At 63.9% G+C, this 56961-nt stretch carries 55 protein-coding genes, 1 tRNA gene and 1 other RNA gene (2 of these 57 running past the window's edge); 26 read left to right on the plus strand and 31 right to left on the minus strand.

Going from position 1 to position 56961, the window contains the following annotated elements; all coding sequences use genetic code 11:
* The 3 genes in view from deoC to LV82_RS00305 are tightly spaced (at most 7 nt apart) and all read left to right on the plus strand, a layout consistent with a single transcriptional unit that may run on beyond the window.
* Window positions 1-189: the end of a deoxyribose-phosphate aldolase gene (gene deoC, locus LV82_RS00295; protein WP_104069246.1), read on the plus strand. Its footprint begins 777 nt before the window's first position; only the last 189 of its 966 coding nucleotides appear in the window; its start codon lies off the left edge, out of view; the stop codon is at window positions 187-189.
* 7 nt (window positions 190-196) lie between these two features.
* Window positions 197-2563: an aldehyde dehydrogenase family protein gene (locus LV82_RS00300; RefSeq protein WP_104068731.1), complete on the plus strand. Its 2367-nt coding sequence runs from the start codon at window positions 197-199 to the stop codon at window positions 2561-2563.
* The gene (locus tag LV82_RS00305; RefSeq protein ID WP_104068732.1) at window positions 2560-3261 is read left to right on the plus strand and encodes a fumarylacetoacetate hydrolase family protein; all 702 of its coding nucleotides are present in this window, start codon (window positions 2560-2562) and stop codon (window positions 3259-3261) included. Before LV82_RS00300 ends, LV82_RS00305 begins: the two co-directional genes overlap by 4 nt.
* A 6-nt stretch (window positions 3262-3267) precedes the next feature.
* Here LV82_RS00305 and LV82_RS00310 read toward each other — a convergent pair whose 3' ends face one another.
* The 11 genes from LV82_RS00310 to LV82_RS00360 form a co-directional block, all read right to left on the minus strand.
* Window positions 3268-3510 carry a hypothetical protein gene (locus tag LV82_RS00310; protein WP_245873018.1) on the minus strand — a complete coding sequence of 81 codons (243 nt, stop codon included), beginning with the start codon at window positions 3508-3510 and terminating at the stop codon, window positions 3268-3270.
* A gap of 89 nt (window positions 3511-3599) precedes the next feature.
* Window positions 3600-4379, minus strand: a complete 780-nt coding sequence (locus tag LV82_RS00315; RefSeq protein ID WP_104068733.1) for a succinate dehydrogenase iron-sulfur subunit — start codon at window positions 4377-4379, stop codon at window positions 3600-3602.
* Between the two features lie 3 nt (window positions 4380-4382).
* A complete protein-coding gene (locus LV82_RS00320; protein ID WP_104068734.1) occupies window positions 4383-4676 on the minus strand; it encodes a hypothetical protein in 294 nt (97 codons plus the stop codon).
* Window positions 4677-4678: 2 nt separating this feature from the next.
* A complete protein-coding gene (locus LV82_RS00325) occupies window positions 4679-5038 on the minus strand; it encodes a hypothetical protein (protein WP_104068735.1) in 360 nt (119 codons plus the stop codon).
* On the minus strand, window positions 5038-6840 hold the full coding sequence (gene sdhA / locus LV82_RS00330; protein WP_104068736.1) for a succinate dehydrogenase flavoprotein subunit: 1803 nt from the start codon (window positions 6838-6840) through the stop codon (window positions 5038-5040). Before sdhA ends, LV82_RS00325 begins: the two co-directional genes overlap by 1 nt.
* 10 nt (window positions 6841-6850) lie before the next feature.
* Window positions 6851-7222, minus strand: a complete 372-nt coding sequence (gene sdhD, locus LV82_RS00335) for a succinate dehydrogenase, hydrophobic membrane anchor protein (protein ID WP_104068737.1) — start codon at window positions 7220-7222, stop codon at window positions 6851-6853.
* Between the two features lie 13 nt (window positions 7223-7235).
* Window positions 7236-7619 (minus strand): succinate dehydrogenase, cytochrome b556 subunit, encoded by a 384-nt coding sequence (gene sdhC / locus LV82_RS00340; protein WP_104068738.1) that lies wholly within the window; start codon window positions 7617-7619, stop codon window positions 7236-7238.
* 230 nt (window positions 7620-7849) lie between these two features.
* Window positions 7850-8881, minus strand: a complete 1032-nt coding sequence (locus tag LV82_RS00345; RefSeq protein ID WP_104068739.1) for a MaoC family dehydratase — start codon at window positions 8879-8881, stop codon at window positions 7850-7852.
* Between the two features lie 51 nt (window positions 8882-8932).
* Window positions 8933-9490, minus strand: a complete 558-nt coding sequence (locus LV82_RS00350) for an NnrU family protein (RefSeq protein ID WP_104069248.1) — start codon at window positions 9488-9490, stop codon at window positions 8933-8935.
* Between the two features lie 41 nt (window positions 9491-9531).
* Window positions 9532-10395: an HpcH/HpaI aldolase/citrate lyase family protein gene (locus LV82_RS00355; RefSeq protein WP_104069249.1), complete on the minus strand. Its 864-nt coding sequence runs from the start codon at window positions 10393-10395 to the stop codon at window positions 9532-9534.
* A 96-nt stretch (window positions 10396-10491) separates the two neighbouring features.
* Complete coding sequence (locus tag LV82_RS00360) at window positions 10492-11241, minus strand: sulfite exporter TauE/SafE family protein (protein ID WP_104068740.1); 750 nt, start codon at window positions 11239-11241, stop codon at window positions 10492-10494.
* Window positions 11242-11420: 179 nt separating this feature from the next.
* Here LV82_RS00360 and mdh point away from each other — a divergent pair, with 179 nt between their 5' ends.
* From mdh to lpdA, 8 genes are all read left to right on the plus strand, one after another.
* The gene (gene mdh / locus LV82_RS00365) at window positions 11421-12383 is read left to right on the plus strand and encodes a malate dehydrogenase (RefSeq protein ID WP_104068741.1); all 963 of its coding nucleotides are present in this window, start codon (window positions 11421-11423) and stop codon (window positions 12381-12383) included.
* 228 nt (window positions 12384-12611) lie between these two features.
* Window positions 12612-13805: an ADP-forming succinate--CoA ligase subunit beta gene (gene sucC / locus LV82_RS00370; protein WP_104068742.1), complete on the plus strand. Its 1194-nt coding sequence runs from the start codon at window positions 12612-12614 to the stop codon at window positions 13803-13805.
* Between the two features lie 4 nt (window positions 13806-13809).
* Window positions 13810-14691 (plus strand): succinate--CoA ligase subunit alpha, encoded by an 882-nt coding sequence (gene sucD / locus LV82_RS00375; RefSeq protein WP_104068743.1) that lies wholly within the window; start codon window positions 13810-13812, stop codon window positions 14689-14691.
* Window positions 14692-14744: 53 nt separating this feature from the next.
* On the plus strand, window positions 14745-15467 hold the full coding sequence (locus tag LV82_RS00380; RefSeq protein WP_104068744.1) for a sulfotransferase family 2 domain-containing protein: 723 nt from the start codon (window positions 14745-14747) through the stop codon (window positions 15465-15467).
* Window positions 15468-15563: 96 nt separating this feature from the next.
* Window positions 15564-18530, plus strand: a complete 2967-nt coding sequence (locus LV82_RS00385) for a 2-oxoglutarate dehydrogenase E1 component (RefSeq protein WP_104068745.1) — start codon at window positions 15564-15566, stop codon at window positions 18528-18530.
* Window positions 18530-20053: a 2-oxoglutarate dehydrogenase complex dihydrolipoyllysine-residue succinyltransferase gene (gene odhB / locus LV82_RS00390; RefSeq protein ID WP_104068746.1), complete on the plus strand. Its 1524-nt coding sequence runs from the start codon at window positions 18530-18532 to the stop codon at window positions 20051-20053. The genes LV82_RS00385 and odhB overlap by 1 nt, the downstream gene beginning before the upstream one ends.
* Window positions 20054-20143: 90 nt before the next feature.
* Window positions 20144-20536: an MAPEG family protein gene (locus tag LV82_RS00395; protein WP_104068747.1), complete on the plus strand. Its 393-nt coding sequence runs from the start codon at window positions 20144-20146 to the stop codon at window positions 20534-20536.
* Between the two features lie 36 nt (window positions 20537-20572).
* Window positions 20573-21967 carry a dihydrolipoyl dehydrogenase gene (lpdA, locus tag LV82_RS00400; protein WP_104068748.1) on the plus strand — a complete coding sequence of 465 codons (1395 nt, stop codon included), beginning with the start codon at window positions 20573-20575 and terminating at the stop codon, window positions 21965-21967.
* 525 nt (window positions 21968-22492) lie between these two features.
* Here the strand turns inward: lpdA and LV82_RS00410 are convergent.
* Complete coding sequence (locus LV82_RS00410; RefSeq protein WP_104068750.1) at window positions 22493-23143, minus strand: GntR family transcriptional regulator; 651 nt, start codon at window positions 23141-23143, stop codon at window positions 22493-22495.
* Window positions 23144-23200: 57 nt separating this feature from the next.
* Window positions 23201-23890, minus strand: coding sequence for a M48 family metallopeptidase (locus LV82_RS00415; protein ID WP_104068751.1), 690 nt, complete (start codon window positions 23888-23890; stop codon window positions 23201-23203).
* Between the two features lie 144 nt (window positions 23891-24034).
* Here LV82_RS00415 and LV82_RS00420 point away from each other — a divergent pair, with 144 nt between their 5' ends.
* Entirely contained in the window at window positions 24035-24358 is a 324-nt protein-coding gene (locus tag LV82_RS00420; RefSeq protein WP_104068752.1) for a TIGR02300 family protein, read from the plus strand.
* Between the two features lie 199 nt (window positions 24359-24557).
* Window positions 24558-24633, plus strand: a tRNA-Ala gene (locus tag LV82_RS00425).
* A gap of 782 nt (window positions 24634-25415) precedes the next feature.
* Here the strand turns inward: LV82_RS00425 and LV82_RS00430 are convergent.
* Genes LV82_RS00430 through hemF form a run of 3 tightly spaced genes read right to left on the minus strand, consistent with a single transcriptional unit; the run spans window position 25416 to window position 27321 of the window.
* Window positions 25416-25730 carry a chorismate mutase gene (locus LV82_RS00430; protein WP_245873019.1) on the minus strand — a complete coding sequence of 105 codons (315 nt, stop codon included), beginning with the start codon at window positions 25728-25730 and terminating at the stop codon, window positions 25416-25418.
* Between the two features lie 60 nt (window positions 25731-25790).
* Window positions 25791-26426, minus strand: coding sequence for a LysE family translocator (locus tag LV82_RS00435; protein ID WP_104068754.1), 636 nt, complete (start codon window positions 26424-26426; stop codon window positions 25791-25793).
* Between the two features lie 4 nt (window positions 26427-26430).
* Entirely contained in the window at window positions 26431-27321 is an 891-nt protein-coding gene (gene hemF / locus LV82_RS00440) for an oxygen-dependent coproporphyrinogen oxidase (protein ID WP_104068755.1), read from the minus strand.
* Window positions 27322-27446: 125 nt separating this feature from the next.
* On the opposite strand from hemF, the gene LV82_RS00445 reads away from it, so the two are divergent.
* Entirely contained in the window at window positions 27447-27845 is a 399-nt protein-coding gene (locus tag LV82_RS00445) for a hypothetical protein (RefSeq protein WP_104068756.1), read from the plus strand.
* Here LV82_RS00445 and LV82_RS00450 read toward each other — a convergent pair.
* The 3 genes from LV82_RS00450 to clpS are packed head-to-tail and all read right to left on the minus strand — an operon-like array spanning window position 27839 to window position 30046.
* A complete protein-coding gene (locus LV82_RS00450; RefSeq protein WP_104068757.1) occupies window positions 27839-28651 on the minus strand; it encodes an SDR family NAD(P)-dependent oxidoreductase in 813 nt (270 codons plus the stop codon). The two genes, LV82_RS00445 and LV82_RS00450, sit on opposite strands and share 7 nt — an antisense overlap.
* 32 nt (window positions 28652-28683) lie before the next feature.
* On the minus strand, window positions 28684-29712 hold the full coding sequence (locus tag LV82_RS00455) for a class I SAM-dependent methyltransferase (protein ID WP_104068758.1): 1029 nt from the start codon (window positions 29710-29712) through the stop codon (window positions 28684-28686).
* A gap of 16 nt (window positions 29713-29728) precedes the next feature.
* Window positions 29729-30046 carry an ATP-dependent Clp protease adapter ClpS gene (clpS, locus tag LV82_RS00460; RefSeq protein WP_104068759.1) on the minus strand — a complete coding sequence of 106 codons (318 nt, stop codon included), beginning with the start codon at window positions 30044-30046 and terminating at the stop codon, window positions 29729-29731.
* Between the two features lie 213 nt (window positions 30047-30259).
* Between clpS and LV82_RS00465 the strand changes: the two genes are divergently transcribed.
* Complete coding sequence (locus LV82_RS00465) at window positions 30260-30970, plus strand: HAD family hydrolase (RefSeq protein WP_104068760.1); 711 nt, start codon at window positions 30260-30262, stop codon at window positions 30968-30970.
* Window positions 30971-31130: 160 nt separating this feature from the next.
* Window positions 31131-33089: a D-alanyl-D-alanine carboxypeptidase family protein gene (locus LV82_RS00470; RefSeq protein ID WP_104068761.1), complete on the plus strand. Its 1959-nt coding sequence runs from the start codon at window positions 31131-31133 to the stop codon at window positions 33087-33089.
* A 22-nt stretch (window positions 33090-33111) separates the two neighbouring features.
* Here LV82_RS00470 and ccoS read toward each other — a convergent pair whose 3' ends face one another.
* From ccoS to ccoG, 4 genes are read right to left on the minus strand one after another with little or no spacing between them, the layout of a single operon-like run.
* A complete protein-coding gene (gene ccoS / locus LV82_RS00475; protein ID WP_104068762.1) occupies window positions 33112-33270 on the minus strand; it encodes a cbb3-type cytochrome oxidase assembly protein CcoS in 159 nt (52 codons plus the stop codon).
* 10 nt (window positions 33271-33280) lie between these two features.
* Window positions 33281-35470: a heavy metal translocating P-type ATPase gene (locus tag LV82_RS00480; RefSeq protein ID WP_104069250.1), complete on the minus strand. Its 2190-nt coding sequence runs from the start codon at window positions 35468-35470 to the stop codon at window positions 33281-33283.
* Window positions 35470-35925 (minus strand): FixH family protein, encoded by a 456-nt coding sequence (locus tag LV82_RS00485; RefSeq protein WP_104068763.1) that lies wholly within the window; start codon window positions 35923-35925, stop codon window positions 35470-35472. The genes LV82_RS00480 and LV82_RS00485 overlap by 1 nt, the downstream gene beginning before the upstream one ends.
* Before the next feature lies 1 nt (window position 35926).
* On the minus strand, window positions 35927-37345 hold the full coding sequence (gene ccoG / locus LV82_RS00490; protein WP_104069251.1) for a cytochrome c oxidase accessory protein CcoG: 1419 nt from the start codon (window positions 37343-37345) through the stop codon (window positions 35927-35929).
* Between the two features lie 190 nt (window positions 37346-37535).
* Here ccoG and LV82_RS00495 point away from each other — a divergent pair, with 190 nt between their 5' ends.
* A complete protein-coding gene (locus tag LV82_RS00495; RefSeq protein WP_104068764.1) occupies window positions 37536-38840 on the plus strand; it encodes an arylsulfotransferase family protein in 1305 nt (434 codons plus the stop codon).
* Window positions 38841-39014: 174 nt separating this feature from the next.
* On the opposite strand, the gene ccoP is transcribed toward LV82_RS00495, so the two are convergent.
* The 4 genes from ccoP to ccoN are packed head-to-tail and all read right to left on the minus strand — an operon-like array spanning window position 39015 to window position 42421.
* Window positions 39015-39890: a cytochrome-c oxidase, cbb3-type subunit III gene (gene ccoP, locus LV82_RS00500; protein WP_104068765.1), complete on the minus strand. Its 876-nt coding sequence runs from the start codon at window positions 39888-39890 to the stop codon at window positions 39015-39017.
* Window positions 39887-40072, minus strand: coding sequence for a cbb3-type cytochrome c oxidase subunit 3 (locus LV82_RS00505; RefSeq protein ID WP_104068766.1), 186 nt, complete (start codon window positions 40070-40072; stop codon window positions 39887-39889). Before LV82_RS00505 ends, ccoP begins: the two co-directional genes overlap by 4 nt.
* A 10-nt stretch (window positions 40073-40082) precedes the next feature.
* A complete protein-coding gene (gene ccoO / locus LV82_RS00510) occupies window positions 40083-40808 on the minus strand; it encodes a cytochrome-c oxidase, cbb3-type subunit II (RefSeq protein ID WP_104068767.1) in 726 nt (241 codons plus the stop codon).
* A 14-nt stretch (window positions 40809-40822) separates the two neighbouring features.
* Window positions 40823-42421, minus strand: coding sequence for a cytochrome-c oxidase, cbb3-type subunit I (ccoN, locus tag LV82_RS00515; protein WP_104068768.1), 1599 nt, complete (start codon window positions 42419-42421; stop codon window positions 40823-40825).
* A gap of 205 nt (window positions 42422-42626) precedes the next feature.
* On the opposite strand from ccoN, the gene LV82_RS00520 reads away from it, so the two are divergent.
* Window positions 42627-43466 carry a universal stress protein gene (locus LV82_RS00520; protein ID WP_104068769.1) on the plus strand — a complete coding sequence of 280 codons (840 nt, stop codon included), beginning with the start codon at window positions 42627-42629 and terminating at the stop codon, window positions 43464-43466.
* A gap of 12 nt (window positions 43467-43478) precedes the next feature.
* Here LV82_RS00520 and rsgA read toward each other — a convergent pair whose 3' ends face one another.
* The 3 genes from rsgA to LV82_RS00535 all read right to left on the minus strand — a co-directional run bounded on the left by rsgA (window position 43479) and on the right by LV82_RS00535 (window position 46802).
* The gene (gene rsgA / locus LV82_RS00525; RefSeq protein ID WP_104068770.1) at window positions 43479-44525 is read right to left on the minus strand and encodes a ribosome small subunit-dependent GTPase A; all 1047 of its coding nucleotides are present in this window, start codon (window positions 44523-44525) and stop codon (window positions 43479-43481) included.
* Window positions 44526-44661: 136 nt separating this feature from the next.
* An RNA gene (gene ffs / locus LV82_RS00530) (signal recognition particle sRNA small type) lies at window positions 44662-44758 on the minus strand.
* 67 nt (window positions 44759-44825) lie between these two features.
* Window positions 44826-46802 (minus strand): bifunctional 2',3'-cyclic-nucleotide 2'-phosphodiesterase/3'-nucleotidase, encoded by a 1977-nt coding sequence (locus tag LV82_RS00535; RefSeq protein WP_104068771.1) that lies wholly within the window; start codon window positions 46800-46802, stop codon window positions 44826-44828.
* 242 nt (window positions 46803-47044) lie between these two features.
* Between LV82_RS00535 and nudC the strand changes: the two genes are divergently transcribed.
* Window positions 47045-48004, plus strand: a complete 960-nt coding sequence (gene nudC / locus LV82_RS00540) for an NAD(+) diphosphatase (protein ID WP_104068772.1) — start codon at window positions 47045-47047, stop codon at window positions 48002-48004.
* 40 nt (window positions 48005-48044) lie between these two features.
* Entirely contained in the window at window positions 48045-48518 is a 474-nt protein-coding gene (locus tag LV82_RS00545) for an SRPBCC family protein (RefSeq protein ID WP_146065109.1), read from the plus strand.
* 4 nt (window positions 48519-48522) lie between these two features.
* Here the strand turns inward: LV82_RS00545 and LV82_RS00550 are convergent, their stop codons facing one another.
* Complete coding sequence (locus LV82_RS00550; RefSeq protein ID WP_104068774.1) at window positions 48523-49380, minus strand: prephenate dehydratase; 858 nt, start codon at window positions 49378-49380, stop codon at window positions 48523-48525.
* Window positions 49381-49501: 121 nt separating this feature from the next.
* On the opposite strand from LV82_RS00550, the gene LV82_RS00555 reads away from it, so the two are divergent.
* From LV82_RS00555 to LV82_RS00580, 6 genes are all read left to right on the plus strand, one after another.
* Window positions 49502-50026: a c-type cytochrome gene (locus LV82_RS00555; RefSeq protein ID WP_104068775.1), complete on the plus strand. Its 525-nt coding sequence runs from the start codon at window positions 49502-49504 to the stop codon at window positions 50024-50026.
* Window positions 50027-50197: 171 nt separating this feature from the next.
* A complete protein-coding gene (locus LV82_RS00560) occupies window positions 50198-52078 on the plus strand; it encodes an extracellular solute-binding protein (protein ID WP_104068776.1) in 1881 nt (626 codons plus the stop codon).
* 31 nt (window positions 52079-52109) lie between these two features.
* Complete coding sequence (locus LV82_RS00565) at window positions 52110-53195, plus strand: microcin C ABC transporter permease YejB (protein ID WP_104068777.1); 1086 nt, start codon at window positions 52110-52112, stop codon at window positions 53193-53195.
* Window positions 53195-54298: an ABC transporter permease gene (locus tag LV82_RS00570; protein ID WP_104069252.1), complete on the plus strand. Its 1104-nt coding sequence runs from the start codon at window positions 53195-53197 to the stop codon at window positions 54296-54298. The genes LV82_RS00565 and LV82_RS00570 overlap by 1 nt, the downstream gene beginning before the upstream one ends.
* Entirely contained in the window at window positions 54295-55893 is a 1599-nt protein-coding gene (locus LV82_RS00575; protein WP_104068778.1) for an ABC transporter ATP-binding protein, read from the plus strand. Before LV82_RS00570 ends, LV82_RS00575 begins: the two co-directional genes overlap by 4 nt.
* Window positions 55894-55900: 7 nt before the next feature.
* Window positions 55901-56961, plus strand: the 5' portion of a protein-coding gene (locus tag LV82_RS00580) for a glycosyltransferase family 4 protein (protein WP_104068779.1). The gene runs 151 nt beyond the window's last position; the window shows 1061 of its 1212 coding nt (coding positions 1-1061); it begins with the start codon at window positions 55901-55903; its stop codon lies off the right edge, out of view.

The raw sequence follows: 56961 nt of genomic DNA on the forward strand, positions 1-56961 counted from the left end.
GGCGGGATGAAGACCGCCAAGGACGCGCTGTCCTGGCAGATCCTGATGCGCGAGGAAATGGGGCCGGACTGGCTGCGCCCCGATCTATTCCGACTTGGCGCATCCTCGATGCTGGCCGATATCGAACGGCAGCTCGAACACCATGTCACCGGACGGTATTCGTCCGGCTCTCGCCACGCCATCGCCTGAGGTCAACATGCCCAGCGTCAAGGAAATCCTGGAAACAATGGAATATGGCCCCGCACCGGAAGCCGCCGATCAGGTCATGAACTGGCTGAAGGCCCGCGCGCGCTTTGGTCACTACATTGACGGTGCCTTCACCGAACCCGGCGAGACATTCGATACGGCCAATCCCGCGACGGGCGAGGTTCTGGCGCAGGTATCCCAGGGCAGCGCCGCCGACATCGAACGCGCAGTTGCCGCGGCAAGGGCGGCATTGCCCGCTTGGTCACGTCTGCCCGGGCACGAGCGGGCCAAATGGCTGTATGCGCTGGCCCGGCACATCCAGAAGCGCGAACGCTTCCTTGCGGTGCTGGAAACGCTGGACAACGGCAAGCCGATCCGGGAATCGCGCGATATCGACGTGCCCTTGGCCGCGCGCCACTTCTATCACCATGCCGGCTGGGCCGAGATCCTCGAGGACGAGTTTCCGGGCGCCCAGCCCGTTGGCGTCTGCGGTCAGATCATCCCCTGGAACTTTCCGCTGCTGATGCTGGCCTGGAAGATCGCGCCGGCGCTTGCTGCGGGGAACACGGTCGTGCTGAAGCCGGCCGAGTTCACGCCGCTGACCGCGCTGGCCTTTGCCGAGATCTGTGCCGAGATCGGCCTGCCCCGCGGCGTGGTCAATATCGTTACGGGCGACGGCGCAACGGGCGCGGCGCTGGTCGATGCGCCGGTCGACAAGATCGCGTTCACCGGCTCGACCGAGGTTGGCCGCGCGATCCGCAAGGCGACCGCCGGTCGTGACGTCAAGCTGACGCTGGAACTGGGCGGCAAGTCACCCTTCATCGTCTTTGCCGATGCCGATCTGGACGCCGCCGTCGAAGGCGTGGTCGATTCCATCTGGTTCAATCAGGGACAGGTCTGTTGCGCAGGCAGCCGGATATTGGTGGCCGAGTCGATCGCCCCGGTCTTTCAGAAGCGTCTGGCGACCCGCATGGCGAAGTTGCGCGTGGGCGACCCGCTGGACAAGTGCACCGATATCGGCGCCATCGTGGCGCCGGTCCAGGTACAGCGCATCCGCCGGCTGATTGCCGAGGGAGAAGCACAGGGCGCAAGGCTGCACACCGCGCCCGTCCAGCTGCCCGATCGCGGCTGCTTCCTTGCGCCCGGTTATCTGACCGATGTCGCCCCGGCCAATATCCTGTCTGACACGGAAATCTTCGGCCCCTATGCAACGGTGACGACCTTCCGCACGCCCGACGAGGCCGTGACACTGGCCAACAACAGCCGCTATGGGCTGGCCGCGTCGATCTGGAGCGAAAACGTGAACCTTGCGCTCGATGTCGCATCCAGGGTCAAGGCGGGTGTGGTCTGGGTGAACTCGACCAATGTCTTCGACGCCGGCGCGGGCTTTGGCGGCTACCGCGAAAGCGGCTTTGGGCGCGAGGGCGGTCGCGAAGGCATGCGGGAATACCTGAGCTGGCCCGGCCCGAAGACACGGCCCGAGGCCCAGCCAACCCCGATCGACGCCGCGCCGCATCCTGCGGACAAGCCCGCGCCGATCCGGGCCGAGGCACCGATCGATCGGACGGCAAAACTGTATATCGGCGGCGCTCAGAAGCGTCCCGATTCGGGCTATTCCTACGCCGTCCTTGCCAAGGGCAAGGAGATCGGGCTTGCGGGCCTTGGGAATCGCAAGGATATCCGGAACGCCGTCGAGGCCGCACACAAGGCCACGGGCTGGAGCAAGGCAACCGGCCACAATCGTGCCCAGGTCCTGTACTATCTGGCCGAAAACTTGGCGGCGCGCGCAGAAGGATTTGCCGAACGGCTGAAAGAGATGGGCGTATCCAAGCCCCGCGAGGAGGTCGAAACCGCGATCCGGCGCACCTTCTGGTATGCGGCCCAGGCCGACAAGTTCGACGGGGCCGTCCATTCGACCAAGTCTGCACATGTGACACTGGCAATGCCGGAACCCTTTGGCGTGATGGGGGTCGTCTGCCCGAACGACGCGCCGCTTCTGGGCCTGATCAGCATGGTTCTGCCGGCGATCGCGATGGGCAACCGGGTCGTGGCCGTGCCGGCCCAGTCGATGCCGCTGGCCGCGACGGACTTCTACCAGGTGCTGGAAACCTCGGATGTGCCGGGCGGAGTGGTGAATATCGTGACCGGCGCCAAGGACGAACTGGCGCGCGTGTTGGCCCAGCATGACGACGTGGACGCCCTGTGGTATTGCGGCGACGAAGCAGGCCGGGAAATGGTCGAAAGCGAAAGCGCGGGCAACCTGAAGGTCACATGGACCTTCCCCAACCGCGACTGGCGCGGAAAGGATGGACAGGGGCGCGAATTCCTGCACCGCGCCACGCAGATCAAGAACATCTGGGTTCCCTACGGCGAATGACACGGCTTCTTTTCCCCGCTCCCCTACCCGTCACCCTGCCCATCCAGGGCAGGGGCGAGGAGTTCCCCGTCAGCCGCATCTTTTGCGTCGGACGCAATTACGTGGATCATGCCCGCGAAATGGGCTCCGAGGTAGACCGACAGGCGCCCTTCTACTTCACCAAGTCCCCCCTGCATCTGGTGCATTCGGGTGCAAGTGTACCCTATCCCCCGGGGACCCAGGACCTGCACCACGAAATGGAATTCGTCGTCGCGCTGGGGAAGGGTGGCTTCCGGGTGGATGTCGATCAGGCAACAGATCTTGTGCTGGGTTATGCCGCGGGGCTGGACATGACCCGGCGCGATCTTCAGGCCCATGCCAAGGAGCGGCGCCGCCCTTGGGACACGGGCAAGGATTTCGAGAACGCCGCCGTCGTCGGGCCGATCACGCCACGTACCGAATTCGGCCGGATCGGACCGCAGGGAATTCGCCTGTGGGTCAACGACCGGCTGGCACAATCGGCGCGGCTGGATGACATGGTCTGGTCGGTCCCCGAGCTGATCGCCCACCTGTCCACATTGTACCACCTTCGCCCCGGAGACCTGATCATGACCGGAACGCCTGCCGGTGTCGGCCCCGTCGGCGAGGGGGATCGCCTGCATGGCGAAATCGATGGCCTGGCGCCCGTGGATCTGACGATCGGCGCGGCTGCAACCTAGACGTCCCTATCGCTGTCGCGTCTTTCGCAGCCGGCACAGCGCGCGCAGGTCCAGCCAGGCCACGCCGATACCAAGCGGGATCATCCAGAACCCCAGCACTGGCAGGAAGCCGAATATGCCGCCAACGATCAACAACAGCCCCACGACCACGCGCAGTCCGGGCGGGACAGACCGGTTGATGCGCACCAGCCAGCGGCGGATACGCATGCGCATGGTCTTCTGGCCCTGGCGATCGGCAGGCTGGGTCACGGGCGGTCTCCGATGACGGCGGACCCGCCCGATAAAGTCACTGGCATCCGAAATTGCAAGGGGCAGCACGCCCACCCCTTGCCGATGAATCAGATCTGGCGTTCAACCATCAGCTTCTTGATCTCGGCGATCGCCTTGGCCGGATTCAGACCCTTCGGACAGGTCTTGGTGCAGTTCATGATGGTATGGCACCGATACAGCTTGAAGGGATCCTCCAGCTGATCCAGCCGTTCGCCCGTGGCCTCGTCACGCGAGTCGATGATCCAGCGATAGGCATGAAGCAGCGCGGCGGGCCCAAGATACTTGTCGCCGTTCCACCAGTAACTGGGGCACGCGGTCGAGCAGGATGCACACATCACGCATTCATAAAGACCATCAAGCTTCTTGCGGTCCTCGATCGATTGACGCCATTCCTTTTCCGGCCGGTTCGTCTTGGTCTCCAGCCAGGGCATGATGCTGGCATGCTGGGCATAGAAATGCGTCAGGTCCGGCACCAGGTCCTTGATGACCGGCATGTGGGGCAGCGGATAGATCTTCACGTCGCCCTTGATCTCGTCCAGACCATAGATGCAGGCCAGCGTATTGATCCCGTCGATATTCATCGCGCAGGAGCCGCAGATGCCCTCGCGGCAGGAACGGCGGAAGGTCAGCGTGGGGTCGATCTCGTTCTTGATCTTGATCAACGCATCCAGAACCATCGGGCCGCAACGGTCCATGTCCAGGAAATAGGTGTCGATCCGCGGGTTTTCGCCGCTGTCCGGGTCCCAGCGATAGATCTGGAACTTGCGCACGTTCTTGGCGCCTTCCGGCTTTGGCCAGGTCTTGCCGACCCGGATCTTCGAATTCTTGGGAAGCGTGAACTGGACCATGTCTTATCCCTTCCAATCGGGCAGATCATAGAGCGGCCGGCGCGGCGGCTGGCCGGATTTCTGATAGACGCAGGCGGCATAGGCCTCGGCCGGGTCGCGCCCCTGCAGCCATTCGGTCGACATCTCGATCTCGACGCGCGACGCCGGACCATCCGAACCGACGCCGACGGCAATCGTCCCGCGCGGGCCGGCGGCCAGGCGGGCGCGCTCGAGACATTGCTGCTCGGCACGCTCGACCGGGATCGGGCCACAGGCCGTAAGCGTTGCAATCGCAAGCAGGGCGGCCACGCGCAGCATCTTCAATCCACCTCCAGCGAGGCGCGGATCGTCGATCCGTCGCGAAGGAACTGCAGGGCACGTTCCTGCTGTTCCCGAGTCAGGGTCGCCCAAAGCTCGGCATCCCCGGGCAGCAGGGGATATTGCGTCGGCAGCGGCAGTTTCCCGGGCTCGGCCGGCTGTTCCGTAGACGGCTGAGCGTTTTCCGGCGCGACTTCCTTAAGATAGGCGCCATGATAGCCCGCGCCTCCCGACAGAACCGCGGTTCCCTTTTGCGGAGGTGTATATGCGAGGCGCGCACCCGCTGGTGGCGTATCGTCCTGCACGCAGGCCGATACCGCCACGATCAGCGCAAGGCCGGTCATGGGCGCGATCAGGCGCATCAGTACACCCGCGCCTTGGGAGCGACCTTCTTCGGATCGATCCCGCCCTTTTCCGGCGGCGTCAGCGGCTCGGTATGGACCGGACGATAATCGAGTCGCACCTTGTTGCCCTCGACCCAGGCCAGCGTGTGCTTGCGCCAGTTGACGTCGTCGCGCTCGGGATAGTCCTCGTGCGCATGGGCGCCACGGCTTTCGTGCCGCGCCTCGGCCGAGACGATGGTCGCCAGGGCGTTCGGCATCAGGTTCGTCAGCTCCAGCGTCTCCATCAGGTCACTGTTCCAGATCAGAGACCGGTCGGTGACCTTCAGATCGTCCAGCTTGGCGGCCACGGCGGTCATCTTCTCGACCCCCTCGGCCAGCGTCTTGGACGAACGGAAAACGGCGGCGTCATTCTGCATCGTGCGCTGCATCTCGAGCCGCAGCTCGGCCGTGGGCACGGTGCCATTGGCGTGACGCAGACGGTCGAAGCGGTCGAGGATGCGATCCACTTCCGACTTGTTGACCTCGCGCGGCGGTTCCTTCGGATTCACGACTTCCCCGGCGCGGATCGCGGCGGCGCGTCCGAACACCACGAGGTCGATCAGCGAGTTCGAGCCCAGCCGGTTCGCGCCATGCACGCTGGCGCAGCCCGCCTCGCCCACGGCCATCAGGCCGGGAAACACGCGGTCGGGATCGTCCGGCGTGGGGTTCAGCACCTCGCCCATGTAGTTCGTCGGAATGCCGCCCATGTTGTAATGCACCGTCGGGATGACCGGGATCGGCTCCTTGGTGACATCGACGCCGGCAAAGATGCGGGCACTTTCCGAGATGCCCGGCAGGCGTTCGGCCAGCGTTTCGGGTGGCAGGTGGTTGAGGTGCAGATAGATGTGGTCCTTGTGCTCTCCCACGCCACGGCCCTCGCGGATCTCGATCGTCATGCAGCGGCTGACGACGTCGCGGCTCGCCAGATCCTTGTAGGTCGGCGCATAGCGCTCCATGAAGCGTTCGCCCTCGGAATTGGTGAGGTAGCCGCCCTCGCCGCGCGCGCCTTCCGTGATCAGGCAGCCTGCGCCATAGATGCCGGTCGGATGGAACTGGACGAATTCCATGTCCTGCAGCGGCAAGCCCGCACGCGCCACCATCCCGCCGCCATCGCCGGTGCAGGTATGGGCCGAGGTTGCGCTGAAATAGGCCCGGCCGTAGCCGCCGGTGGCCAGCACGGTCATCTTGGCGTTGAAGACGTGGATCGTGCCGTCATCCAGCTTCCATGCAACGACCCCGGTACAGGCGCCGTCGGTGATGATCAGGTCGATCGCGAAATATTCGATATAGAACTCGGCCTTCTGCTTCAGCGACTGGCCATAGAGCGTGTGCAGGATCGCATGGCCGGTCCGGTCTGCCGCGGCGCAGGTCCGCTGAACCGGGGGGCCTTCGCCGAACTCGGTCGTATGGCCGCCGAAGGGACGCTGGTAGATCTTGCCCTCCTCGGTGCGCGAGAACGGCACGCCGTAATGTTCGAGCTCATAGACGGCCTTTGGAGCCTCGCGGGCGAGATATTCCATCGCGTCCATGTCGCCCAGCCAGTCCGACCCCTTGACGGTGTCGTACATGTGCCACTGCCAGTTGTCGGGGCCCATGTTGCCGAGGCTGGCCGCGATGCCGCCCTGGGCGGCGACGGTATGGCTGCGGGTCGGGAACACCTTGGTGATGCAGGCCGTGCGCAGGCCCTGTTCGGCCATGCCCAGCGTGGCACGCAGGCCCGCGCCGCCGGCGCCGACCACGACCACGTCGAAATTGTGTACTTCGTAGGGATAAGCGGTCATGTCCAGTTCCTCAGAGCGCCAGACGGATCAGCGCGTAAAGTCCAGTCGCCATCAGCGCATAGGACAGGCAGATGGTCGCAACGATCAGCGCCTTGCGCGTCAGGCCGCGGGTATAATCCTCGATCATGATCTGTGCGCCCTGGCGAAAGTGATAGAGGCCGACAAGGATCGTCAGCCCGGCCACGATCGACGGGAAGGGGCGTTCGTAATAGGCCACGACTTCCTCGTGAGGGGCGCCCAGGATGCTGCCGAAGGTGAAGACGAACAACGGGATCAGCACGGCCAGCCCGACGGCGGAAACCTGCATGATCCAGTGGTGCATCGTGCCGGACCGGGCCGAACCCAGACCTTCGGCGCGCTTGCGGTCGGTCAGAAAGTGCATCTTCCGTCTCCTGTCACAGAATGACGAACGTGATCACGGTCAGCAGGACCGATCCGATGATGCAGGTCCAGCCCAGTTTCTCGGCCGTCTCGATATCCAGCCCGCGACCGCTGTCATAGATCAGGTGCCGGATGCCGGCGAGGAAATGATACCAGACGGCCCAGACCGATCCGAAGAATACCAGCTTGCCAAACCAGCTGCGCAACACGCCGTCTGCGACGGCAAAGTAGTCGGGCCCGGTCGCGGCGGCCAGGAACCACCAGACGATCAGAATGGACGCCACGATCAGCGCATTGCCCGTGATCCGTGTCAGGATCGATGTGATCGAGGTCAGCTGCGGGCGGTAGATCTGCAGATGTGGCGACAACGGGCGATTGCCCCGGTTGACATCGGCCATGGTCTTTTCCCCTCGTGCCTTGCCCAGGCGCCATTCGAAACCCGGGACCTGCCAATGTCATAGCGCAAAAGTTCCGCTTGTCACGCCGCGAATGGCAAAAGGGCCGTCAAACGGAAATTGTTAGCGCAAACACGGTGCTATGTGATCACGCAAAAATTTTTTGTGATCACGCGACGGGTGAATTCTCGCGTCCATTCCATGCCTGAACGGCCATCCGAGTCGCCACGCGATCATCGCGGTGCCAGCACCCAGTAGTCCAGATCCAGCAGGACGTCCGGCAGGTATTTGCCATCCTCGCCGCGCAAGGCGAAATCCGGCGCCTCGGCACGGACAGCGACCAGACGCAGGCGCAAGGCCCCCACACCGGGCGCGTCCGTCTCGGCCTTGTCCAGCACCTCGGACCAGGCGCGAATCGTATCGCCGGCAAAGCACGGATTTGCATGGGCGCCCGCGTTGAGCGCCACGATCATCTGCGCATTCGCAAGCCCATTGAAGCTGAGCGCGCGTGCAAGGCTGATGACATGGCCCCCATAGATCAGCCGCCTGCCATCGTCCCGCGCCGTTGCGTCGAAATGCACCTTGGCCGTGTTCTGCCAAAGGCGGGTGGCCAGCATGTGTTCGGCCTCTTCGATCGTGACCGCATCGACGTGATCGATGCGTTCCCCGATCTGATAATCGCCCCAGCGATAGCTCTCTCCGGCAAGACCGAAATCATAGGCCGAGAAATCAAGCCCCTTTGGCACGACAAGATGCGTGGGCGCCACATGGTCGGCAAGTTCGGGAATCGTGACCTTCGGCGCGGGTGCCTCGGCATTCCGCTTGCGCACCATGACCCAGCGAACATAGCTCAGAACGATCTCTTCGTGCTGGTTCAGGCCCTCGGTGCGAACCCAGACGACGCCCGACTTGCCGTTCGAATTTTGCTTCAACCCGATCACGGTCGAGCGCGCGCGCAAGGTATCGCCCGGCCAGACCGGCCGGAGCCACCGACCCTCGGCATAGCCAAGATTGGCCACCGCATTCAGCGAGATATCGGGCACGGTCTTGCCAAAGACGGTATGGAAGGCGATCAGGTCATCCAGCGGCGCCGAAGGAAGGCCGCAGGCGCGTGCAAATTCGTCCGAGGAATGGATGGCGTGCCGGGCCGGATAGAGCGCGTGATAGAGCGCCCGTTCCCCGTGTCCCACGGTGCGCGGCACGGCGTGTTCGATCACTTCGCCCAGGCGGTAATCCTCGAAGAATCGGCCGGGATTCGTCTTCATCCTGTCATGTCTCCCTGTTCCGCCGGCCCGGCCCGGGCGGAACAGCACGGTCTAGCCGTAAGTCCCCAGGAACGGGTTGTAGCCAAGCCAGCTGTGAATTGCCGCGACGATGCCATAGACGACAAGCGCAATGATCGCGGCGACGATATCCTTCCTGACCGGTCCGGGCGCTGGCGGCACCCAGGGATCCCGCGCATTGATGAGCAGCATCGAGACCACGGCCCACAGCCCGACACCGCCGAAAAGGACGATCGACGCCAGATCGCCATTCACAAGAAGATGCGCGATCGACCAGACGACCACCGAAGCCAGCATCGGATGCCGGATGCGGGGCCTCAGGCTGCCCTTGCTGTGCGACAGCGCAAAGAGGAACATCGCGATCAGCATCAGAAGGTTGTTGAGATGCCCCATCCCCGGCAAAGGCGTATAGATCGGAACGAATTCCGCCTGACGGTAGCCGATCACCATCAGGACGATGGCCACGATCGAAGCGACCGTGACAATCAGCTTGCCCGGACCGTCGCCAATCCGCGCGCGAAGGCCTGGCGCCAGTCGCTTGAACAGATGAGACACCCACCACAGCGCCACGCCCGCAATCAGGATCTGCACGAACCGTTCCTCCAACAGGGATGATAGGCATGCAGTTTCCCCTATTTCGCACGCATTGCAATAGCTTGTGCGCGCGCAAGTATCTGACGGGCCGTCACGACGTGCAGGTTCTCGACGATCTTGCCATCGACGACCGCCACCCCCTTGCCTTCGCGCTCGGCCTCCTCGAAGGCCTGGATCTGACGGCGAGCCATTTCGATTTCATCCTCTGACGGGGCGAATTCCTCGTTCGCGATCTCGATCTGCGCGGGGTGGATCACGGTCTTGCCATCGAATCCGAGATCACGGCTCTGTCGGCATTCCGCGCGCAGGCCGTCCTCGTCCCTGAACGCATTGTAAACCCCATCGACGATCACCAGGCCATGCGCGCGCGCGGCCAGAAGGCAGAGCTGCAGGCTCGTCATCAATGGCAACCGGTCCGCGCGGAACCGGCAGCCCAGTTCCTTGGCCAGATCGTTCGTGCCCATCACCATGCCGGCAAGCCGCGGATGCGCGGCGATCTCGGCCGCATTCAGCATGGCCTGTGGCGTTTCCATCATCGCCCAGATCGGCGTGTCGGGCACGCGGCCGGCCACGCTTTCGATATCGGCGGCCGAACCCACCTTTGGAACCAGGATCGCTTCAATGTCCGCATCCGCGAATGCGGCCAGATCGTCCTGCCCCCATGGCGTGTCCAGCCCGTTGATGCGGACGATCCTCGCGCGGGGACCGTAATCCGTCGCGGCAAGCTTCTTGCGCAGCAACCCGCGCGCATTTTCCTTTTCGTCTGCGGCCACGGCATCCTCGAGATCGAAGATGATCGCATCCGCCGGCAGCTCTCGCGCCTTGTCCAGCGCACGTTCGCGCGAACCGGGGATGTACAGAACCGATCGATAGGGGCGCAGGCGGTCATCCGCAGCGGTCATCGAATCCTCCTCGCAATAATCTTTCGCCAAGAAGCACGGTTCTGGCATTTTCGGCAAGGACGAATTTGCCGCAGCGCAGAATTTTACGTCGGGGCATCAGCCGATCTGCATCAGCGCCTGCCAGACCAGCCGTGCCGAAATGCCAAGCAGTGCATATGTGACCAGCCGGAAGAAAAGCGCCTGCGGAATGATGCGCAGCAGCCAGTAGCCCAGAAGGACCGACAGGACGGCCGGGATGAACAGCCATGCCGCGACAGACAGGTTGCCCGGCGACAGCTGTCCAAGCGCAAAATAGGGTATCAGCTTCACGGCATTGACGAAGGCAAAGAAGAAGGTCGTGGTTCCGGCATAGGTCGCCTTGTCCAGCCCCAGCGGCATGACATAGACCTGATAGGGCGGGGCGCCGGAATGACTGACGAAGCTGGTATAACCCGCAAGCGACCCCCAGACGAGCCCGGGCGCGATGCGCGGTTTGCGGCCGACGGCATGGGACGGGCGTCCGAACAGCAGGATCAGCGAATAGCCCAGACCGATCAGCCCCACGATTCCGCCTACCAGCGCCTCGGGCACGTTGGCGGCCGTCAGCCATCCTAGGCCGATCCCCAGAATGGCCGCGGGCGCAAGGATCATCAGCACGCGCCGATCGAAGGCATGGCGGTAGGCGTAGACTCCGAAGACATCCGAAACGACATAGACCGGCAGCAACAGCCCCGCCGCCGCGACCGGCGAGATCGTCAGCGACAGGACCGGCACGGCCAGCATCCCGACGACGGGCAGCCCCCCCTTCGACAAGCCGACCAGCATGGCCGCGATCGTCGCCGCAAACCAGAAACCCTGCCCTTCCACGCGCGCGCCCCCTTCTGAACACGGGGCAGGCTTAGCGTTCCCGTGGGCCATGGCAAGGCCGATCTGCAGCGCCGGATCCGTGCGGGGCGTTAGCGCTGTCACCTCGCGGCGGGCTTGCGCGGCGGCCGCCAAGGGATTACCCAATGCCGCGAACCTTACCCATATGCGGAGAATTCATCATGGCCAGACCCAGGATTGCCCTTATCGGCGCCGGTCAGATCGGCGGAACGCTTGCCCATCTGGCGGCGCTCAAGGAACTTGGCGACATCGTGCTGTTCGACATCGCCGAAGGCACGCCGCAGGGCAAGGCGCTGGACATCGCGCAGTCGGGCCCTGTCGAAGGCTTCGACGCCGTGCTGAAGGGCACGAACGACTATGCCGATATCGCCGGCGCCGATGTATGCATCGTCACCGCGGGCGTGCCGCGCAAACCGGGCATGAGCCGCGACGACCTTCTGGGGATCAACCTCAAGGTCATGAAATCGGTGGGCGAAGGCATCAAGGCCCACGCCCCCAACGCCTTTGTGATCTGCATCACCAACCCGCTGGACGCGATGGTCTGGGCGCTGCAGAAGTTCAGCGGCCTGCCGACCAACAAGGTGGTGGGCATGGCTGGCGTTCTCGACTCGGCACGCTTCCGCCACTTCCTGTCGCTGGAATTCGGCGTGTCGATGCGCGACGTCACGGCATTCGTCCTTGGCGGCCACGGCGATACGATGGTGCCGATGGTGCGTTATTCGACGGTTGCGGGCATTCCCCTGCCCGACCTGGTGAAGATGGGATGGACCACGCAGGAAAAGCTGGACGCGATCGTTCAGCGCACCCGCGACGGCGGGGCCGAGATCGTTGGCCTGCTGAAGACCGGATCGGCCTTCTACGCACCTGCGACCAGCGCCATCGAGATGGCCGAGGCCTATCTGAAGGATCAGAAGCGTGTCCTGCCCTGCGCGGCCTATGTGGATGGCGCCTATGGGCTGAAGGGCCTGTATGTGGGCGTCCCGACCGTGCTGGGTGCCGGCGGGGTCGAGCGCGTGGTCGAGATCGACATGAACGCCGAAGAACGCGCCATGTTCGACAAATCGGTCAATGCCGTGAATACGCTTGTCGAAGCCTGCAAGGGCATCGAGCCGTCGCTCGCCTGACGTGACCGCACACCAGGATCGGGCGCCGCGAAGGGAATCGCGGCGCCCTTTTTGCGCTCCACCCGGCATGGGCCTGCAAGACATGCGTATGTGATCACACCCTTCAAACCTGTGATCACATTGTGCGCTTTTTTGCCCCCTGCCGCGATCGAACCCCAAGAATCCGTTTCGCCGGCGATGATTTCCGTGCATAGAGCGACATGAACCGAACGGATACGGGGACCAGCGATGAATATCCACGAATATCAGGCCAAGGCCCTTCTGCGCAGCTATGGCGCGCCGGTCTCGGATGGCCGCGTCGTGCTGCGGGCCGAAGAGGCCAAGACCGCGGCGGGCGAACTTGATGGCCCGCTTTGGGTCGTCAAGGCGCAGATCCATGCCGGCGGCCGCGGCAAGGGACATTTCAAGGAACCCGAGGCGGGCGACAAGGGCGGTGTGCGCCTGGCCAGATCGGTCGAGGAAGCCGCGATGGAGGCCCGCCGGATGCTGGGCCGCACGCTGGTGACGCATCAGACCGGCCCCGCGGGCAAACAGGTCAACCGTGTCTATATCGAGGACGGGTCGGACATTGCGCGCGAACTTTACCTGGCGCTTCTGATCGACCGCAAGACCTCTCGCGTGGCGTTCGTCTGCTCGACCGAAGGCGGCATGGACATCGAGGAGGTCGCCGAAAAGACCCCCGAGAAAATCCTCAGCTTCTCGGTCGATCCGGCTTCGGGCCTGTCGGATTTCCACGGCCGCCGCGTCGCCTTTGCGCTGGGCCTGGAAGGCGCCCAGATCAAGCAATGCGTCCAGCTTGTCCGCAATCTCTATCGGCTGTTCATCGAAAAGGATGTCGAGCTGCTGGAGATCAACCCGCTGATCGTGACGCCCGAGGGCAACCTGAAATGCCTGGACGCCAAGATGAGCTTTGACGGCAACGCGCTGTATCGGCACCCCGACATCGCCGATCTGCGCGACCCGACCGAGGAAGACCCCAAGGAGCTGGAGGCGTCGAAATACGACCTCAACTACATCGCGCTGGACGGCGAGATCGGCTGCATGGTCAACGGCGCGGGCCTCGCGATGGCGACGATGGACATCATCAAGCTCTACGGAGCGGAGCCCGCCAACTTCCTTGACGTGGGCGGTGGTGCCACCAAGGAGAAGGTGACCGAGGCGTTCAAGATCATCACCTCCGATCCGAACGTGAAGGGCATCCTGGTCAATATCTTTGGCGGCATCATGCGCTGCGACATCATCGCCGAAGGCATCGTCGAGGCGGTCAAGGAAGTGGGCCTGAAGGTTCCCCTGGTCGTCCGGCTGGAAGGGACCAATGTCGAAAAGGGCAAGGAAATCATCGAGAAATCCGGCCTGAACGTGATTGCCGCCGACGATCTGTCGGATGCCGCGCAAAAGATCGTCAAGGCGGTGAAGGGGTAAGAAAATGGCCATTCTCGTCAACAAGGACACCAAAGTCATCTGCCAGGGCATCACCGGCAGCCAGGGCACCTTTCATACCGAACAGGCCATCGCCTATGGCACGAAGATGGTCGGTGGCGTGACCCCGGGCAAGGGCGGGCAAACCCATCTGGGCCTGCCGGTCTTCAACTCGGTGCACGAGGCAAAGGAAAAGACCGAGGCGAACGCGACGGTCATCTATGTGCCCCCGCCCTTTGCGGCCGACTCGATCCTGGAGGCGATCGATGCGGGCATGGAGCTGATCGTCTGCATCACCGAAGGCATCCCGGTGCTGGACATGATGCGCGTCAAGCGGGTGCTGCAGAATTCGGGTTCGATCCTGATCGGCCCGAACTGCCCGGGCGTCATCACGCCGGGCGAATGCAAGATCGGCATCATGCCGGGCCACATCCACAAGCGCGGCAAGGTTGGCGTGGTGTCCCGTTCGGGCACGCTGACCTACGAGGCCGTCAAGCAGACCACGGATGTGGGTCTGGGCCAGTCCACCTGTGTCGGCATCGGCGGCGACCCGATCAAGGGCACCGAGCATATCGATGTTCTGGAATGGTTCCTGGCCGATGACGAAACCGAAGCCATCATCATGATCGGCGAGATCGGCGGGACGGCCGAGGAAGAAGCCGCGCAGTTCCTGAAGGACGAAGCGAAGCGCGGCCGCAAGAAGCCGGTCGCCGGCTTCATCGCCGGGCGCACCGCGCCTCCGGGCCGCCGGATGGGCCATGCGGGCGCCATCGTCTCGGGCGGCCAGGGTGGCGCCGAAGCCAAGATCGAGGCGATGAAATCGGCCGGCATCGTCGTCGCAGACAGCCCCGCCGAGCTGGGCCAGGCCGTGCTGAAGGCCATCGGTTGAGTTTTGCGCCGCCCCGGTCCAGTCTGGGGCGGCGCTTCACCAGGGTGACGGACATGCCGTTCTTTCGGATTGGCGACAGGCTGCACTATTTCGCGCATGTGCCCAAATGTGCCGGCTCGTCCGTCGAGGCCTATCTGCGCGCGCGCTTTGGATCGCTTGCATTCCTGGACAGCTCGCATTTTTCACGGCCTGCCCGGATGCGCTGGTCGCAGACATCGCCGCAACATGTCGCGGTCGAGGACCTGTACCGCCTGATCCCCCCGGAATGGATCGCCTCATCCTTTGCCGTGGTGCGACATCCGGTCTCGCGCCTGATTTCGGCCTTTCGTTTTCAGGCCGAGGTCGAGGCGACGGTCCCCGAGACCTGGAGCGTGAATGACTTTTTCGACGACTGGCTGAACCGATCCGCCAGCGAGCCGTTCGCCTATGACAACCATCTGCGTCCGCAATCCGATCTGGTTCCGCGGGATGCAGTCGTGTTTCGGCTGGAGGACGGCCTGGATGCGGTCGTGGCGCATCTCGACGCGCTTGCCGGCAACGCGGACGGCGAGCGCCACATCCCCCCCGAGAACATCCGCAAGTCGAAAATGTCTTCGGATTCGCCAAGATTACGGCTTCGCCCTGAAACGCTTGCCCGCATCGGCGCATTCTATTCCGAGGATTTTCGCCGTTTCGGGTATTCTCTGGAAGAACATCCCCGGTGGCCAAGGCCCGCGCCGGGGCAATCCGGCTTCGTCGCGCGCATCGCGCGGCGCCTGCGCATGGCGCGTTCATGACACCGCGCCCCGATCAACCCGCGCCGCCCGAAACGGACCCACGGCGCCAGAGATGTCTGTTCACGACAGGAGAGGCCATCGCGGCCGTTTGAGACCATGACAGAACAGTCCCCCAACAAGCAGTTCCACGCATCAAGCTTTCTGCAGGGTGCGAATGCGGAATATGTCGAACAACTCTATGCCCGCTTTGCGCAGGACCCGGATTCGGTCGATGCCAGCTGGGCCGACTTCTTTCGGTCGCTGGGCGATCGCGCGGACGAAGTCCAGCGCGAGGCCCAGGGGGCATCCTGGAAGCGATCCGACTGGCCGCCCGCGCCGAATGACGAACTGACCGCCGCGCTGACCGGCGAATGGCCCGCCGCCGCGGCCGAAGTGAAGGGGGCGGGCGACAAGATCAAGGCGCGCGCCCAGAAGATGGGTGTCGAAGTATCCGACGCCCAGGTACGCCAGGCGGTTCTGGATTCGATCCGCGCCCTGATGCTGATCCGCGCCTATCGGATCCGCGGCCACCTGATCGCCGATCTCGATCCGCTGGGAATGCGGGACAAGACGCTGCACCCCGAACTTGATCCCAGGACCTATGGCTTTACCGAAGCCGACATGGACCGGCCGATCTTCCTGGACAAGGTGCTGGGGCTGGAACACGCCACGATGCGCCAGATCCTGGACATCGTGAAGCGCACCTATTGCGGCACGTTCGCGCTGCAATTCATGCACATTTCCGACCCTGAGCAGGCTGCCTGGCTGAAAGAGCGGATCGAGGGCTACGGCAAGGAAATCACCTTTACCCGCGAAGGGCGCCGGGCGATCCTGAACAAGCTGGTCGAGGCCGAGGGCTTCGAGAAGTTCCTGCATGTCAAGTACATGGGAACCAAGCGCTTCGGCCTTGACGGTGGCGAGGCGCTGATCCCGGCGATGGAGCAGATCATCAAGCGCGGCGGCGCGCTGGGGGTCAAGGAAATCGTCATCGGCATGCCGCATCGCGGGCGCCTGAACATCCTGGCCAACGTGATGGGCAAGCCCTATCGCGCGATCTTCAACGAATTCCAGGGCGGCAGCTTCAAGCCCGAGGATGTCGATGGTTCGGGCGACGTCAAATACCATCTGGGCGCCAGTTCCGACCGAGAATTCGACGGCAACAAGGTGCACCTGTCGCTGACGGCGAACCCCAGCCACCTGGAAGCCGTGAACCCGGTCGTCCTGGGCAAGGCGCGGGCCAAGCAGGACCAGCACGGCGATACCGAGCGCCGGGCGGTTCTGCCCGTGCTGCTGCATGGGGACGCGGCATTTGCCGGCCAGGGCGTCGTGGCCGAGTGCTTTGGCCTGTCGGGGCTGCGTGGTCACCGCACCGGCGGCACGATCCACATCGTGGTCAACAACCAGATCGGCTTCACCACCGCGCCGCATTTCTCGCGCTCGTCGCCCTATCCGACCGACATCGCCCTGATGGTCGAGGCGCCGATCTTCCATGTGAACGGCGACGACCCCGAGGCTGTCGTACATGCCGCCAAGGTCGCCACCGAGTTCCGCCAGAAATTCGGCAAGGACGTGGTGATCGACATGTTCTGCTATCGCCGCTTCGGTCACAACGAAGGCGATGAGCCGATGTTCACCAACCCGGTGATGTACAAGCGGATCAAGGCGCACAAGACGACGCTGCAGCTGTACACCGAACGGCTGGTCAAGGACGGCCTGATCCCCGAGGGCGAGATCGAGGATCTCAAGGCCGCGTTCCAGGCCCATCTGAACGAGGAATTCGAAGCGGCCAAGACCTACAAGCCGAACAAGGCCGACTGGCTGGACGGCCGCTGGTCCGGACTGGATCGCGAGGGCAAGGAATACACGCCGGGCAATACCGCGATCACGCCCGAGGTCATGCAGGCGGTCGGCAAGGCGATCACGACCGTTCCCGAGGGCTTTGACCTTCACAAGACCGTGGCGCGGATCATCGACAACAAGGCCCGCATGTTCGAAACCGGCAAGGGATTCGACTGGGCCACGGCCGAGGCGCTGGCCTTTGGCTCGCTGCTGGTCGAAGGCTTCCCGGTCCGCCTTTCGGGCCAGGACAGCACCCGGGGCACGTTCAGCCAGCGCCATGCGGCCTATGTCGATCAGACGACCGAGGAACGGTATTATCCGCTGAACCATATCCGGCCGGGCCAGAGCCGCTTCGAGGTCATCGACTCGATGCTGTCGGAATACGCGGTGCTTGGCTTCGAATATGGCTATTCGCTGGCCGAGCCGAAGGCACTGGTCATGTGGGAAGCCCAGTTCGGCGATTTCGCCAACGGCGCGCAGATCATGTTCGACCAGTTCATTTCCTCGGGCGAATCGAAATGGCTGCGCATGTCGGGCCTGGTCTGCCTGTTGCCGCACGGCTATGAAGGACAGGGTCCCGAACACAGCTCGGCCCGGCTGGAGCGGTTCCTGCAGCTTTGCGCTCAGGACAACTGGATCGTGGCCAATTGCACGACGCCGGCGAACTATTTCCACATCCTGCGCCGGCAGCTGCACCGCACGTTCCGCAAGCCGCTGATCCTGATGACGCCGAAGTCGCTGCTGCGCCATCCGATGTGCATCAGCGATGCCGAAGACTTCACGACGGGCTCGACCTTCCATCGGGTTCTCTGGGACGATGCCGAAAAGGGCCATTCGGACCTGGAACTGGCTCCGGACGAAAAGATCCGCCGCGTCGTGCTGTGCTCGGGCAAGGTCTATTTCGACCTTCTGGCCGAACGCGACAAGCGCGGGCTGAACGACATCTATCTGCTGCGGCTCGAGCAGTTCTATCCGTTCCCGGCCCAGTCGATGATGAAGGAGCTGTCGCGCTTCCCGAACGCCGATGTGATCTGGTGCCAGGAAGAGCCCAAGAACCAGGGCGCCTGGTTCTTCGTCGAGCCGAATATCGAATGGGTGCTGAACCGCATCGGCAGCAAGGTCAAGCGCCCGGTCTATGTCGGCCGCCATGCCTCGGCATCGCCGGCAACCGGTCTGGCCAGCAAGCACAAGCAGGAACAGGACGCCTTGGTTGACGAGGCGCTGACGATCGGAGGCAAAGCCTGATGAGTGTCGAAGTCAAAGTGCCCACGCTGGGCGAAAGCGTGACCGAGGCGACCGTCGCGACCTGGTTCAAGAAACCCGGGGACATGGTGGCCGCCGACGAGATGCTGTGCGAGCTGGAAACCGACAAGGTCACCGTCGAGGTCCCCAGCCCCGCAGCCGGCCGCCTGGCCGAGATCGTGGTGCCCGAGGGCGAGACGGTCGCCACCGGCGCGCTACTGGCCGTGATCGCCGAAGAGGGCAATGCCGGCCCCGAAGAGATGACCCCGAAAAAGGGCGCGCAGACCGCCCCGCAAGCCGAAGAGAGCAACATGGCCGAGAAAAAAGTTGACGTGATGGTGCCGACGCTTGGCGAAAGCGTGACCGAGGCGACCGTCGCAACCTGGTTCAAAAAGGTCGGCGACCCTGTCGCGGCCGACGAAATGCTGTGCGAGCTGGAAACCGACAAGGTATCGGTCGAGGTTCCCGCGCCCACGTCCGGTGTCCTGGCCGAGATCCTTGCGCCGGAAGGCACCACGGTCGATGCCAAGGCCCGCCTGGCCGTCATCGTCGAGGGGGCGGCGGGCGCCGCTGCAACCGCCCCGGCGGCAGCGACGGAAGAGCCCGCGCCCACGCCGGCTGCCGCGGGCAAGGATGTCGAGCACGCGCCCTCGGCGAAAAAGGCCATGGCCGAGGCCGGGCTGTCGCCCGATCAGGTTCAGGGCACGGGCCGCGACGGCCGCATCATGAAGGAAGACGTCGCCCGCGCGGCTGCCGCTGCCTCTGCCGCGCCGCGCCCCGTTGAACCGGCCCCTGCCCCGCGCGCGCCCGTCCCGGCCGAGGACGCCGCCCGCGAGGAACGCGTGCGCATGACCCGTCTGCGCGCGACCATCGCCCGCCGCCTGAAGGATGCGCAGAACACCGCCGCGATCCTGACCACCTACAACGAGGTGGACATGTCGGGCATCATGGACCTGCGCAACTCCTACAAGGAAGCGTTCGAGAAGAAGCACGGCGTCAAGCTTGGCTTCATGTCCTTCTTCGTGAAGGCCTGCTGCCATGCGCTGAAGGAAGTGCCCGAGGTCAATGCCGAGATCGACGGCAACGACATCGTCTACAAGCATTATGTCCACATGGGCGTGGCCGTGGGCACGCCGCAGGGCCTGGTGGTTCCCGTCGTGCGCGATGCCGATCGGCTTTCCTTTGCCGAGATCGAAAAGAAGATCGCCGAGCTGGGCAAGCGCGCCCGCGAGGGCAAGCTGACCATGGCCGAGATGCAGGGCGGCAGCTTCACCATCTCGAATGGCGGAGTCTATGGCTCGCTCATGTCCTCGCCGATCCTGAATCCCCCGCAGTCCGGCATCCTGGGCATGCACAAGATTCAAGAGCGTCCGGTCGTGGTGAATGGCCAGATCGTGATCCGTCCGATGATGTATCTTGCGCTGTCCTATGACCACCGGATCGTGGACGGCAAGGGCGCGGTGACCTTCCTTGTCCGTGTGAAGGAAGCCCTGGAAGACCCGCGTCGTCTGTTGATGGATCTTTGACAACAAGGCGGCCCGGACCTGTGGTCCGGGCCACGCCGACATGCCGGCAATGGCTTGCCGCCGGCTAATGCCACGCAGGAAGGAATGCCAATGTCCAGTGAACTGAACATCCTTGCGCTATACGGCCTGTACACCGCGTTGGTCCTGATCCTGAAGGTGTCCGGGATGATGAGCCAGCTTGGCATGGGCTATCTGCTGTCATCGCGCGACGAACAGCGCAGCCTGCGCGGCATCACCGGCCGGCTGGATCGCGCGCTGAGCAACTCGATCACCGCAATGACGCTGTTTGCGCCCGCGATCCTGATCCTTGCAGCGAAAGACGCCTTTACGCCGGGGACGCTGACGGCGGCCAAGGCCTTTCTGCTGGCACGGGTCCTGTATGTTCCCGCCTATGGATTTGGCATCATAGGCTTGCGCACCTTGCTGTGGCTGGCAGGATTTGCCGCCACTGTATTCCTTTATCTTGTTGCGCTGGCGGCCTGAGACCCCGCGCCACACACCACCACGAAGGAGAATTCCATGGCAGAGTTCGACGTCATCGTCATCGGTGCGGGCCCCGGTGGCTATGTCTGCGCCATTCGCTGTGCGCAGCTCGGGCTGAAGACGGCCGTCGTCGAAGGACGCGACACCCTGGGCGGCACCTGTCTGAATGTCGGCTGCATCCCGTCCAAGGCGCTGCTGCATGCCTCGCATTCGCTGCACGAGGCCGAGCACAATTTCGCAAAGATGGGTCTGACCGTGGCCAAGCCCAAGGTCGACTGGAAACAGATGCTGGCCTACAAGGACGACGTGATCGGCCAGAACACCAAGGGCATCGAGTTCCTGTTCAAGAAGAACAAGATCACCTGGCTGAAGGGCTGGGGCTCGATCCCGGAACCCGGCAAGGTCAAGGTCGGGGACGAGATCCACGGCGCGAAGAACATCGTCATCGCCAGCGGGTCGGAACCGTCCAGCCTACCGGGCGTCACGGTCGACAACGATGGCGGGGTGATCGTCGATTCCACGGGCGCGCTGGCCCTGCCCAAGGTGCCGAAGTCGATGATCGTGATCGGCGCGGGCGTGATCGGGCTGGAACTTGGCTCGGTCTATGCCCGGCTGGGCACGAAGGTGACCGTGGTCGAGTATCTCGACCACATCACGCCCGGAATGGATACCGAGGTTCAGCGCACGTTCCAGCGCATCCTGTCCAAGCAGGGGCTGGACTTCGTGCTTGGCGCAGCCGTGCAGGAGACCAAGGCGGCGAAGGGCAAGGCCAGCGTCACCTACAAGCTGCGCAAGGACGACAGCGAGGCCACGCTCGAGGCTGACTGCGTGCTGGTTGCCACCGGCCGGCGTCCCTTCACCGCGGGGCTTGGGCTCGAGTCGCTGGGCGTCGAGATGGAGCCGCGCGGCCAGATCCGCATCGACGATCACTGGCGCACCAATGTGCCGGGGATCTATGCGATCGGCGATGCCGTCAAGGGGCCGATGCTGGCCCACAAGGCCGAGGACGAAGGCATGGCCGTGGCCGAGGTCATTGCCGGCCGCCACGGGCATGTCAATTATGGTGTCATCCCGTCGGTGATCTATACCACGCCCGAGGTCGCCGCCGTCGGCAAGACTGAACAGCAGCTGAAGGAAGAGGGGCGCGCCTACAAGGTGGGCAAGTTCAGCTTCATGGGCAACGGACGCGCCAAGGCCGTGTTCCAGGGCGAAGGATTCGTCAAGATCCTTGCCGACAAGGAAACCGATCGGATCCTTGGCGCCCATATCATCGGGCCCGCGGCTGGCGATTTGATTCACGAGATCTGCGTCGCCATGGAATTTGGCGCCTCGGCCGAGGATATCGCGCTGACCTGCCACGCCCATCCGACCTATTCAGAGGCTGTGCGCGAAGCCGCCCTGGCCTGTGGCGATGGCGCGATCCACGCCTGATCGGGATCGCCGGAAGACGTGAAGGGGCGCCCCGCCGGGCGCCCTTTTTCGGTCCTGCGACACAGGCGTGCGCAACAGGCTTGCAAGTTCAGAACCGGCCATTCCGCCCTTGGCCGGAGGATGAACCCTGCCAAGTTCTGGCGCTGCCGACAACAGGCCTTGGCCCGGCGAGCACCTCAGGCGGGTATGCTTGGGAACAAAGGAAAGTGATCCACGCGCCGGGATGTTGATTGCAGCATGATCAGCGCGAACCGTGCATGCCGAAAACAGCCGGCAACTGCACGGCGCTGGCCCCACAGATGCAGGCCAATGGACAAGATCGACACGATGCCCAGGCATTCGCGCACCCGCTTGGGAATCCGGCGGTCATATATGCCGGGACGATGCACCCCCCAAACCAACCAGACACGAAACGGCCCGGACGCCGGCGGCGTGGGAAGACACAAGAATTGGGATGCCAGAAGGCCCTCGCCCCGGGCCCGAACGGCCCTGCTCATGAAACGAAAAGGCAAGCGGGGCGAGCCGCTACTGGGTCAGGTGTCGCAGGCCGTGCGTCACGTCGGTGCGCACCGCAAGCCGCAGCGCGGGTTCATCCCCGGCCTTGAGCGCGGCGATGATCATGCGGTGATGGCGCGGCGCCTCGGTCCGGGTCAGCCGCGCATAGACCGCGCGCATCGTCGGGCCAAGCTGCAGCCATACGGTTTCGGCAATCGCCAGCATCGCCGGGGCCTGCGCGCGCAGATACAGCGTTCGGTGAAACTCCAGGTTGGTCCGTATATAGCCTACGGCATCGCCCTTGACCGCGGCCTCGGCATTGGCCGAATTGATCGACTGCAGCCGTTCAATCAGTGCCAGATGCGCGCGCGGCAGGGCGCGGCTGGCAAGCTCGGTCTCGATCAGGGCACGCAGGGCGGCAAGCTCCTCGATCCGCTCGGGCGAAAGTTCCGGCGTCGTGACCCGGCCCGAGGCCGAAAGGGTCAGCGCGCCTTCGGCCGCGAGCCTTCGCAGCGCCTCGCGCACCGGCGTCATCGATACGCCATAGGTATTGGCAAGTCCGCGCAATGTCAGCGCCTGCCCCGGGGCCAGCTCGCCATGCATGATCTTCTGGCGCAACGACCGGTAGATGCGGTCATGGGCCACCTGGGCAATATCCGTGGGGCGGGTTTGAGTCTGCATGGCAGCAGTGATCACAAATCCGGCGCCAGCGTCAACGCCGCGCCGCGCCTGGCATGTTCATGCGCCGAAATCCACAAGAAGCAATGCGCCGCCGTTCTGCTTCAGCCAGGCGCGGTGCTCGGCATAGTCGGGCATCAGTTCGGCAACGACCGACCAGAAGCGGGGCGAGTGGTCCATGTGGACGAGATGCGCGACCTCATGCGCGGCGACATAGCGCAAGACCGGCAAGGGCGCCATGACAAGACGCCAAGAATACATCAATCGCCCGTCCGATGTGCAGGACCCCCAACGCGACCGGGTATCGCGCAACGTGATGCGGCTGAATTCGCGCCCCAGGCGGGATGCGAAATCGTGGCTGGCAGACCACAGACGCTCACGCGCTGACGCCTTCAGGAAAGCCTTCAGGACCGGGCCGGGCCGCGCTCCTGACGGCAGCAGGATCTTGTCATCCATGACGACCGGCGCGCGCATTGCCCCTTCGGCAACGATCAGCTGCCGGCCTTCAAACGGCAGCGATCCGCCGATGACGACCGGGCGACCTTCCCCCGCCTGCTGCAGCACCCGGCGCAACCATGGCTCTTTCTGCCGGGCGAAGTCGATCGCCTCTTGATCCGTTCCCAGCGCAGGCACCGACAAGGTCACGCGGCCATCAAGGCGGCTGACACGCAGGCTGTAGCGCCTTGCGCGTGCGGATTTGCGCAAGGTGATCGTGATCGGGGGATCGCCGGGAAGGATGTGTCGTGTCATGGTGCCGCCTTTGCGCCAAGATTACCGTTTCGGCCGGAATGGGAAAGCCCCGGTCGCGGCCCACGCCAAAAGCCTTTGACAGCCTGCCCACGTTGTGGCAGTTGGCATCGACTCTCGAACAGACGTGCACGGAAGGAGTGTTCCATGGCCAAGGACGAATGGGGCGTCAAGCGCCTTTGCCCGCATTGCGGCAGCAAATTCTATGACCTGGGCCGCGATCCGATGACCTGCCCGGAATGCGGCCAAAGCTTCACGCTGGAAGATCTGCTGAGCGGTTCGGGCCGGACGGTGGTCACCGATCAGACCGCGCTGAAGGACGACGATCTGGATACGGATCTGGATACCGAGGATCTGGACGCCGATGCCGGCGATGCGGATCTGGACGATGATCTGCTGGAAGACGACGACGATGACACGGTCTCGCTGGACGAGATCGCAGACGTCGCCGATGACGACGAGGACAGTTGACAGCAGCAGCCCGTGCACATTTGCAGGCAGGGGGCGCGGCAATGCCGCGCCCCTTTTCCTTTGCGATCCGCTGCCAAGCGGATCGACACGAATTCCAGCCGAGCGGTTTCGTGGAAAAAAGCGAAATTTTCCGCTTGCACCCCTCGCCAAGCTTGCCTATATCGCGGCTCACACGGGCGGCAACGTCCGAGACCTCGGTGGGGCCATAGCTCAGTTGGGAGAGCGCTTGAATGGCATTCAAGAGGTCAGGGGTTCGACTCCCCTTGGCTCCACCAATTCTCCATATAATATCCCTCAAAAGCACTTGTTTGGGCGAAACTACGTCCGCTCCAGGTCGTGTTTGCTACAGTTTTGCTCCAGCTTTTGCTCCAGAAATCGCTTCGGTAACGGGTCGTGCGGGCCGGTGCTCGGGGTCGTTGTCCTGCCTGCGGCCGCGCCTGTCAGGGCCGATTCGTGGAGACATGGCGAGGGACAGCCGGATCCACGGGCATCTCATCGACAGAGGCGTGGACGGCAGCGTCTCGGGGACCCGCTTCAGGCCAGCTCTCCGGCCTGTGACCGAGCGCCTCACTGCCGCAGCCAGACACCACCTGCCCGGAATCTTTCTGACTACAGGCGCGCGGCTTTCGGGCGTGGATGGCAGTCGGCCGCATGACCGAACCGACCCGAGCGGTGGAATGCCCTGTCGGGTCATCATTGAACACCTCGCCAAGCGAAGCGTCGCTGGTTGACCAACCCTGGCGAGCGAAGGGCGCAACAGCGCAAGAGTCAGGATTTCGTTTTCGCGATACACTTCGGTGCCTTTTGAACTGCCAGGTGTGACAGTCCAGCCGCGCTGTTGGCACCGAACAGCCGGTCCATCACAAGGTCAGTCAGGCTGAAGGCAGGCCCCACGATGCGCCCAGCGGGCCGCAGTGACGGAAACGATGCCGTTTGCTCCTGCCGCGATCGTGCCCGATTCTGGCGCAGTGGCAGTTGCGGGTCAGCGCGGGCCTCGGCGGTCGCAGGTCCGCACCGCGCCCTTCCCGAGAGCCCGTTTTCTCGACTCGACCCTCTGTCAGCGCGGCGGCTTGCCTTCCGCCCCACGAGCCATCGCATCTTCCTCGCGAGCGATGGACCAATCAATCAGGCGGCGCCAGATCGATTCGACAAGCTCCGCATCCAGGCTCTCTTGAACCGCTTTCGCTCGCACATTGCGGACCACCTCTTCGACACGCGCATCGATCCGGGCAGGCCATCCCAGAGCGGGCTTCAGCTCTGCCGCGCGGTCGATATAGCGGACACGGCGGGCCAGCAGGCGCACCAATTCTGCGTCCAGCTTGTCGATCTCGGCCCTGACATCGGCCATCGTCTGGCACTCTTCAGGCTTCATGTGTGCCTCCGGGTTTGTCGTCGCGAACTAGCGCAACTTCCAAGCAACGACAACGCCTGCTCAGCCATCGGCGCGTCCCGTGCTCCACGCGAACCAGACGGCAATCACGGCCAGAAGGATTGCCAGCACGCGCCGCACGACCAACCGCTTATCGGGGTTCTCCAGCAACGGACGCGCCGCGCCGGCCAAGGTCACGATGGCGGCATGAATTGCAGTCGCGACAGCGACGTAAATCATCGACAGCATCACCGTCGCTGCCAGAACGGATCCCTGCGGCGGCACGAACCCGGGCAGAACCGCTATGAAGAACATCGCGGCCTTGGGGTTCAGCAGGTTCGCGATCAGACCTCTGCGAAAATACAGAATGGTCCGGGCACTGTCGGGCAAGGGCTCTTCGGCCCGGTCATCCCGTTGCCACCCCTCCCATGCCAGATACAGCAGAAACGCCACCCCGCCCCATCGCAGCATCTCGTACAGGATGGGCGAAGCCGTGATCAGCGCCGCAAGCCCGAAAGCCGCGCCAAGCCCCACGATCGACAGGCCCAGGGCGACCCCTGCCACGGCGGCATAGCCCAGGCGACGCCCCTCGCCCGCGGCCACGATGGCCAGCCAGCCCATGTTCGGGCCCGGCGTCAGCTCGATCACGATCGACGTGACGATGAATGCCAGCATCGAACCCGCCTGAAGATCGCCCATCGCCCTAGATCCACTTCGCCAAGGGCGGCAGGCTCATCAGGACGGCATTGGCATCATGCCCGGACTCCAGCCCGAATTTCGTACCACGGTCGTAAACCAGATTGTATTCCGCATACAGACCGCGGTGCACCAGTTGCGCCTCCCGGTCGGCCTCGAAGGCCGCAATGGCGGCGCGTCGCCGGACCAGCGGCAGGAAGGCCGGCAAGAAGGCGCGCCCGACATCCTGCGTAAAGGCAAAGTCTGCCTCCCAGTCTCCGGTATTCAGATCGTCATAGAATATCCCGCCAACGCCCCTGGCACGCCCCCGATGCGGAATGAAGAAATATTCGTCCGCCCAGGCCTTGAAACGCGGGTAGTATTCCGCGTCATGCGCGTCGCAGGCGGCCTTCAGCGTCGCGTGGAAATGCCGGGTATCCTCGGGATATTCGATACAGGGGTTCAGATCCGCGCCCCCGCCGAACCACCATGCCCGCGGTGTCCAGAACATGCGGGTGTTCATGTGAACTGCGGGAACATGCGGATTTTGCATATGCGCAACCAGGCTGATGCCGCTGGCCCAGAAACGCGGATCCTCGTCCATTCCGGGAATTCCACGCGCCGCCATCGCCGCCTGTGCACGTTCTCCAAGCCGACCATGAACGGTCGAAACGTTCACCCCGACCTTCTCGAAGACACGTCCGCCACGCATGACGCTCATCAGACCGCCCCCGGCGTCCTCGTCGTCGCTGCCACGACGGCGGGTTTCCGAAACGTCGAAGCGGCCCGGGGCGCGATCGCCACCGGGGCCGACGTCAAGCTCATCTTCCAGCGCCTCGAAGGCCGCCACGATCTCGTCGCGCAATTGGCGGAACCAGTCCGATGCCCGCTGGCGTTCCGCCTCCATCATGTCGGTCATGCCCAACCTCTTGTCACTTCACTGTGTCTGGCTATCACCTCGCGCCCCCTACCGCCAGCAACGCAATTGCCGCAGACGGGCCAGGGGGCTAGACTTGCACCATCCCGACGAATGGACCCGGCCCCATGCGCCCAACGCCCCTGGCCCTGATGCTCGTCCTGGCGCTGTCAGCTTGCGGCACGCCCCAGGAAAGGTGCATCCGCAACGTTTCGGCCGAGCTGCGCAGGCTTGACGCCCTGATCGCCGAAACCGAGGCCAATCTGGCCCGAGGCTATGGCTATGAAACCCGCGAGATCATCCGCCACGAATGGCAGATCTGCACCGACCTGATAGGCGATCCGCCAAAACCGGTGCATCGCATGTGCCTTGAGCCCGTCTGGGATACGGTCCGCCGCCCCATTGCCATCGACCCAGAAGCCGAACAGAGAAAGCTCGAAGGATTGCGCAACCGCCGAGCCGCCCTTGCGCCGGCCGTCGCCGAAGCGATCGCCGAGTGCCGCCTGCGCCATCCGCAGGATCAATAGGCCGGAACGGACACCGCATCGATCAGGCCACGCCCGCCATCCACCGCCAGGATCTGGCCGGTGACGAATCCCGCCCCGTCCGAGGCAAGGAATTGCGCCGCATGCGCCAGTTCGGAAGCCGAGCCGATCCGGCCCATCGGCGTTCCGTCCTCGATGATCTCGCGCCAGTCGGGATTGTCCTTCAGACAGCTTTGCAGGCTTGCGCTCATGATGCTGCCGATGGCGATCCCATTGACGCGTATGCGATGCCCGGCAAGCGCCACGGCCAGGCTCCGCGTCGCCTGTTCCAGCGCGGCCTCGGCGATCGAGCAGGCCAGAAGCTGGGGATGGGCATGTCGCGCGGCAAGCGTGGTGATGTTGATGATCGACCCGATCGGACCGTCCTCGCGCCCGTCCTTTTCTGCCTGTGCAATCATCCTGCGCGCGGCCATCTGGCCCAGCTTGAGCGCCGAGAACAGGTTCCGCTGCATCATGATGTCCAGCGCCGGATCGTCCGGGTCCAGCGGGTCCGATGTCTGGATCTTCCGGCTGGCATTCACGACGATGTCGATCCGATCGAACGCGTCGATCGTGGCGGACAGCAGGTTCGCGATCGCCAGCTTCTTGTCCAGATCGCCCGCGAACCACCGGATCGAACCGCCATCGTCATCAGCATCGGCGCCGATTTCGTCCTTCAGCCGCGCCTCGTCATAATCGGCGAACATGACCTTGGCGCCGCGGTCCACGAAATGCCGGGCGATCGCCCGCCCGACGCCGCAGGAAGCGCCGGTCACGATGGCGGTCTTGCCCGATATGGAAAGTGTCATGGCATCCTGTCCGAATTGTTGCACAGAGCTGTTCAGCGTCTTGCCGCCGCGCCGGACCGGCCGGTCTGCACGATCGGGCGCGCGGCACAGATGATCTTGAAACCCGGCACCCCATCCAGTTCCCGGACGTCGCGGAACAGGCGCGCCAGAACGGGTTCATAGGGCAGGTGCCGATTGGCCACCATGAACAGGCGCCCACCAGGGGTCAGCATCCTTGCAGCCGCCTCGATGAAGACGGCGCCCAGCGATGGGTCCGCGTCGCGCCCCACATGGAACGGGGGATTGGTCACGATCACATCGAATGGCCGCTCGGGCACAAAGGTGGCAACGTCGGCCCAGTGGAAACGCGCCCTGTCGTCCATGACATTTCGGCGCGCGCAATCCAGCGCCGTCGTATCCGCCTCGACCAGGTGCAGCTCGTCCACGTCCGGGCGTTCGAGAATCCGAGACGCCAGCCAGCCCCAGCCCGCGCCCAGATCGGCCACCACGCCGCGCAAGGTTTCGGGCAAGGCCTGTGCCAGGGCCACCGACCCCCGGTCGATCCGATCGGCCGAAAACACCCCCGGCCGTGTCACGAAGCCCGGCGCGGGTTCCAGATCCCGCGCGCCCCAGTCCTGGAAACCTTCGCCCGCGTCAGCCTGGATACGAAGGATGCGGCCATGCGCCTTCGCCAGGACATCTCCCAGCTTCGCGCGCGCGCGCAACTCCTTCTGCATCGTCTCGATACCGTCGGTCTTCTGCCCGTCCACCCACACGGGGCCGCCGGGGCGTACGCGCGCCACTGCCTCGGCCAGCCATGCGCGCCCCTGCTCGCGCGAGCGCGGCAGCAGAACCAGGGCAGCGGCGAAATTCTCGCCCGCCTCGTCCATACGGGTGACGACGTTCCAGCCGCGCGTCACAAGGGCATCATGATCCGGACGAAATCCCTGCACGACGACGCTACGGTCGCGCGGCAGGGCAGACAGATCGTCCTGCCCGCGGGCGCCGATCACAAGCACCCTGCCCTGTTCGGGCAAGGCCCCCGGCGCGCCAAGCGCAAGCGAAATTCTGGGATGTGTCATGTCGGGGCTCTCTGCCCTATTCCCGTTCCATCGTGCATTGCAGCGGATGCTGATGCCGCCGGGCAAAGTCCATCACCTGGGCAACCTTGGTTTCGGCCACCTCGTAAGAAAACACGCCCACGACTGCCAGCCCCTTCTTGTGGACCGTCAACATGACCTCGAAGGCCTGGGCGTGGCTCATGTGGAAGAAGCGTTCCAGCACGTGGACGACGAATTCCATCGGCGTGTAATCGTCGTTCAGCAGGATCACCTTGTACAATGGCGGGCGCTGGGTCTTGGGGCGCGTTTTCGTGACGACGGACGACTCGCTGTCGCCGTCCTCGCCACCCGACATTGTGACCGGCCCGATCCTGAGCGCGTCCTTGACTGACACGAATGTCTCCCTGCGCTGCGGCTTGACGGCAGGCGCCGCCGTTTGCGACTCTGGCCGTCGAAAAATTTCAGGTTCCTTATATAGCGTCTGACGCGCGCGATGAAAGCCTTGGGGCCACCGAAGCTTTCACGACCCGGTTCGATCGCGCGGTTTCATGGCGGATCGAGACGAAATATGCTTGATGTCGACACTGTCGCCTTCGATGCCGACGACACGCTTTGGCACAACGAACGCTTTTTCCGCCTGACCCAGCAGCGTTTCTTCAGGCTGCTGGCCGACCATGCGGACCCCGATCACCTGGCCGAACGGCTTCTGGCGGCCGAAAGACGCAATCTTGGGCGCTATGGCTTCGGCGTCAAGGGATTCACGCTGTCGATGATCGAAACCGCGCTGGAAGTGACCGAAGACCGCGTTCCCGCACGGGTCATCCGCGAGCTCATCGACGCCGGGCGCGAAATGCTCGCCCATCCGATCGAGCTGCTTCCACATGCGCGCGAGACACTGGCCGCCCTGCACGGTAGCTTCCGTATCATGCTGATCACCAAGGGCGACCTGCTGGACCAGGAGCGCAAACTGGCCCAATCCGGGCTGGGCGAGTATTTCGATGCGGTCGAGGTCGTTTCGGAAAAGACCGCCGACATCTATTCACGTCTTTTCGCGCGCCATGCGATTCGCCCCGAACGCGCGGCCATGATCGGCAATTCATTGAAATCCGACGTCATTCCCGTGCTCCAGTTCGGTGGCTGGGGCGTGCATGTGCCGCATGACCTGACCTGGGAACTGGAACGGGCCGACCCGCCACGCGATCACCCCAGGTTCCGTGAATTGTCGCATCTGGGGCAATTGCCCGACCTCTTGCACCCCCCGCTGCCCATATCTGGTTAAGCGTGATCTTGGCCATACAACATATCGGCAGACAAGCCCGCATGTCAGGAAACCGCCACAACCACCCGGACACATTAAGGTTTTCCGATTGCCAAAGCCGTGCTAGCCTTGGGTAAATCACAAAAATCCCGGCAATGATCCGGGGAACGAGGCAGGAATTATGGGACGGGTATCTGCTTGTTTTGGGCAGTGCACGCGATGGACCGTTTGGGCGGTGGTCCTGATCGTCGTGCAATTGGCAATGCCGCTGGCGGCGCTCGCGGCGCCTTATGCGGATTACGTGATTGATGCCCGCACCGGCGAGGTCCTGCACCAGGAGAACGCGAACACGCGTCTGCACCCCGCCTCTCTGACCAAGATGATGACGCTCTATATCGCCTTCGAGGCGATCGAGCATGGCGAGATCACGCTTGATACCAAGGTGACCATCTCGCGCCACGCCGCCTCGCAGCCCCCTTCCAAGCTTGGGCTTCGTCCAGGGCAGCAAATCGCCTTGCGGTACCTGATCCGCGCGGCGGCGATCAAGTCTGCCAATGACGCGGCCACGGCGATCGCCGAAGCGATCGAAGGCAGCGAACCGGCCTTTGCCCGTCGCATGAACCGCATGGCAAAGGCGATGGGCATGACGCGCACCAACTTTGTCAACGCGAACGGCCTGACCGCGAAGGGCCATTTGTCCACCGCCCACGACATGACGATCCTGGGGCGTCACCTGTTCTACGACTATCCCCAGTATTACAACCTGTTCTCGCGCACCTCGGCCGATGCGGGGATTGCCCGCGTCTATCACACGAACCGTCGTTTCCTGGCCAGCTACAAGGGCGCCGACGGAATCAAGACGGGCTACACCTCGGCCGCCGGTTTCAACCTGACCGCCTCGGCCCAGCGGGGCAGCAAGCGCGTGATCGTCACGGTCTTCGGCGGCAAGTCGGTGGCATCGCGAAATGCGCGGGTGGCCGAGCTCATGGATCTTGGCTTCGCGCGCTCGCCCAACCGGGTTGCTGTGCAAAAGCCGCCGCGACCGCCCTATTCCGGCAAGGTCGACGACGACGTCATGGTGGTGGCCGAGGCACGGCCGGGCACGAAAACCTTGCCCGCAGGCAAGGTCATCCGGCTGAATACCGCCGTCAAGGTCAGCCCCCGCCCGCGCCCCCGGCCCGGCCCCGAGACGGCGCCGGAAACCGAAGAGCTGCTCTTGGCCATGCAAGACACGATCGAAGCCGTGCTGACCGAGGCGCAGGACCCACCGGAACCCGAAGAAGCGCTGGCCCGGACCGAGGAACCGGCCGAGCCCGAAACCCTGCCCGCCCAGACGATCGAGATGGCTGCCGCCGCTCCGGCCACGGCCGATCCCGAACCCGGCTTCATTCAGGAAACCGCGCCGCAGCCTGAAACGCTGGCCGCGCTGGCCGAACCGAATGCCGAGATCAGCCCCGAAACGCCGGAAGATCCGGCCGATCCGGTGGCGCAGGCGGTTGCGCTTGCGCTCGCCGATGCAAAGGCGCCGGAAAGCTCGCTGCGCCCGCGGCCTTCACCCTTCAGGATGGCCGCACAAACAGCGCCCGGCACTGAACAGCCGGTCGAGGTTGCCGAAGCCACCAAGGCCGCGCCAGCCGAACCGGACACCGCGCCCGAGCCCACAACCCTTGCCTCTGCGGTCACGGAAGAGCCCGACGCGTCCGCGCCAGCCGAGACGGTCATCGCCACGATCGAACCACAGGCCGAACCGGTCGCAACGGAGGTGCGGGTCCAGCCAATCGCCCCGTCGCGGCCTGCCCCGCTTCGGATCAGGCCAGAACAGGTTGTTCTCGTCAGCTCTGCTTCCCCGGCTTCACGGGATCAGGACGTGCCGCTGGAGGTGGTCACCCGCGTCTCGACCTCGGGGGGGCGGGAATGGGCCGTCTCTGTCGGCCGCTTCCCAAGCAGTTATGAGGCCGAACGTCGCTTGCTGCAGATCGCGTTGACCGAAACCGCGACACTGGACGAATCCCTGCGCAAGGTCGTGAAGCGCAGCGGCGGATACGAAGCGCAGTTCGTCGGCCTGACCCGCGACATGGCCGAACTGGCCTGCCTTCGCCTTCAGGCACGTGCGGTGGAATGCGACGTTCAGGGGCCGTAGGCTGCCAAGCCCGTGATGACCATCAGGGCTTGGGATGATCGTCCCATTCACTGGACAGGATGCGGTGGGCGTCGCCGTCGGGGTCGTCGTATTGGCGGCTCTTCAGCGTCCACAGAAAGCCGACCAGACCAAGCCCGCCCAGAAACAACGACACCGGGATCAGAAAAACAAGCATTTCCATCGGTCGGTCCTCATTTCAGGCGCAAGGCGTTCAGCGACACGGTGATCGAAGACGCCGACATTGCCAGCGCCGCGATCAGGGGCGTGGCCAGACCTGCCAGTGCAACGGGAATGGCGATCACGTTGTAGGCCAAAGCCAGCCCGAAGTTTTCAACGATCCGCCTGCGCGCAAGTCGCGCCAGGCGTATCGCCATGGCCAGAGGGCCCAGGTCCTGACCCAGAACGACGATGTCGGAGGCGACCCGCGCCGCGTCCAGAGCATTCGCCGGCGAGATCGAGACATGCGCCGAGGCCAGCGCGACCGTGTCGTTCAACCCGTCGCCGACCATCAGGACGCGCGCTCCCTCGGCTTGAAGTCGCGCGATGCGCTCGGCCTTGTCATGGGGGCTCTGGCCCGCGGACCATTCCGGGATTCCCAACGATTCCGCCATGCGTCGCACGGGTGCCTCGGCGTCACCCGACAGAAGAATGACGCGATGGCCGCCTGCGCGCAAATCGGCAACGGTCTCGGCCGCGCCCGGGCGCAGGCTGTCCGAGAACCGGATGGCGCGTGTCTGTCCGTCCGGCAGGGCAAGATAGGTCGCCGTTCCCTCGACCACGGGGGCACCAACCCATTCGGCGCGACCCAACCGAACCACGGATCCATTCACGCGCCCTTCGACCCCCTGGCCGGGTATCTCGCGGATGTCTTGCACGGTGTCGGGACGCAACCCCATATCCGCCACGGCGCGCACCAGGGCCCTGGCCAGGGGATGGGCCGAGGCCGAGGCCAGTGCAGCCGCCAGGGACAGATCGCGCGGATCATGTGCCTCCAGGCCGACTGGCTCGGGCGCACCCAGCGTCAGCGTGCCGGTCTTGTCGAAAACCACCGTATCGATCTCGGCCAGCCGTTCCAGCGCTGTTCCGTTCTTGATCAGGAAGCCGTTTCGGAACAGGCGACCCGAAGCCGAGGTCACGACCGCCGGAACGGCCAGTGCCAGCGCGCACGGGCAGGTGATGATCAACACCGCGGCCGCGACGTTGAGCGAATGGCGCAGATCACGCGTCGCGTAGAACCATCCTGCAAACGCGGCCAGGGCCAGAAGATGGACCACCGGCGCATAAGCCCGCGCCATGCGATCGGAAATCGACGTGTATCTGGTCCGCGCGCTTTCCGCCACGGCAACAAGGTCGGCCATCCTGTGCAGCGATGAATCGCGCCCCGCCGCGGTGACGCGCAAGACCAGCGGCCCGGTCAGGTTGACCTCGCCCGCACTGACACGCCCCCCCGGTTCGACGGGAACAGGCAGCGTCTCGCCGGTCAAGAGCGACCGGTCGAGTTCCGAGCTGCCCTCGACCACCTCGCCATCGGCCGGCATGCGTGCGCCGGGGCGCACGAGGACAAGATCACCCGCCTCGAGTTCGGCCACGGGAACCACGGTTTCCGCGCCGCCTATAAGCCGGGTCGCGCGCGGCACCTCCAGCGCCGCAAGTTCCTCGGCCGCCGAACGCGCCGCAGCGCGCGAGCGATAGTCCAGATAGCGCCCTACCAGAAGAAAGAAGCACAGCGAGACGGCGGCATCGAAATAGGCATGCTGCCCGCTTTCCGCCGTCTCATACAGCGAAACGGCGGCGGCCAGGATCAGGGCCAGTGAGATCGGCACATCCATGCCCAGCCGGCGCGCCTTGATCGCTGCCCATGCCGATGAAAAGAACGGCTGCCCCGAAAAGGCCAATGTCGGCAGCGCGATCGCGGCCGAAATCCAGTGGAACAGATCTCGCGTCGCCGATTCCGCCCCCGACCACACCGCGATCGACAGAAGCATGATGTTCATCATCGCGAAACCGGCCACGCCCAGCCGCATCAACAGATCGCGACCGCGGCGGTCGGTTTCGGTCATCGACAGCAGTCCCGGGTCAAGCTCGTGCGCGGGATATCCGATCGCGGCCAGTTTCTCGATCACGGCATCTGGCGTGATCGACGGGTCCGCCTCGACCGACACGCGCTTCAGCGTCAGATTTACCCGCGCGGAATGCACGCCTTGCATCTCGCGCAGCGCGCGCTCGACATCGGTTATACAGGCTGCGCAATGCGCAGTGGGCAGGGAAAAGACCAGCCCCGCCGGGCGTTTCTCGCGCGCCTCGGCCAGCCGTTCGGCAGCAGGCGCCGCGACACAGGCGGGACAGGCAGAAATGCTGCTGGCGGCGTAGCTGTCCGACATCATCCCCTCACGAAGAGATCCAGCCTTTGGCGGAACTTGGTGCCATCCTCGGCATGCGCTTCCAGAAGAAGCATCCACTTGCCCGGCGCCAGATCGGCCCGCGCGACGTAGTCGCCATTGTTCCAGACGAATTCGGGCTGGCGATCCTGTGCCGCCATGGTCGTGCGCCCGACCGTCACGCTGAGATCGCGCACCCGCACGGGCTGGCCGGCGCGATCACGGAAGGACAGCCGCAGCATCCCGTTTTCATACGCGTGCTCCAGGTTCCAGCCCAGCGCCTCTTGTGCGCGCCGTTCAGCGTCGAAGACCTGGCTGGCAACATAGGAGTTCTTGACCTCAAGCCCCGGGAACGTACGGATCGCAAGATAGGCCATCACCACGTTGACGGCGATGATGATGCCAAAGGCCGCAACCGTGATGAACAGGACCTTCCTGCCTGTCAGTTCGCCTTTCATCCTACTCTCCCCGACCGTTGAACACGGTATCAGCATATACCCGCTCGTGCGATGCCGTATCGGCAATCCAGATACGGATCTCGCTGCGTTCCGCGCGCGCCTGGCTCGTACCCGCTGGCGCCTCGACATACAGCCTTTGCGTGCGTGTTTCATCGGCCGGAACGGTGACTTCAAGCCGGTCCTGCCCCTCGAGCGTCAGGCGGTAATGGCCATCGGCGCTGATCGACACCCGAAACGTGCGCTCGTCAGGGTGCTTGTTGCGAATGCGCAGCGTATAGATGTTGCGGATCGAGCCGTCGGCCAGGGTCACGTAGATCGGGTTGCGTTCGGGCGTGACATTTATCTCGATGGGTGAGCGCAGGAACAATGCAACGATCAGGCCCACACCAATGGCCGACCACAGGGTAAAGTACAAAAGCGTGCGCGGGCGGAAGACATGCTTCCAGACGGGAATGGGCGGTTTGCCCTCGCGCTCGCGAACCTCATCGGACAGGGCCATGTAACCGATCAGGCCGCGCGGCTTGCCGATCCGGTCCATCACCTCGTCGCAGGCATCGATGCACAGCGCGCAGGTAATGCATTCCAGCTGTTGGCCATCGCGGATGTCGATCCCCATCGGGCAGACATTCACGCAGGCCTCGCAGTCGATGCAATCGCCGAGGCCCACGCGGTTCTTGCCCTTGCCCCGCGGCTCGCCCCGCCAGGCGCGATAGGCGACGACAAGGGAATCCTCGTCCAGCATGGCTGCCTGGATGCGCGGCCAGGGGCAGGCATAGATGCAGATCTGTTCACGCGCGAACCCGCCGAAGAAGAAGGTCGTGAAGGTCAGGATGCCCATTGTCGTATAGGCAATGGGATGCGCGTTGCCCGTGACCAGATCGCGCGCGAGGGTCGGCGCGTCGGTAAAGTAGAAGACCCAGGCGCCACCCGTGGCCAGCCCGATCAGCAGCCAGATCGTCCACTTGGTCAGCCGAAGCCGCGCCTTGCGCAGGTTCCACTTCTCGTGCCACAGGCGCACCCGCGCGTTGCGGTCGCCCTCGATCCATCTTTCGACAAGGATGAACAGGTCGGTCCAGACCGTCTGCGGGCAGGCATAGCCGCACCAGACGCGCCCCAGCGCCGAAGTGAACAGGAACAGCCCCAGACCCGCCATGATCAGAAGGCCGGCTATGAAATAGAACTCGTCGGGCCAGATTTCGATCATGAAGAAGAAGAAGCGACGATTGGCCAGATCCACCAGAACCGCCTGATCCGGCATATTCGGCCCCCGGTCCCAACGGATCCAAGGGGTGATGTAATATATGCCAAGGGTGACGGCCATGATCAGCCATTTCAACGTGCGGAAACGACCCTTGACCCGGCGGGGAAAGATCGGCTCGCGCGCTGCATACAATGTCTGCGGCTGGGGAGACTCGTTCATCTGGGCGGAATCCTTCTGTTCGCAGCGTGCTTTTCGCAGGAGAACCTCGTAATGGCCTTGACCCAGATCAAGCCGCTGACACATGCGACTTTCTGCCTCGGTACGCCTTTTGTGAAGACCTGGATCGCAAGGCCTGTATCCGCGACCATTCCTGGCCTACACTCCCGTTGGGGCCAGGTGCGGTGAGGGTATGAGCGAAGAAAAAACTGGGCGCAGGGCCAGACTTGCGGCGCTGGCGGGCGCCGGGGTGCTGCTGTTTGGCCTTGGGCTGTTTGCGGGGGTGAAATCGATTCCGCCGGCGCCGCAATTGCGGCAGACCCTGGCAACGATGGGCCAGCTCAAGGTACTGGTCACCGCGGCGCTGTTCAAACGCCCCGATCAGCATCTGGGCCCACGCTTGCACGAAGGCGAAGGGGTGACCATCGCGCGGCCGGACATCATGGCGCCCGGAGTGACCTTCATATCGGGCCTGTTCGGCCAAAGGCTGGGCTTTCGTCTGTTCGGTCGCGACGGGCAGATCCTGTATGATTGGCCCGTGGATTTCTTCCAGATCGCGCCCGACGAGATGGAGCACCGCTACCACGCGCTGATCCATGGCGCCGTGCTGATGGAGAACGGAGACGTCGTCGCCAATCTCGACGGTCGCGGCATGGTGCGGCTGGACGCATGCGGAAAGATCATCTGGCGAAATCATTCACGCAGCCATCACGCGATCTTTCGCGACCATCGCGGCTGGCTGTGGGCTCCTTTGGGGGTTGCCGAACATCGCGCGCCCGACATTGCCGGCATCCCGTTCCGGATGGACCGGCTGGGTGCATTCAATCCCGAAACCGGCGACCAGATCGCCGAGATCGACCTGCTGGACGTGTTGCAAAGATCTGACATGATCGGGCTGATCCAGGACATCTACCGCAGCCCCGAAGACGTGCTGCACCTGAACGACGTCGAAGTCCTGCCGCCCGATCTGGCGGCGAAATTCCCGATGTTCGATTCGGGCGATATTCTCGTCTCGCTGCGCAATCTCAATCAGCTTTGGGTGATCGACGGAACGGAACACCGCATCAAGTGGATCGGCGCAGGGGCGACCATCGGCCAGCACGACCCCGACTTCGAGCCGGACGGGACGATTTCGGTTCTCGACAATCGCCCGCGAACCCCGATTCGCGCGCCGGACGGCTATCCCGGGCCGCATGGCGGCAGCAGGATCCTGTTACTTGACCCCGAACGCGGGGGACATGCGGTTCTGTACCAGGGAGACGACCGAAATCCCTTCTACACGCCCTATCGGGGCAAGCATCAGGTTCTTGAAAACGGCAACGTGCTGATCGCGGAGACCGATGCCGGCAGGGCTTTCGAGGTGACGCCCGGCGGAGATATCACCTGGGAATATCTCAACATCTGGGACGCCACGAACAGCGGGTGGGTGCTGGATATCACCCGCTACCCGACCTCCCATGGCGATTTCGTTCAGGGCCTCGACTGCGCGGCAAAGTGACCCCGCGCCAGATCTTGAACGGTTGCGGCGTTTCCCTATTAAACAAGGCGGCCGAACACTGAACGTGTCGGCCGCAGTGGGAAAAGGCACCGGCGCCCCCAGGAAACGCGCGAACAGGACGGGGCGCCGGCGCTCTCTATCCGGGGGGCAGCGGGGCTGACCCCCCGAATTCCGTCATTCTCCGCCGCCACGGCTGTGGACCCAGGCGGCCACGGCGCGGATCTCGGCTTCGGACAGTTCCGCACCGCCCATGGGTGGCATCACACCAAAGCGGGAATAGGTCACGGTCTGGGTCAGCGTGTCGACATCGCCCCCATACAGCCAGATCGCATCGGTCAGGTTCGGCGCGCCCTGCGTACGATCGCCGGTGCCGTCCTCGCCATGGCAGGCGGCACAATTGTCGGCAAAGATCACCTCGCCCTCGGCCGCCATGGCCGCATCATGCGCCTGCCCGGAAATCTTCAGGACATACTGGACGACCTGGTCGATCTGCTCTTTCTCCAGGAGGCCGTCTGCACCGAAGCGCGGCATTTCGGAATAGCGGGCATCGGGATCTTCCTCGTTCCGGATGCCATGGCTGATCGTATAGTGGATGTCCTCGATCGTGCCGCCCCAGAGCCAGTCGTTGTCCAGCAGGTTGGGATAGCCCTTGTTGCCCGCGGCCCCCGATCCGTGACACTGGGCGCACCATGTGCGGAAGATCGCGCCACCCGCGTTCTGAGTATAGTTCACCAGTTCGGGATCATTGGCGATCTCATTCAGGTCGACCGAAACCAGCCTCGCTTCGATCGGCGCATTGCGCTCTTCGAACTGCCTGATCTCCTCGGCAACCTCAAGGCGCGTATCGTGGCCAAGCAGGCCCTGCGTCGCGCCATTGATCAGCGGCCAGGCGGGATAGGCTATCGTGTAGATCACGCCCCAGATGATCGTGGCATAGAAGGTCCACAGCCACCAGCGTGGCAAGGGGTTGTTGTATTCCTCGATTCCATCCCAGCTGTGGCCGGTCGTCTCGACCGGGGGCTTGGTCGTCTTGGTCGGCTTTCTGCTCATTTCTTTGCCTCCTCGGTCGGGGCGGGGCGATCCTCGTGGCGGAAGGGAATGGTCGCGATCTCGTCATGAACGCGCCGGGATCCGGGCCGGAAAGCCCACAGGATCACCCCGATGAAGATCAGGAACAGCGCCAGAAGCGCCCAGCTGTCGGCGAACTGGCGGGTGATGGTGTACAGGTCCATGCTCCCCTCCTCAGCGCGCCGGGTCCGGTTCGAAGGTCGAGAAATCGACCATCGTGCCCAGAACCTGCAGGTAGGCGATCAGCGCGTCCATCTCGGTGATCCCGGGCTGGCCGTCGAAATTCGCGACGACCGCGCCGGGATAGCGCTCGAGAAGCCCGTCTGTATCGGCCTCGGGATCGGCCTGCGCCAGGAAGTCGGCCCGCGCCAGCTCGATCATTTCCGGCGTATAGGGCACGCCCACCATCGCGTCGGTCTTCAGGCGATCCTCGATATGCTCGGGCTCGATCAACCGATTGGCCAGGAAGCCATATTTCGGCATCACCGATTCCGGCACCACCGATTGCGGGTCGGTCAGGTGATCGACATGCCATTCGTTCGAATAACGGCCGCCGACGCGCGCCAGATCCGGGCCGGTGCGCTTCGATCCCCACTGGAACGGGTGGTCATACATCGACTCGGCCGCAAGGCTGTAGTGACCATAGCGTTCGACCTCGTCCCGCATCGGGCGGATCATCTGGCTGTGGCAGACATAGCAGCCCTCGCGGATATAGATGTCGCGGCCGGTCAGCTCCAGCGGTGTGTAGGGACGAACGCCTTCGACCTTCTCGATCGTGTTCTCGATATAGAAGAGCGGTGCGATTTCTACGATACCGCCGACTGTGACCACCAGGAAGGACGAGATCAGAAGCGCCGTCGCGTTGGTTTCAAGGAACTTGTGCTTGTCCAGAATGCCCATGTCTCCGGCCTCCCTCATTCAGCCGGGACAGCGCTGGAAGCGCGCGCCACGGCGGGCTGCTTCGCAACGGTTGCCCACAGGTTATAGACCATGATCAGCGCACCGGTCAGGTACATCACGCCACCCAGACCGCGCACGACATACATCGGGAACTTGGCCGCGACCGTGTCGGCAAAGGCGTTGACCAGGAAACCCTGGGCATCGACTTCGCGCCACATCAGGCCTTCCATGATGCCAGTGACCCACATCGACGCCGCGTAGAGAACGATACCGATGGTCGCCAACCAGAAATGCCAAGCGACAAGGCGGATCGAGTACAGGCGTTCGCGGTTCCACAGACGCGGCACCAGGAAGTACAGCGCGCCGAAGGTGATCATGCCGTTCCAGCCCAGCGCACCCGAATGCACGTGACCGATGGTCCAGTCGGTATAGTGCGACAGCGAGTTGACCGCCTTGATCGACATCATCGGGCCTTCGAAGGTGGACATGCCATAGAAGCCCACCGAGATCACCATCATGCGGATGATCGGGTCAGTGCGCAGCTTGTCCCACGCGCCCGACAGCGTCATCAGACCGTTGATCATGCCACCCCAAGACGGCATCCACAGGATGACCGAGAACACCATGCCCAGCGTCGATGCCCAGTCAGGCAGCGCCGTGTAGTGCAGGTGATGCGGGCCGGCCCAGATATAAATGAAGATCAGCGCCCAGAAGTGGATGATCGACAGCTTGTAGGAATAGACCGGGCGTTCGGCCTGTTTCGGCACGAAGTAGTACATCATGCCCAGGAAGCCCGCGGTCAGGAAGAAGCCCACCGCGTTGTGGCCGTACCACCATTGCGTCATCGCATCCTGGACGCCGGCAAAGACCTGCACCGACTTGGACCCGAAGATCGAGACCGGGATCGCCAGGTTGTTGACGACATGCAGCATGGCGACGGTCACGATGAAGGACAGGTAGAACCAGTTGGCCACATAGATATGCGGCTCTTTCCGCTTGACGATCGTGCCAAGGAAGACGGCCAGATAGGCGACCCAGACAATCGTCAGCCACCAGTCGACGTACCATTCCGGCTCTGCGTATTCCTTCGACTGGGTGGCACCAAGGATGTAGCCTGTGGCCGCCAGGACGATGAACAGCTGATAACCCCAGAACACGAACCAGGCGAGGTTGCCGCCCCACAGTCGCGCGGCCGAAGTGCGCTGAACGACATAGAATGACGTGCACAGCAGCGCGTTGCCACCGAAGGCGAAGATCACCGCCGAGGTATGCAGCGGGCGCAACCTGCCGAAATTCAGGTATCCTTGGGCCCATTCGAAGTTCAGCCCGGGGAAGGCCAGCTGGAATGCGATGAAGACACCGACCAAAAAGCCCACGACCCCCCAGAATGCCGTGGCGATGACGCCGGCGCGAACCACCCCGTCATTGTATTCGTTCGCGGGTTGCAGCTTTTCTTCGCCGATCCCGCGAAGCACCCACAGGAAGGCGATCGCGGCGGCCAGCATCACCGTCAGCGCGTTCACCGTATATGCAACGTCCCTGCCGTAATTGGCCGCGATCGCGGCCAGAACCGCGATCAGGCCCAATACGGCGAGCTTGATGAAATCCCACATCTCAGCGTTCCCTCGTCATGACGCCACCGCGATTCGCGCGGAATCGGGGCAGCATGATCTTCTGCCTTTTGGCCGTGCCGGTGCGCGGCCGCATTGATCTGCATCAAACCTGCGTGAACCATGGGTTGATCGGAATCAAGGCGACAAATCGGCATCGCCATATATCCTGAAGATGTCACAAGGCTCTGGAAAAGGGAGACATCCGATGGCCTTCAAGTCCATATTGACGATTTCAACGGGACCAACCGGCATAGGGTCCCATATCGATGCCGCGATCGAACTCGCCCGGCGCGAAGACGCCCATCTGGACGTCCTGTGCATTGGTGTCGATGTGACGCAGATCGGTTACTACTATGCCGGCGCCACGGCGATCCTGACGCAAGAGGCCTACAACCAGGCAAAGGCCGATGCCGAGGCCGCCGAGGCCGCCATTCGGGCGCGCCTCAACCCCGAGGACATCCGCTGGGGCGTCGAAACTGCCGTGGCGCAGATCGGCGCGATTTCAGGACCCGTGGCGATGCTTGCCCGCTATAGCGACGTGGTCGTGCTGCCCCAGCCTTATGGCAAAAGCAAGGGCGAGGCACCCGAAGCCGTGCTGGAAGCCGCCCTGTTCGAAGGCCGCGCCCCGGTACTTGTCCTGCCGGAAGGATATGACAGCGCCGATTTCGGCCGCCGCATCGTTCTGGCCTGGAACGAAAGCGACGAGGCGCTCGTGGCCGCGCGCGCGGCCCTGCCTTTGCTGAAGGCCGCAAACCTGGTCGATATCTGCATCATTGACCCGCCGTCGCACGGACCGGAACGCTCCGACCCGGGCGGGATGTTGTCGCAATACCTGGCGCGGCACGGCGTGAATACCGAAGTATCGGTTCTGGCCAAGACGCTGCCGCATACGTCAGAGGTGCTGAACCGGCATGTGCGCGACACGGCGGCCGACATGGTCGTGATGGGCGCCTACGGCCATTCCCGCTTCCGCGAGGCGATCTTCGGTGGCACGACCCGCAACATGCTCGAGCACGCCGAGGTTCCGGTCTTCATGGCCCATTAGGGCAGATCGGCCCTAGCCCGAACGCGGGCGGCGCGGCGTCGGCCGGGCCGCCCTTTTCGTGCTTTCGGCGCGCTCGCGACGGATTCGCGGCGGAACCGACTTGGCGACCTCGGCGTCCTCTTCGCGCAGCTTGCGCCAGCGTTCCAGACGCGCCGGATCGACCTGCCCACTGGCCACGGCCTCCTGAACGGCGCAACCCGGCTCGGGTCCGTGCATGCAGTCCGAGAAGTGGCAATTCCGGGCAGCCTGCAGGATTTCGGGGAATGTCGCGTCGATCGCCTGAGCCATCCCCCCCAGCCGGATCTCGCGCATGCCCGGCGTGTCGATCAGCCACCCGCCGCCGGGCACGGGATACATCCGCCGCGCCGTCGTGGTGTGACGGCCGCGCATGTCCTCTTCACGCACGGCGCCGATCTCGATCCGCAGCCCGGTCAGGGCCGATGCAAGGGTGGACTTGCCCACACCCGACATGCCGATGAACGCCACGGTTTGTCCCGGCCCGCACCATTCGCGCAACCTGCCGGCCACATCGGGCGCCTTCGCATTCACCGCCATGGCAGGCACGCCGGGGGCGATCGCCGCCAGCCTGTCCAGATAACGCCGGGGATCGGGGCACATGTCGGCCTTGGTCAGGACAAGGACGGGGGGCACGCCGCCGGCATTCGCAAGCACAAGATAGCGCTCGATCCGAGCCTCGTTGAATTCCAGCGTGCAGCTGGAAACGATGAACAGGGTATCGACATTGGCGACGATCAGCTGCTCGCGCGTGCCATCACCGGCTGCGCGCCGGAATATCCGCGACCGGCGCGGCAGCACACGCTCGACGCGCTGCGTTTCTGGCGCATAGACGATCCAGTCACCCACGGCCAGCTCTCCCGCGGGCAGGTCGGGCGGCAGAAACAGGGTGACCGCGCCCTGGGGGCCAAGGGCATCGATCCGATCGCGATTGACGCCGATCACACGCGCGGGATGAAGCCGCGCCGCTTCGTCCGTGGACAGATGCGCGGCCAGGTCGTCACCCCATCCCATGTCGATCAGGCTGGGTGGCTGGGCGGTCATGCATCCCCCCGGACAATGTCGCCGCCACGGTCTGCGCCCGATTGTATATGCCTGAAAATCAGAAACCGGCTCCTGAAGCTTGGTCGCGCGCGACTGCGCGATCTGCCATCCTGGCGTCTCCGCTTGCGGAGGGAGGGGTGAGAGGCTGGACAGCGACCCAGACGGGACTCGTTACGGCTGCTTCCTTCCGGACCTGACCGGGTTGGCGAGACGCCTGCCCGCGCCAACCTCTCGCGGCTGGATATAGGCAAGCGCGCCCGGAATGGCAAGAAGCCGCACGGCACGTTGCCCGGGGACCGCCTACAGATGAATCCGCAGACGCAGAAAGCCGTCATCGGTTTCGCCCGCGGGTTCGGCCCGCAAATCCTTGAGATCACCAAGATAGTCCAGCGCGCGCGGCCCCGTTTCATAGATGACCGTCGTCCCCGGCATCGCGGCGAGGCGCCAGTTGCCGTCCGCAGTCGGATTGATCGTTCCCTGTTCGACGATATACCGCACGATGATGTCGCGATTCGTGTCGGGCCCTTCGAACACGATCGTATCACCCTTTGCTCCGGGGAAATCGCCGCCACCCGAGGCGCGGTAATTGTTCGTGGCAATGATGAATTCCTGATCGGGCGCGACCGGTCGTCCGTCATGGGCCAGATCAACGATCCGATTTGCCTCGGGGTTGATCAGCTCCCCCTTGGGCCCGAATTTCGACGGCTGAGAAATGTCGATCTGGTAGGTGACGCCGTCAATCACGTCGAAATTGTAGCTGGGGAAGTCCGGGTTCAGCAGCGGCTTGTCGGACGATCCCGGCGCGATCTGGTTGAAGATGCCAGCCGAACGCTCCAGCCAGTCCTTCAGCTGAGCCCCCGTCACCCGAACCGCGCGGATCGTGTTGGGGTAAAGATAGAGATCGGCCACATTGCGTATGGCGATGGCCCCGGCGGGGACATCGGTGAAATAGTCCGGCCCGCCGCGGCCGCCTGCCTTGAACGGGGCCGCGGCCGAAAGGATGGGCAGGGCTTCATGCTCGGTTCCCTGCATCATCTGCGCGATATACCATTTCTGCGCGTTCGACACGATCTGGACGGACGGATCATCGGTGATCAGCGCGAAATAGCTGTAAAGGGGCGCGGTTGTCTGGCCGACCGGGCGACGCACATAGGCCAGCGTCTCCTCATGCTCCTTGCGGACCGAGTCCAGAACCGCGGGCACGCTTTCGACAAGGGGGGTGATGCTGCGATCCTCGCCGCGCCGATAGATCGGGCGCGCCTCGCATTCGAAATCGACGACCCGCCATTCGTTTCCGTCACGTTCCAGCATCAGGTCGATCAGCCCCATATGCGATCCCCAGAAACCCGCCATCACGGCCGGCTTTCCGGCAATGGTGCCGCGCTTGGGGTCGACCAGTTCTCGGGCTTCGAACGCGGGCGATGGGAATACAAGGTGGCTGTGGCCGGTCAGCACCGCGTCGATTCCCTCTACCCCCGCCAAGGGAACCGAGGCATTTTCCATCCCCGACTGGTGGCGCGCAGACCCGATACCCGAATGCGACAGCGCCACGATCAGGTCGCAGCCTTCCTCGCGCATCTGTGGCACCCAGGCGCGGGCGGCCTCGACGATGTCGCGTGTCGCGACCTTGCCCTCGAGATGGCGGCGATCCCAGTTCATGATCTGCGGCGGCACGAAGCCGATCAGCCCGATCCGGATCGGGTGCCGCTGCCCGGCGCCGTCTGTCAGTTCGCGGTCCAGAATGACATAGGGCGGAACCAGCGTTTCGTCCTGGCGCGGGGTCGCCCCGACCTTGCGGACGACATTTGCCGAAACGATCGGGAAGCGTGCTCCGGCTACGGATTTCACAAGAAAATCCAGTCCGTAATTGAACTCATGATTGCCCAGGGTCGAGGCGTCGAAACCCAGCGCGTTCATCGCCTGAATGACGGGGTGCAGGTCACCTTCGTTCATGCCGCGTTCATAGGCGATGTAATCGCCCATCGGGTTGCCCTGCAGGAAATCCCCATTGTCCAGCAGAATCGCGTTCGTCGATTCGGCCCTGACGGCCTGGATCAGCGCCGCCGTACGGGCCAGGCCGACAGTGTCGCTTTCTCGATCGGCATAATAGTCATAGGGATAGACATGCACATGCAGGTCGGTTGTCTCCATGATCCGCAGATGGGCCTGGTTGACCGACGCGCGGGCCGAGAAGGGGTGCAAGGCGATCAAGGATGCTCCGGCGGCCTGTGCCATGAAGTGTCGGCGGGTAATCGAATTCTGGTTGCTGGCGGTCATGGGGTTCCCCCTGTTCGAAAAGGTCGGATCGGGAAAGACCGTGCCAGAGTAACATGACATTGCTACGACTGTAGGATTTCGTTTGCGCCCAGACCATCAGACCTGCGCACGACACGGGTGAATTTCGCGCATAGGTTGCATTTGCGCAACGGCCGCCGCGGCACCGGGCGTGCCCTTCGCGCAAACGCGACCACCCGGTTGCGGCGCGCGCGGCCACGTGCCAAATGGGCCGTGGAGGCCTGATGCACGAGATTTCGACATTCGCATTCGCCGGTGGTGCGCTGGATCGCGTGGCGGCCCTGCGCGACGATGCCGCCGCCTTTGAACGATGCCTTCGCGGACCGCACGCGCGCATCCTGCCGCTGTGGCGCGGCAAGCCACTTATGGTGGCCGACGCCCTGGGCTGGGTCAAGCCCGGCCATGCCGTTCTGGCGCAAACCGTGGAACCACCGATCCTGCTTGGGCGCGCGGGTGGTGACATCTGTTTCGCGGCGGATGTCTCTGCCTGGTGCCCCGACGATCAGGATCTTCCTCAATCGGGCACATTCTTCGATCCGACCGAACAGCGCCACCCGGCACTGCCGCCGGATCATCGCTTCGTCGAGCTGCGCGCTGTCATGACCCGCCTGACGCCGACCGAGGCCGAGATCGCCGCCACCGCGAAGGCCATCACGGGCTGGCATCGCAGCCATCGCTTCTGTTCTTCCTGCGGGCAGCGCAGCGAGATGATCCAGGCCGGATGGCAGCGGTTGTGCCCGGCCTGTGGCGCGCGGCACTTCCCACGCACCGATCCGGTCGTCATCATGCTTGTGACGGCGGGCAACCGTGCTCTGATCGGACGTTCGCCGGGATGGCCCGACGGAATGTATTCCTGCCTTGCCGGCTTCGTCGAACCGGGCGAAACGATAGAAGCCGCCGTGCGTCGCGAAGTGGCCGAGGAGGCCGGAATCGGCGTCGGGCGGGTGCGCATCCTGGCATCGCAGCCCTGGCCCTGGCCGTCATCCCTGATGATCGGTTGTCATGCGCAGGCTCAGGACGATGCGATCAGCCTGAATGACAACGAACTGGAAGACGCGCGATGGATCACGCGAGAAGAGGCAATGCTTGCCCTTGCCGGCCGTCATCCGGACATTCGCCCGCCCCGCGCCGGGGCCATTGCGGCGCATCTGCTTGCACTATGGGTTGCAGCGCGGGTCGCGTGACAGCAGGATCGGCACGGATGCAGCAGGGGATCGAGAACAGGTGAAATTTTCCACCCGCGAGGATATCGCCGCGCCGATCGATTATGTCTTCGAGCGCCTGACCGACTTTCGCGCCTTTGAACGCGAAGCCCGCCGCCGCGGCATCGATCTGTCACGGACCGACCCGCTGGCAGAAATCGGCCCCGGCTTTACCTGGAGCCTGCGCTTCCCCCTGCGCGGAAAGATGCGCAGGCTGGTCTTCCAGATCGCCGACATCCAGTCGCCAAGCTTGCTGAAACTGGAAGGCCAAAGCTCGGGCTTCAACGTGAATTCCGAGGCGCAGCTGATCGCCCTGTCGCCCAGACGGACACGGCTGATGCTGTCCTTCGAGATCCGACCGCGCAACCTGCCCGCACGGCTCTTGTTGCAAACCGTCCGGCTCAACAAGGCCAATTATTCACGCCGCTTCGCGGGCCGGGTCCAGCGGCATGCGGCCCAGATTGAACTGGACTGGGCCAAGGCCCAGCGCGGCTAGGCCTTCAGTGCCGGCTGGGATCGGCCGGATATACGCCCAGAATGGTCAGGGAAGAGGTAAAATAATCCAGCTCCTCGAGCGCGAGGCGCACGTTGGGATCGTCGGGATGCCCCTCGATATCGGCGTAGAACTGCGTGGCCGAAAAAGACCCGTCGACCATGTAGCTTTCCAGCTTGGTCATGTTCACGCCATTCGTCGCAAAGCCGCCCAGCGCCTTGTACAACGCGGCCGGGATGTTGCGGACACGAAAGACAAAGGTCGTGATCATGCCGTGCTCGCCGCGACGGGTCAGGTCCAGTTCGCGCGCCATGACCAGGAACCGCGTTCGGTTGTGATCGGCATCCTCGATATGGCGGGCCAGGACCTCGAGTCCATAGATCTCGGCCGCCAGTTCCGAGGCAAGCGCCGCGACATGCGGGTCGCCCCGTTCGGCGACGTCGCGCGCCGCGCGCGCATTGTCCGAACTCACCCGCCCCTGGATCCCGTGCCTGCGCAGGAAGCCCGCGCATTGCGGCAGCAGAACGAGGTGAGAGTAGGCCTCGCGAATATCCGCAAGCGTGGCGCCGGGCACGCCCAGCAGGTTGATGTGGACGCGCACGAAGGCTTCGTTCACGATCCGCAGGCCGCTTTCAGGCAACAGGCGGTGAATGTCGGCCACGCGCCCGTAGGTCGTGTTCTCGACCGGCAGCATGGCCAGGTCGGCCTCGCCCGATCGTACGGCCTCGATCACCTCCTCGAAGGTGCGGCAGGGCATCGGCTCCATCTGCGGATAGGTGTCGCGGCAGGCCTGGTGGGAATAGGCGCCGGGCTCGCCCTGAAAGGCGATGCGCCCCGTCTTGGAACTGGGTGAAAGCGTGGTCATCGGGCCCCATCCTGACTGCGCCCGGCAGGCCCGGGCAATTCGCCGCGCTAACTATACCTTGAAAACGGTCAGGGGAAGCGGGTAGATACCGCGCGACGCATAGCCAGAACAGAGGCGCGACATGTTCGACACGATGACAGTTACGAAGGCGGGCGGCGCGCTTTGCGGCTCGCTGCTTGTATTCCTTCTGATCAAGTGGGCCGCTGACGGGCTCTATCACACCGGGCCCGTGGCCCATGGCGGCGAAGAAGTCGCGCAGGCCTACGTGATCGACACCGGCGACACGGGCGGGGCGACCGAAGCGGCCCAGGAAGGCCCGGACTTTGCCACGCTGCTGGCCTCGGCCGATCCCGCCGCGGGCGAGAAGGTCTTCAACAAGTGCAAGGCGTGCCACAAGCTGGACGGCACAAACGCCACCGGGCCGCATCTGGATGGCGTGGTGAACCGCCCCATCGGCTCGGTCGAAGGCTTCGGATATTCCGACGCGATGAAGAACCATGGCGGAACGTGGGATCCCGAAACCCTGTCGCACTTCCTGGAAAACCCCAAGGGCTACATTCCGGGCACGAAGATGTCCTTCGCCGGCCTCAAGAAGCCCGAGGACCGGGCCGACGTGATCGCCTATCTGCAGCAATTCGGCGGCTGACGCCCGGTTTCCGGCCACCATCGGATCATGGCCGCCCCCGCCGGGGCGGCCATTTTTCGTGCCGCCGCGGCACCCTGCCCCCGAAGGCTCACAAATTCGCAACTTGAAGCGCGCGCCATCGGCGTTCTAGGTTTCCACCTGGACCGGACACAATGCGCAGAGGACAGGGCGATGCCGTCACATCAGGTCAAGCAGAACCGTTTCGCGTCTCTTTGTGCCGCCGCTTTCGGCGCGATCTGGGCATTCGCCCAGCCGGGCATGGCGCAGGATGTGACGATCTCGCATGCCTATTCGAATTTCGGCGCCATCAAGTATCCGGCGGATGTCGATCATTTGGACTATGTGAACCCGGACGCGCCGAAGGGCGGGGAGATCTCGATCTGGGCGCAGGGCGGTTTCGACAGCTTCAACCAGTATGCCTCGGACGGAGTCCCCGCGGCGCTGAACACGATCGGCAGCGAATCGATCCTGATCTCGACCGACGACGATCCATATGCGCTGTACTGCTATTTGTGTACGACGCTGGAATACCCGGCGGACCTGTCCTTCGTGACGTTCAACCTGCGCGACGACGTGACCTTTGCCGATGGCACGCCCATGACGGCCGAGGATGTCGCCTTCAGCTTCCAGCTGTTCCAGACCCAAGGCATACTTGAATACCGGCGCGTGGTCGAAGGCTTCATTGACCGGGTCGAGGTCGAAGGCCCCTATCGGATCACCTTCCACTTCACCGACAAGACCCCGATGCGTGACCGCGTGGGCTTTGCGGGGGGCACGCCCGTATTCTCCAAGGCCTGGTTCGAGCGGACCGGAGCACGACTGGATCGTGCGACCAAGGAACCCTTCATGTCCACCGGGCCCTTTGTCCTTGACAGTTTCGACTTCAAGACGCGCGTGATCTATCGGCGCAATCCGAACTTCTGGGGCGCGGACCACCCGTTCAATCGCGGCCGATGGAATTTCGACCGGATCCGGGTCGAGTATTTCGCCGATTCGGATGCCGCCTTCGAGGGTTTCAAGGCTGGCGACTACACCTTCCGCACTGAAAACTCTTCGCAGCAATGGGCGGCGGGCTACGACTTTCAGGCGATGCGCCAGGGCTGGATCAAGCGCGAAGAGATCCCCGACGGAAATGTCGGCACGCGCCTGTCGTGGGTCTTCAACCTCGATCGCCCGAACTGGCAGGATGGCCGCGTGCGCGATGCGATCGCCATGATGTTCAACTATGAATGGGCGCGCCAGACGCTGCAATACGGCCTGTATGAACGGCCCGTTTCGTTCTGGCCGAACACCGATCTGGCGGCCTCGGGCACGCCGGATGAGGGCGAACTTGCCATCCTGAAGCCGCTGGTGGACGAGGGTCTTTTCGATCCGTCGATCCTGACCGAAGAGGCCCGCGTGCCGATCGTGCACGATCCGGCGAACAACCGTCCCTCGCGCCGCATCCTGCGCGAGGCCGCGCGCCTTCTGGAAGAGGCGGGATGGCAGATCGGCGACGATGGCCTGCGCCGCAACGACAGGGATGAGGTGCTGGAGCTGACGATCATCCAGTACAGCCCGATCTACGACAAGTTCATAAACCCCTTCATCGAGAACCTTGCCCTGATCGGCGTGCGCGGCCGGCTGGAGCGGGTCGACATCTCGCAATATGTCGAACGGCGTCGCAAGGGCGATTTCGATCTCGCCAACCAGGGCTTCGACATGGATTTCGAGCCCTCTGGCGGACTTGAGCAATGGTTCGGATCGAAGACGGCCGACGACAGCTCGCGCAATCTGATGCGGCTGCGCCATCCCGGGATCGACCGCCTGATCCAGACCGTCGTGGCGGCCTCGACGCTGGAAGAGCTGAAGACAGCGGTTCACGCGCTGGATCGCGGGCTGCGCAAGATAGGGTTCGACATCCCGCTGTGGTACAACCCCGAAACCTGGGTCGCGTATTACGACTTCTATCGCCACCCCGAGAATCTGCCGCCGCTTTCGGTGGGCGAGCTCGATCTGTGGTGGTATGACGCCGAGGCCGCCGAACGGCTGAAGGCCGCGGGCGCGTTCTAGGACCACACGAACGGAACGGGGCAAAGCGACCTTGGGCGCCTATATCCTTCGCCGGCTCTTGCTGATGATCCCGACGCTGTTCGGGATCATGCTGATCAATTTCGTCCTGACCCAGTTCGTCCCCGGCGGGCCCGTCGAACAGATCATCGCCCGGCTCGAAGGCCAGGGCGACGTGTTTCAGAACATTGCGGGCGGCGGCGACATCGCGCTGGAACAGGAAGCGGCGGGCAATGACCGCTATCTTGGCGCGCGCGGTCTTCCGCCCGAATTCATCGCCGAGCTCGAGCGCCAGTTCGGGCTGGACAAGCCCGCCCATGAACGCTTCCTGAAGATGCTGGGCGACTATCTGACCTTCGATTTCGGCGAAAGTTACTTCCGCAAGATCTCGGTCATCGACCTGGTGATCGAAAAGCTGCCGGTTTCGATCACGCTGGGCCTGTGGTCGACGCTGCTGGCCTATCTGATCTCGATCCCGCTGGGCATTCGCAAGGCCGTCCGGGACGGCTCGCGCTTTGACACATGGACCAGCGGCGTCATCATCGTGGCCTATGCGATACCGGGCTTTCTGTTCGCCGTCCTGCTGATCGTGCTGTTCGCGGGCGGCAGCTATTGGCGCATCTTCCCGCTGCGCGGGCTGGTTTCCGACAATTGGGAGGAACTGACACTGATCGGCAAGGTCCTTGACTATTTCTGGCACATCACCCTGCCGGTCGTGGCCACGACGATCTCCAGCTTCGCCACGCTGACGCTCTTGACCAAGAACAGCTTCCTGGACGAGATCAACAAGCAGTACGTGCTGACCGCCAAGGCCAAGGGTCTGACTGAACGGCGGGTTCTGTATGGGCATGTGTTCCGCAACGCCATGCTGATCGTGATCGCCGGCTTTCCGGGTCTGTTCATCTCGGTCCTGTTCGGCTCCAGCCTGCTGATCGAGACGATCTTCTCGCTCGACGGTCTGGGGCGGCTGGGCTACGAGGCCGCCGTCGCGCGAGATTATCCCGTGGTCTTCGGCACGCTTTACGTCTTTGGCCTTCTGGGGCTTCTTGTCGGTCTGCTGTCGGATCTGACCTATGTGCTGGTCGATCCGCGCATCGACTTCGAAAAGAGGTCGGGATGATACGTCTGTCGCCGCTGAACCAGCGCCGCTGGCGCAACTTCAAGGCCAATCGCCGTGCGTTCTGGTCACTTTGCATCTTTCTGGTGCTGTTCGCGATCTCGCTGATGGCCGAGGTCGTGGCCAACGACAAGCCGATCGTGCTCAGCTATCGCGGGCAGCTACATTTCCCGATCTACCGCTTCTACCCCGAGACCGCCTTCGGGGGCGATTTCCGCACCGAGGCCGTTTATCGCGAGCCCGAGGTGCAATGTCTCATCATCTCGGGCGGGCTGGAATCGTGCTTTGACGACCCCGAAGCGGTTATCGAGGATGCGCAGGACGGGGTCGTCGACGGTCAGCCCATCCAGAAGGGATGGATGATCTGGCCACCGATTCCCTATTCCTATGACACGATCAACAATGTCGGCACGGCGCCTTCGCCGCCGGACAGGGATCACTGGCTGGGCACCGATGATACGTCGCGCGATGTATTGGCGCGCATCATCTATGGCTTCCGCCTGTCCATCCTGTTCGCGCTGATCGTGACATCCGTCTCCAGCCTGATCGGCATCGCCGCGGGCGCGGTACAGGGGTATTTCGGCGGCTGGGTGGATCTGAGCTTCCAGCGCCTGCTTGAAATCTGGGGCTATACACCGGGGCTTTACGTCATCATCATCCTGTTCGCGATCCTTGGGCGCAGCTTCTGGTTGCTGGTCTTCGTGTCGATCCTGTTCGGCTGGCCGGCGCTCGTTGGCGTGGTGCGCGCCGAATTCCTGCGCGCGCGCAACTTCGAATATGTCCGCGCGGCGCGCGCCCTGGGCGTGTCCGACCGCGTGATCATGTTCCGCCACATCCTGCCCAATGCGATGGTGGCCACGCTGACGATGCTGCCCTTCATCGTCACCGGCGCGATCGGCAGTCTGGCCGCGCTGGACTATCTGGGCTATGGCCTGCCCTCGAACCTGCCGTCGCTGGGCGAGCTGTCGTTGCAGGGCAAGTCGAACCTGCAGGCACCCTGGCTGGGCTTTTCGGCCTTTTTCACCTTTGCCATCATGCTATCGCTTCTGGTCTTCATCTTTGAAGGCGTGCGCGACGCGTTCGATCCGCGAAAGACCTTTGCATGAGCGTGCTTCTGGACATTCGCGACCTGCGCGTGGACTTCCACCAGGACGGGCGAGTGATCCCGGCCGTCCGCGGCGTCAGCCTGACGGTCAACCGGGGCGAAACCGTCGCCATCGTCGGCGAGAGCGGCTCTGGCAAGTCCGTCACGGCCCTGTCCACCGTTTCGCTGCTGGGACGCAACGCGCGCGTCTCCGGCTCGGTCCGTTATCAGGGCCGCGAGCTGATCGGCGCGCCCGAAGAAACGTTGCGTCAGGTGCGCGGCAACGACATCAGCTTTGTCTTTCAGGAGCCGATGACATCGCTGAACCCGCTGCACACGATCGAGAAGCAGATCGGCGAGAGCCTTCTGGTGCATCAGGGGCTGAAGGGCGAAGCGGCGCGGGCACGGATCGTCGAGCTGCTGACCAAGGTCGGCATCGACAATCCCGAAAGTCGGCTTGCCGACTATCCCCATCAGCTGTCGGGCGGGCAGCGCCAGAGGGTGATGATCGCCATGGCGCTGGCGAACGGGCCCGAGCTTCTGGTGGCGGATGAACCCACGACCGCGCTGGACGTGACGATCCAGGCCCAGATCCTGGACCTTCTGGCCGAGCTGAAGGATCGCGAGGGGCTGAGCCTGCTGTTCATCAGCCATGACCTTGGCATCGTGCGCCGCATCGCGGATCGCGTCTGCGTGATGAAGGACGGCGAAATCGTCGAACAGGGGCCTGCCGGCGACATCTTCGCCAATCCCCAGCATCCGTATACGCAGAAGCTTCTGGCGGCCGAACCGAAGGGCGGCCCCGATCCCGTACCGGAGGATGCACCGGAAATCCTGTCCGCCCGTGATCTGCGGGTATGGTTCCCGATCCGTCGCGGATTGCTGCGGCGCGTCGTGGGCCATGTCCGCGCGGTCAACGCCGCCACCCTGTCGGTGCGCGAGGGCGAAACCGTGGGGATCGTCGGCGAAAGCGGTTCGGGCAAGACGACGCTGGCGCTTGCCCTGATGCGATTGATCGAAAGCGACGGACCGATCCTGTATCTTGGGCAGGATATCTCGGGCCTTGGGACGCGCGCCCTGCGCCGGTTGCGCCGCGACATGCAGATCGTGTTTCAGGACCCATATGGCAGCCTGAGCCCGCGCATGACGGCCGAGCAGATCATCGCCGAGGGACTGAGCGTTCATGGTGTCGAACCGGGTCAGGACAAGCGCGAACTGGTCCGGCAGATCATGACCGAGGTCGGCCTGGATCCGGCGATGATGGAACGCTACCCGCACGAATTCTCGGGCGGCCAGCGTCAGCGCATCGCCATCGCGCGGGCCATGATCCTGCGCCCCCGCATCGTGGTGCTGGACGAACCGACCTCGGCGCTCGACATGACGGTGCAGGTCCAGATCGTCGATCTGCTGCGCCAGTTGCAGCGCCGCCACCGGCTGGCCTATCTGTTCATCAGCCACGATCTGCGCGTGGTCAGGGCGCTTGCGCACAAGGTCATCGTGATGCGCAAGGGCGACGTGGTCGAATCTGGCCCCGCCCACGCGATATTCGACTCGCCCCAATCGGACTATACGCGCGAGCTGATGCTGGCGGCCTTTGCCCATCACGCCGCCGAATAGGTGCCGGATGAAGATCCTGCTGATCCATCAGAATTTTCCCGGCCAGTTCCTGCATCTGGCGCCGGCGCTGGCCGAACGCGGCCACACGGTCGTGGCCCTGACGGTCGATGGGAACAAGCGCCCGTCTCCCGTGCCCGTCCTGCGCTATCGCGTGCCCAAACCGCCGGAATTCCGCGGCGCGGGCCTGCACTACGCACAGATGGCCGAGCGCGGCGCGACCGTCGCGCGGGCCTGCGCGCGGCTGAGACGGGAAAAGGGCTTTGTCCCGGATGTCGTCTTCGGTCATGGCGGTTGGGGCGAAACGCTCTTCCTGCGCGAAGTCTGGCCCGAAGCGCGGCATCTGACCTATGCCGAATTCTACTATCGCGCACGCGGGGCGGATACGGGCTTCGATCCCGAATTTCCCCGCGATCCGGTCGCGATGGGAATCGGAACCGTCGCACGGCGGACCCATCTTCTGCAGGCGCTGGTCGAAGCCGACGCCGCCGTCGCGCCGACCGCGTGGCAGGCATCGACCTTTCCCCGGGGATTGCGTGATCGCATCCGCGTCATTCACGATGGCATCGACACCGACAGGTTGAAGCCCAACCCCGACGCCCGGTTCAAGCTGCCCGACGGCAGCACCATGCGCGCGAGCGATGAAGTCGTGACCTTCGTCAATCGCAATCTTGAGCCCTATCGCGGCTATCATGTCTTCATGCGGGCCCTGCCCCGCGTATTGAAGGAACGGCCTTCGGCCCAGATTGTCATCGTCGGGGGCGACCGCCAAAGCTATGGCCCCGCGGCGCCGGACGGCAAGAGCTGGAAACAGATCTATCTGGAAGAGGTCCGCGATCGGCTGGACCTGACGCGGGTGCATTTCGTGGGCCAGCTGCCCTACCCGCAATTCGTGGCCCTGATGCAGGTCAGCCGGGCCCATGCCTATCTGACCTATCCGTTCATCCTGTCCTGGTCGATGCTCGAGGCGATGAGCGTCGGCGCGCTGGTCATCGGCTCGCGCACCGCACCGGTGCAGGAGGTCATCCGCGACGGGGAAAACGGGCGCCTCGTCGATTTCTTCGACATCGA

The organism is Albidovulum inexpectatum (assembly GCF_002927635.1).
Taxonomy (GTDB): Bacteria; Pseudomonadota; Alphaproteobacteria; order Rhodobacterales; family Rhodobacteraceae; genus Albidovulum; species Albidovulum inexpectatum.

Coding starts and splice junctions, on each gene's coding strand:
- LV82_RS00410 (WP_104068750.1), bottom strand. CDS start 23,143: ATGCAGACTCAAACCCGCCCCACGGATATTGCCCAGGTGGCCCATGAC.
- LV82_RS00380 (WP_104068744.1), top strand. CDS start 14,745: ATGCCGTTCTTTCGGATTGGCGACAGGCTGCACTATTTCGCGCATGTG.
- LV82_RS00555 (WP_104068775.1), top strand. CDS start 49,502: ATGTTCGACACGATGACAGTTACGAAGGCGGGCGGCGCGCTTTGCGGC.
- LV82_RS00355 (WP_104069249.1), bottom strand. CDS start 10,395: ATGACCGCTGCGGATGACCGCCTGCGCCCCTATCGATCGGTTCTGTAC.
- sdhC (WP_104068738.1), bottom strand. CDS start 7,619: ATGGCCGATGTCAACCGGGGCAATCGCCCGTTGTCGCCACATCTGCAG.
- LV82_RS00385 (WP_104068745.1), top strand. CDS start 15,564: ATGACAGAACAGTCCCCCAACAAGCAGTTCCACGCATCAAGCTTTCTG.
- LV82_RS00575 (WP_104068778.1), top strand. CDS start 54,295: ATGAGCGTGCTTCTGGACATTCGCGACCTGCGCGTGGACTTCCACCAG.
- sdhA (WP_104068736.1), bottom strand. CDS start 6,840: ATGACCGCTTATCCCTACGAAGTACACAATTTCGACGTGGTCGTGGTC.
- LV82_RS00520 (WP_104068769.1), top strand. CDS start 42,627: ATGGCCTTCAAGTCCATATTGACGATTTCAACGGGACCAACCGGCATA.
- rsgA (WP_104068770.1), bottom strand. CDS start 44,525: ATGACCGCCCAGCCACCCAGCCTGATCGACATGGGATGGGGTGACGAC.
- LV82_RS00395 (WP_104068747.1), top strand. CDS start 20,144: ATGTCCAGTGAACTGAACATCCTTGCGCTATACGGCCTGTACACCGCG.
- LV82_RS00325 (WP_104068735.1), bottom strand. CDS start 5,038: ATGCGCCTGATCGCGCCCATGACCGGCCTTGCGCTGATCGTGGCGGTA.
- ccoS (WP_104068762.1), bottom strand. CDS start 33,270: ATGGAAATGCTTGTTTTTCTGATCCCGGTGTCGTTGTTTCTGGGCGGG.
- sucD (WP_104068743.1), top strand. CDS start 13,810: ATGGCCATTCTCGTCAACAAGGACACCAAAGTCATCTGCCAGGGCATC.
- LV82_RS00465 (WP_104068760.1), top strand. CDS start 30,260: ATGCTTGATGTCGACACTGTCGCCTTCGATGCCGACGACACGCTTTGG.
- LV82_RS00435 (WP_104068754.1), bottom strand. CDS start 26,426: ATGGGCGATCTTCAGGCGGGTTCGATGCTGGCATTCATCGTCACGTCG.
- mdh (WP_104068741.1), top strand. CDS start 11,421: ATGGCCAGACCCAGGATTGCCCTTATCGGCGCCGGTCAGATCGGCGGA.
- LV82_RS00450 (WP_104068757.1), bottom strand. CDS start 28,651: ATGACACTTTCCATATCGGGCAAGACCGCCATCGTGACCGGCGCTTCC.
- LV82_RS00430 (WP_245873019.1), bottom strand. CDS start 25,730: ATGAAGCCTGAAGAGTGCCAGACGATGGCCGATGTCAGGGCCGAGATC.
- LV82_RS00550 (WP_104068774.1), bottom strand. CDS start 49,380: ATGACCACGCTTTCACCCAGTTCCAAGACGGGGCGCATCGCCTTTCAG.
- hemF (WP_104068755.1), bottom strand. CDS start 27,321: ATGACCGACATGATGGAGGCGGAACGCCAGCGGGCATCGGACTGGTTC.
- LV82_RS00560 (WP_104068776.1), top strand. CDS start 50,198: ATGCCGTCACATCAGGTCAAGCAGAACCGTTTCGCGTCTCTTTGTGCC.
- ccoO (WP_104068767.1), bottom strand. CDS start 40,808: ATGGGCATTCTGGACAAGCACAAGTTCCTTGAAACCAACGCGACGGCG.
- odhB (WP_104068746.1), top strand. CDS start 18,530: ATGAGTGTCGAAGTCAAAGTGCCCACGCTGGGCGAAAGCGTGACCGAG.
- nudC (WP_104068772.1), top strand. CDS start 47,045: ATGCACGAGATTTCGACATTCGCATTCGCCGGTGGTGCGCTGGATCGC.
- sdhD (WP_104068737.1), bottom strand. CDS start 7,222: ATGCACTTTCTGACCGACCGCAAGCGCGCCGAAGGTCTGGGTTCGGCC.
- clpS (WP_104068759.1), bottom strand. CDS start 30,046: ATGTCGGGTGGCGAGGACGGCGACAGCGAGTCGTCCGTCGTCACGAAA.
- ccoN (WP_104068768.1), bottom strand. CDS start 42,421: ATGTGGGATTTCATCAAGCTCGCCGTATTGGGCCTGATCGCGGTTCTG.
- ccoG (WP_104069251.1), bottom strand. CDS start 37,345: ATGAACGAGTCTCCCCAGCCGCAGACATTGTATGCAGCGCGCGAGCCG.
- LV82_RS00320 (WP_104068734.1), bottom strand. CDS start 4,676: ATGCTGCGCGTGGCCGCCCTGCTTGCGATTGCAACGCTTACGGCCTGT.
- sucC (WP_104068742.1), top strand. CDS start 12,612: ATGAATATCCACGAATATCAGGCCAAGGCCCTTCTGCGCAGCTATGGC.
- LV82_RS00300 (WP_104068731.1), top strand. CDS start 197: ATGCCCAGCGTCAAGGAAATCCTGGAAACAATGGAATATGGCCCCGCA.
- LV82_RS00485 (WP_104068763.1), bottom strand. CDS start 35,925: ATGAAAGGCGAACTGACAGGCAGGAAGGTCCTGTTCATCACGGTTGCG.
- LV82_RS00415 (WP_104068751.1), bottom strand. CDS start 23,890: ATGACACGACACATCCTTCCCGGCGATCCCCCGATCACGATCACCTTG.
- LV82_RS00535 (WP_104068771.1), bottom strand. CDS start 46,802: ATGACCGCCAGCAACCAGAATTCGATTACCCGCCGACACTTCATGGCA.
- LV82_RS00480 (WP_104069250.1), bottom strand. CDS start 35,470: ATGTCGGACAGCTACGCCGCCAGCAGCATTTCTGCCTGTCCCGCCTGT.
- LV82_RS00505 (WP_104068766.1), bottom strand. CDS start 40,072: ATGGACCTGTACACCATCACCCGCCAGTTCGCCGACAGCTGGGCGCTT.
- LV82_RS00445 (WP_104068756.1), top strand. CDS start 27,447: ATGCGCCCAACGCCCCTGGCCCTGATGCTCGTCCTGGCGCTGTCAGCT.
- LV82_RS00470 (WP_104068761.1), top strand. CDS start 31,131: ATGGGACGGGTATCTGCTTGTTTTGGGCAGTGCACGCGATGGACCGTT.
- lpdA (WP_104068748.1), top strand. CDS start 20,573: ATGGCAGAGTTCGACGTCATCGTCATCGGTGCGGGCCCCGGTGGCTAT.
- LV82_RS00420 (WP_104068752.1), top strand. CDS start 24,035: ATGGCCAAGGACGAATGGGGCGTCAAGCGCCTTTGCCCGCATTGCGGC.
- LV82_RS00495 (WP_104068764.1), top strand. CDS start 37,536: ATGAGCGAAGAAAAAACTGGGCGCAGGGCCAGACTTGCGGCGCTGGCG.
- LV82_RS00315 (WP_104068733.1), bottom strand. CDS start 4,379: ATGGTCCAGTTCACGCTTCCCAAGAATTCGAAGATCCGGGTCGGCAAG.
- LV82_RS00345 (WP_104068739.1), bottom strand. CDS start 8,881: ATGAAGACGAATCCCGGCCGATTCTTCGAGGATTACCGCCTGGGCGAA.
- LV82_RS00305 (WP_104068732.1), top strand. CDS start 2,560: ATGACACGGCTTCTTTTCCCCGCTCCCCTACCCGTCACCCTGCCCATC.
- ccoP (WP_104068765.1), bottom strand. CDS start 39,890: ATGAGCAGAAAGCCGACCAAGACGACCAAGCCCCCGGTCGAGACGACC.
- LV82_RS00455 (WP_104068758.1), bottom strand. CDS start 29,712: ATGACACATCCCAGAATTTCGCTTGCGCTTGGCGCGCCGGGGGCCTTG.